The organism is Collinsella sp. TF10-11AT (assembly GCF_003437565.1).
GTDB lineage: Bacteria > Actinomycetota > Coriobacteriia > Coriobacteriales > Coriobacteriaceae > Collinsella.
Map to the genome: position 1 here is coordinate 1 of NZ_QSQW01000008.1, position 57,369 is coordinate 57,369.

Consider the following 57,369-nt stretch of genomic DNA (forward strand, 5'->3'; position numbering starts at 1 on the left):
GTGCCCTCGGATTGGGTCATAGTGTCTGTCGTTGCCAAGACATCGGCACTCCCGTTGCTGGCAAGGGGCGGCACTTGGGGACGTTCCTTTTCTGCCGGCACCTGGGGACACTCCTGATGTAGTCGTTGGGGACGTTCTTGATGTAGTCGTTGGGGACGTTCTTAAATGACTACTCAGGATGAGCGTCCAAAAATCCGCGCTCGTTCGATTGGCGCATGTCTACGCAGCGTAGGTTGTCGAGCCTGGCCTTCAAATGGATACTGGCTGTCGAACCGGTTCACTCCATTTCTTCAATTTGATTGGACAGCCCATGAACCAGACACGGCAAACCAATGCCTCCCATACTTTTTTGGCAGCGCATGCCATCAAGCAGCTGCGCGAAGAGCGCGGCCTCACCCAGCGCGCCCTGGCGGAAAGCCTTGGCGTGACCGATAAAGCCGTCAGCAAGTGGGAATCCGGCCGCGGCCTTCCCGACATTTCCCTCGTTGAGCCTTTGGCCCAGAGACTCGGCATAAGCGTGGCTGAGCTTTTGGCTGGTGACATTCGGGCCAACGCCAACCGTGCAGGCAATATGCTCAAAGGCGTCTTTTACGTTTGCCCTATCTGCGGAAACGTTGTGCACGCGCTCGGAGAAGGCAGCTTTAGCTGCTGTGGCTCCACGATGTTTCCCCAGGAGGCCGAAGAGCCGGACGCGGACCACGCCTTTTCCATCGAGCGCATCGAGGACGATTGGTACGTCACGCTCGATCATCCCATGACCAAGGATCACTACATTAGCTTTGTGGCATATGCGACTATGGACGGCATCTGCTTTAAGAAGCTCTATCCAGAGCAATCGGTGCAGCCGCGCTTCCATATTACCGGGCGCGGCAGGATATATCTTTACTGCAACCAACACGGACTCTTTACGTCGCTGACGCCTCGCAAATAACGGCTGTCTTCCGCCCTCCTCATGCGTTCCCAGGGGACCCAAAATGAGCGTGGATAATCTCCCGGGTTTGGCCTGTGTGCGGGCTCAAAGTGGGAGATTATCCACGCTCGTTATCTGAGTGTCCAAAAATCCACACTCGTCGCTACTTGAGTCCGGGCAGGCGGGTGTAGGGGAACGAGCGCTCTAGGAACTCGGAGCAGCGGGCGTAATCTTTGGCAAAGTAGCTGCTATAGAGCGAATCGAGTACGTATTGCACGGCGATATGGCTGGCGAACTGCGTGATGCGGTGCGTCATGCTCTCGTGGTCGCTTACCGTGAGATAGGCGGCAAAGCCGGGGTGAATGCGGGCACAGTACGGCGTGCCGATGACGATGACCGGGACATGTCGACTGCTAAGGATCGGCAAGATCTCCTTGAGGTTGGGGGCAAGGCCGCTGTAGGAGATGACGATTGCCACATGGTCGGGACCCGAGGCGAGCGCCGTGCGCACCTGCGCCTCGACGCTGTCGTGGCACGTCGCGCTTTTGCCGGCGGAAAGCAGGCGATCGCGGAACATTCCCGCTGGATACAGGTTATGCGAGCCCGTGTAGATGTCCACGGTGTCGGCGCGCATGATGAGCTTGGCGGCGTGGTCGAGCTGTGCAGGGTCGAGCAGCTCCTGCGTTTCGGCCAAGGTGGTCTGGTAGAGCCCCTCCATGCGCTCCATCACCTGCGCAGGGGCGGAGGTGGCATCGAAGGGAAAGTTGATGTCCACGTCGCGCCGGTTGCCCGCCTCAGTTGTCAAGCGAATAAGCTCGACCTTGAGATCCTTGAAGCCCTCGAGGCCGAGCTTTTTGCAAAAACGGTGCACGCTCGCAACGGAAACGTTGGTGCGCGCGGCAAATTCCTTAATAGAAAGCCCGCGGATGTCCTCGCCGATGGCAAGGGCCGCAATGCCGGGTTGTTGCTCGGTGGGGGTGAGGCCCTGCGCCTCGGTAATCTTGCGTTTGATATCCATGCGAACTCCCACACTTGCCAAACCTGGCAAAAAGGAACGGGTTTATTTTGGCACGTTTCGGTCGGTATCAGGAAGTGTCAGGGACGGGGCGGCGGCGGTCCGTGGGCGCGAAAAGAAGTGTCGGGTTTGGCGCGCCCGCTTCTGCCCGTTCCGTGCGCAGACGATACTCGGCTTATCGAGGGTTAATCGACAATATGAGAACCACTGGGGAAAAGGTTTTGGGAAGGGCTTGAAAGGGCTTGCGATTCGAGCCCTCGCCTTAGTATTTTGGCCATTTGGCACTATAATCACCATAGGCATGCGCATAACGTTGCGCTGAATCAAGAGGAGAAAACGTATGGGTCTGTTTGACATGTTCAAGAAGAAGGCTGAGCCCGCGGCTGCCGCTGCTCCGGCCTCCATCTCTGCTTCTGCCGGCGCCGACGTGCTGTGCTCGCCCGTCAAGGGCAAGGTCATCAAGATGGCCGACGTGCCCGATCCCGTCTTTGGTGGCGAGGTTCTGGGCAAGGGCTGCGCCGTGTGGCCCGAGGACGATCTGGTCTACGCTCCCTGCGACGGCAAGGTGACCGTCACCATGGGTCACGCCGTGGGCCTGCAGTCCGATAGCGGCATCGAGGTTCTGGTGCACGTTGGCGTCGATACCGTCAACATGAACGGCGACGGCTTCGAGGGCTTCGTCAAGGCCGACGATGTCGTTAAGGCTGGCCAGCCCATGCTCAAGATCGACCGCGCCAAGATCGCCGCTGCCGGCTACAAGGACTGCGTCGTCGTGGCTGTGTCCAACACCGCCGAGTTCGCCGACGTCGAGCTCGCCGTCGAGGCTGACTCCGCTGTCTCCGCTGGCGATGCCATCGTCAAGGTCGTCCGCAAGTAGTCTGCGGCAACATAAGGGTGTTTTGGGGTGGTCGGGTTATCCGGCCGCCCTTTTTTATTGCAATGCGGCGGAACGTTTTATTGCGCGTTGGGCGGACCGGTAAACCGTTCGGACGTTAAATCGAGCCGACTGCGCCTTTGCTTTGCCGGGGGTGTTCGTTATCGGCTAGTATGGCCTTATTGTTACGACGCGCACCGCGTCGGGAAGCGCGGTGCCGCTTGTTGGGAGGAATGTCATGAAGAAGAAGCTGCTGCTTGCGCCCCTGATGGCTGTTCTGGTCGCGTGCGTGGTTGTGCTTTCCGGCTGCGGAGGTCCTTCGGTTGAGGAGCTCATCACCGAGGATCTTACGACGCAGTTTGACGAGGTCAAGAACGGCGGCGACGACTTCCTCGCCGGCCTGGAAGAGGCCTCGGGCGACGAGTTCGAGCAGCTGGGCATCGATCCCAAGGAGTACGCCAAGAGCTATCTCGAGGGTTTTGACTACAAGATCGGCGATGTGACGGTCGACGAGGACAAGGGCACCGCGACTGCCGATGTCACCATTACCTGCAAGTCCATGAACAAGATCGTTGAAGATTTCGCCACCCAGTATCAGGAGAAGATCGCGGCGCTCGATACGATGCCTTCCGAGGACGACCTGTACAAGATGGCCGGCCAGGTCATGGTCGACGTGACCAAGGCCGCTAAGACCAAGGACACCAAGGTTACCTTCAAGTACACCGCCAATGACGATGGCGAGTGGTATGCTGACGATTCCGCAACCACCGAGATGATGAATGCAATGATGAACTAGGGGAGTTACGCGGTAGTTCGTTGCGGCGTTTTACCAAACGCCGCAACTGCTCGACGCTGCAAACGCCCCTAAGCGGCAATCTGACGTTCAATTTCAAGGGCGCGACCAGAAGGTCAGCGCCCTTTCATTTCACGTCACCTTGCTCGCTTAGGGGCGTTTTCGCTGTCCGTCCTCTACCTGCGACGTTGCCATTGTTTGACCAGTCGTTTAAGAACGTCCCCAACGACTACTTTCCGCGCAACGGCATTGCGGCGGCTGGGTTGGGCAGCGCTGGCGTTACTCGCCCAGGATCAGCGCCGCGAGCTCTTCCTGCGTGTCAACCACGTAGTCGGCACCGGCTGCTTCGAGCTCTGCGCGGCCTCGGAAGCCCCAGCTGACGCCCGCACTCTTAAGGCCGGCGTTGTGGCCGGTCAGGATATCGACATTGGAATCGCCCACATAGAGCGTGGTTGCCGGATCGGCACCCAGCTCTTCCATCACATGCAGCGTGACGGGTGCTTCGGGCTTGGGCGGAAACGCATCGACACGGCCCTGCACCAGCGCAAAGCGCTCGGAACCAAAGTATTTCTCGATAAGCGAAGCCGCCGAGACGTGGTCCTTGTTAGTGAGTACGGCAAGCTGCACACCCGCGGCGCGCAAGCGGTCGAGCATCTCGATCGTGCCGGCATAGGGGGCGGTGTGGTCCTCCTTGTGCTCGCCGTAGTAAGCCCTAAACTCGGCAAGCGTCTGCTCAAACATACGGCCGTCGCCCGCATACTCGGCGGGCATAAAGCGCTCAACCAGCTTGAGCATGCCGTTTCCCACCTTGTAGCGGTACTCGTCGACGGCAAACGTAGGCCAGCCGTGCTTCTCGCAGGTATGGTTGCCGGCGGCCGCCAGGTCCTCGAGCGTGTTGAGGATGGTGCCGTCTAAATCAAAAATCACATGGGAAAAAGCTGCTGCCATGAAAGCTCCCGTCATTGGGTTTAAAACGCACCTCATAATACTGGGCTTACGTGTCTGGCGTGGCTGGAATCTGAACATCTCCAGGGATATCAAGCCGCATCGCGCCGACCGTGCGGTTCCGCCCTAGCAAATTCTCGGAAGCTGTTCTCCTACGAGCATGTCGAGGATGCGGGTCGATCCCCAGCCGGTGCGTACGCGCACGGCGGGACGGGTGTCCTCGGCAAGCGGCAGCACGCGACCGATAATCGCGGCGTTTTCGCCGTAGCGCGCGGCGCGCATGGCTGCCAGCGCGGCATCGGCCTGCTCGGCCGGCACCACGGCAACCATCTTGCCCTCGTTTGCCACCTGCAGCACATCGTAGCCGAGCATCTCGCAGGCGGCCTGCACGTCGGGGCGCACGGGCACAGCATCCTCGTCGATCTCCATGGCAACGCCGCTGGCCTGGGCAAACTCGTTGAGCGTGGATGCCAGGCCGCCGCGCGTGGGGTCGCGGAAGCAGCGGGTGTCGGGGGCGGCGGCGAGCACGTCGGCAACCAGATGATTGAGCGGTGCGGCGTCGCTTTCGATGTTGCTCGAAAACGCCAAGCCCTCGCGCTGGCTCATGATGGCGATGCCGTGGTCGCCTAGCGTACCCGACACCAGGATGACATCGCCGGGCCGACAGTTTGCACCGCTGAGCGCTACGCCCGCGGGCACTTCGCCCACGCCGGCGGTATTGATGTAGACGCCGTCGGCACCTCCACGCTCGACCACCTTGGTGTCGCCGGTGATTATGGACACGCCCGCCTCGCGCGCTGTTTCGGCCATGGTTTGCACAATCTGGCGCAGCTTGTCCATGGGATAGCCCTCTTCGAGGATAAAGCCGCATGAGAGGTAGCGCACGTTGGCGCCCGAGGTCGCGACGTCGTTGACGGTTCCACATACGGCGAGGCGGCCGATATTGCCGCCGGGGAAGAACTGCGGCGTTACCACAAAGCTGTCGGTCGACATGGCGATTCGCCCGCTTGCGGGCAGCGCGGCGACGCCGGCATCGTTGCCCGCGAGCAGCTCGGGCGACCCAAAGGCATCCAGAAAGACCTCATCGATAATGCGCTTCATCATCTGGCCGCCGGAGCCGTGGCCCAGCAGGACAGTGCTATCGGTGGCATTACGGGACATATCGAAAACTCCAATCGTGGGTGGTGCCGGTACGCGGGAGCGTCCGGGCTAGTCGCGGTATCTAAAGTACGCCGCGCAGCTGCCTTCGGAGCTCACCATGCAGGGGCCGACGGGGTGTTCGGGCGTGCAAGCGCGGCCAAACAGAGGACAGTCGCTCGGCGTGATGGCTCCGCGCAGCACGTCGCCGCAGCGGCAGCCGCGTGGCTCGACCGTCGGTTCAATGGGTACGTCAAAGCGGGCGCCGGCATCAAAGCGCACGAATTCGGGTCGGATGGAAAGACCCGAAGCCGCAATCGGTCCCAGTCCGCGCCACGTGGTGTCGCACGGCTCAAACACCTGCTCGACCAGCTGGCGCGCTACGGGATTGCCGTCTGCATTGACGCCACGGCGGTAGGCGTTGTCGATTGCGGGCCTGTGCTCGACAACCATCTGGACCAGCATGCAGATGCCCTGCAAGATATCGACCGGCTCAAACCCGGTGACTACACCGGGGGTCTCGAACTCATCGACCAAAAACCTAAAGGGTGCCAGGCCCGTGATGGTAGCGACGTGACCAGGCAGGATAAAGCCGTCGATGGTCGTTTCGGGGTCGTTGGAGATCGCACGCAGAGCCGGCGGCGTGGTCTTGTGAGCACAGTAGACCGAGAAGTTCTGGAGCTCGCGCGCGTCGGCCTCTAGGATGGCGGCGGCAATGGTGGGCGTTGTGGTCTCAAAGCCGACGCCCATAAAGATAACCGGGCGTTCGGGATTTTGCTCAGCAATGTCGAGTGCGTCGAGCGGAGAGTAGACGATGCGGATGTCGCGTCCCGCCGCCTTTTGCGCGGCAAGCGAGGTGGACGATCCTGGCACGCGCATCATGTCGCCAAAGGTGGTGATGATGGCGCCGTCCATCTTGGCGAGCGCGATTGCATGGTCGATATCGCGGTTGGCGGTAACGCAGACGGGGCAACCCGGACCGCTCAGCAGTTTGAGCCCGGCAGGCATAATGGAGCGAAAGCCATAGCGCCCGATGTTCACGGTATGCGTGCCGCAGACTTCCATAAGGTTGATGCTGCGGCTGCCGACAAGCGCATGAATACGATCGATGAGCTCGCGAGCCAGCCTGGGGTCGCGAAATGCCGAAAAGTCGATACCGGAACGCGCCGGCTGTCCGGCCGCCACTAGTATGCCTCGGCCGGATTGCTGGCCAGTTGGTCTTCTTCGGCCAGTTCGGTCATGGCGTTAACGAGCTCGAGCGTTTCTTGCGCTTCCTGCTCGTCGACGATCTGGATGCCAAAGCCGGCGTGTACGAGAATATAGTCGCCAACCTGCGCCGTCGGTACGAGACGCAGCGAAATGGGGCGCTCGATGCCCATCATGTCGACGGTCGCCTTAAGGTCGTCGTCGCGTTTGACCACTTTACCGGGAACGGCAAGGCACATAATGTTCCCCTTTTATACGTTTTGCGCTGGATAGGCGCCTAATTACCCATCAGTTGATGGTAGCGCTCGCGGAAGTCACGAGCAAACGCGTTACACCTGTGAGACGGCGGCGCGCAGGCTGGCAAAACAGCCTATCGCAACGCCGTCTGCGCGAGGCGAGCGCGAGCGATGGCGGCCTGACCGTAGGCGATGCAGCCGTCGTTGGCGGGTACAGCGTGGGGGACCAAGACGGCAAGACCGGCGTCTTTGAGTTCGTGGGTAAGGAGCTGAAGCAAAAGCCGGTTCATGAACACACCGCCCGAGAGCGCGACGGTGTCGAGGTCTTCACGGACGCAGATCTCGCTTGCGATGCGGGCCGACGCGCGTGCGATGGTGACATGGAAGTCGAGCGCGAGCTTGCCGGCGGGCACGCCGGTCCTGATTCCCTCCAAAAGCGCCTCAAAAAGCGGTCTGGAGTTCAGAACATGGAAGTCGTCCGGACGGGATGATTCGGTTACGGAAAAGCTGGCCATATTGCCGGTGGGGCAGGCACTTTCACTGCTGAACGCGCGCCAGGCGGCGGCTTCGAGTTCTATGGCAGGCTCGCCCTCGTAGGTTGCCTTGTCGCAGATGCCCAGAATTGCTGCCGCGGCATCAAAGAGACGCCCCATGCTGCTGGTGCGCGGGCTGTTGATGCCGTGCTCGATCATGGTGGCTGTCACGCTGCGCGTTTGCTCGTCGAGGCTGCCCAAAAGCCGAGCGGCGCCTGGGTGCTCGAGCAGACCGAGCTCACTGAGCAGGGCAAAGGCGTTGCGGCGGGCGTCGCGCACGGAGGCCGCCCCGCCGGGGAGCGCCCAGGTGAGTAAATGCGCGGCGCGCTCAAAGCCGCCAAGGCCGGCAACAAGAAACTCGCCGCCCCAAATGGTCCCATCGGTGCCGGCGCCGGTGCCGTCAAAGGCGATGCCAAGGACACGCGCGTCGGTTGTAAGCTGGCCCGCGGCGATGGCCTCGGCCATTACGCTCGCGATATGCGCATGATGGTGCTGCACCTCGACGAGCGGCAGATTGTGCTCCCGTGCCTGCTCGCGCGCCCACTGGCTCGATAGATAGCTGGGGTGCAAATCGCAGGCCAAGGCGGCGGGCGCCAAGTCAAAGAGATCTTCCAAGCGCGTGCGCGCGGCGTTCCAGGCATCGAAGGTCTCGCCGTTTTCAACATCGCCGATATGCTGCGACACAAAACAGGTTGCCTCGCCGTTCGTCCCTTCACGCGTGAGCGCAATCGTGGCCTTTTGTTGTGGCCCGCAGGCGAGCACGCAGGACGGAGCGCCGTCGAGCGCCGGCAACGGCAACGGCTGGGGTGCATATCCGCGAGCGCGGCGCACGGGCATAACGGCGCCGTCGACCACGCGCACTACAGAGTCGTCGTAGCGCGAGAGGATCGCGCGGTCGTTGCCGAGCAACGCATCGGCGATGCCGGCGGCAACGAGGTGTTCCCAGGCAAGATCGTCGTCGGTTTCTATGGGTTCTTCGCTCAGGTTTCCGCTGGTCATGACGAGCGCGTGCATACCGCAGGCTTCTGCCGCGGCAAGCAACAGATGTTGAAGCGGCGTATAGGGGAGCATGATGCCGAGCTCTGGAAGGTCGTGCGCGACGGACGGCGCGAGCGCGAGGGCGTCGGGGGAGCCGCCGCTCTCGCAAGCAGCACGTCGGCGCAGCAGCACAATGGGGCGAATGCTGCCGGCCAGCAAGCCGCGCTCAACGTCGCTGACATGGCATAGGCGTTCAACGTCGGCAAGGTCGCGCATCATGACGGCAAGTGGTTTGTTGCTGCGGCGTTTGCGACGGCGCAGCTCGGCCACCGCCTGCTCGCTGGCGGCGTCACAGGCTAGATGAAATCCGCCCAGGCCCTTGATGGCGACGATGCCACCGCTGGCCAGCAGCTCAACGCAGCGCTCGATAATGGCGTCGCTGGCCTCGCGTGTGGTGCCGACTGCCGGTGTCGCGGACGAATTCCCGCACGCATCGCCGTTCACAGCCTCGCGCCACGTAATATGCGGCCCGCAATCAAAGCAGGCATCGGGTTGCGCGTGAAAACGCCGGTCGAGTGGGTCGGCATACTCCGCGGCACACTTGGGACACATGGGAAAACAATCCATCGACGTGGCCGCTCGGTCATAAGGCAACGATCGGATGATGGTAAAGCGTTGGCCGCAGTTAGTGCAGTTGATAAAGGGGTAGTGATAGCGTCGGTCGGCGGGATCGAACAACTCGCGCAGACAATCGTCACAGGTAGCGATATCGGGCGAGACGAGCGTCGTGTGCGCGGTCTGGTCCTGCGATGCCACAATGCGAAAGCCCTGCTCATCGGCAGCACTCCAACCGCCAGGCCCCAAGTCCACAACCTCGACATGCTCTACGCGAGCCGCCGCGGGCGCATGCTCAGAAAGCGCGGCAACAAAAGCATCGAGCGCATCGGCCGGAGCGTGCGCCTCGATATGTACGCCGTCGCCCGCATTGAGCACCCATCCGCAAATGCCATGCGCCATGGCCTCGCGATACACAAATGGTCGCATGCCAACGCCCTGCACAATGCCCGTCACATGAATATGCACATGCCGCATGCGACACTCCTCATCAAAACCGACCAAAAAGGGACAAGTTTATTTTGGTAGGTAAAACGCTAAACCTGCCAAAACAAACCTGTCCCTTTTTGGTAGGTGCGCTACAGCCCCAGGCTCTGCTTGGTGGCGGCGCACGTGAGCTCGCCGTGCTTAACGCCGCGCAGGCCCAGCAGGCGATCGGCTAGTTCGTAGACGCGCTCGCCGCGACCCTTGAGTGCCAGGATCTCCAGACAGTTGTGGTGATCCAGATGCACGTGCATGGTCGATACGATCTCGCCGGTGTAGTCGTGCTGCACTTCGTCCAGACGGCGCGTCAGGTCGCCGGTATGGTGGTCGTAGATCATGGTGAGCGACCCGATAACATGCTCGTCGGGCGTGCGCATCTGCTCCTTGGCGATCGAGGCGCGAATCAGGTCGCGCACGGCCTCGGAGCGGTTGGCCACGTCGCCGCGGCGCGCGATCTGTTCGTCAAAACGGCGCAGCAGGTCATCCGGTGCGGTAACCGAAAAACGGACCAGCTCGGAGCCGGAGCCACTACAGTGGCAGCCCGCGTCACCGTCCGCCCCGTGCGGATGCTCGTGCTCGTACCCGCAGCCGTGCTCGTGTTCGGCCACCTTACACCAGCTTCACGGAGCCGACGGAGTTGTGGTCGGCCTCGATGGCTTCCTCGTAGCCCTCGAGCGCGTCATGCGCCTCGTGCAACGCGGCCATGGCGGCCTCGAGCTTGGCGCCGATGCGCTCCATGTCAAAATTCTCGGTCGCATGCAGCAACTGATGGCTCCATTCGTGAGCGAGCTCGATGGTGTCGTCGACCTGTTTGACGCTCATGGCAAGCTGGCTCATGTTCATTCCAACATCATGCATGGGAAATCTCCTTTTGTATGGGGCAGTTCAGTGGTTCAGATTTTACTACGCCCGCTTTGCGCGCAGCTGCATAAGAAAACGGGTGCGAGCCTGTGCGACCCGCACCCGTTCACTGGGGGCTGTTTGTAACTACCATACTATCCGTGGTCGCATGCCTTGCGTTTGGCACTCCGGTGAGCGGTGCGAAACCGCTCATGGACGGCAGACAAGTAACAAGCGTATTACAGATGTTTCTCCAGCAGTGCCTGAAGTCTTGCCTTGGGTAAGGCGCCAACCGAGCGGTCGACCTCCTCGCCGTTCTTAAAGACGATCAGCGTGGGGATGCTCATGACGCCAAACTTCATGGCCAGGTCCTGGTTGTCGTCGACGTTGCACTTGGCCACAGCCAACTTGCCGGCCAGCTCGTCGGCAACCTCGTCTACGATGGGCGAGAGCGAGCGGCAGGGGCCGCACCACGGGGCCCAAAAATCAACCAGTACGGGCAGGCTATCGTTGACGACAGCGCCGAAGTTCTCGGGGGTAATCTGCTTAATGTCAGCCATGGTGACCTCCATAATACGACGCGGCTCGGCCGCGTAAAACTCAGTACGACCGTGCTTATACCCAGCGGCCCGCAAAGCAACCACTCGCGGGCGGCTCTTTTATATAATGGTGGGCACGCAAACGATTGGAGAGCGCATGCCCACGTCACAAAGCCAGAAAAAAGAAGCCATCGCTCAGGCGACCGAGCAGGAGCTCGCGTCGCTTGCAGATCGCGGTGTGCGTATCGCGGGCAACGCGTGCTCGCCGATTGTGCTGGTCAAAGGCGATTTGGATGAAGCCGAGTGCTCGGGCGGCGAGCTGGCCGCCGGCGCGGATGGCGCCGCGTTGCGCAAGGCGCTCGGTGCCATCGGATATGCCCCCGAGGATTTTTGTGTGCTGGCAAGCGTCGCCGGCGCGGGCGACGGAGCGGTCGCGGCGGGCGAGGCCCTGACGTGCGACCTGTTCCGCGAGGCGCTGGAGACCTTGGACCCCGAGGCGGTGCTGCTGCTGGACAACAGTGCGGCCGATGTCATGCGCGAGACCTATGCCGATATGCTTGTGGCAATTGATGACTTTGACACCGCCATGCTCAAGCCCGGCCTGGTCGCCCATGTGCAGGGGCGCCGCGTGCTGGCGCTCGACGGTTTTGAGGCGGCGCTCACCGACAAGGCCGCCAAGCAGCGCATGTGGGCCTACATTAAGCAGCTGACCCCGGCGGCTGCACCGCTGTAGCGAGGTTGGCGGCAGCCCCTACATCACGGCGCGCAGCTCAAACCGGTCGCCGTTAATGCGGAACTGGCAGTTGCCGTTCATGCGCTCGACGGCAAGCATAATGCTCTTGGTGCCAAAGCCGTGCCCAGTGTGCTGAGTCACGGGCATGCCGTCGACCATGTGCGGCGCACGGCCAAACGTGTTGGAAACCAGCAATAGAAGCTGACCGTCTTCGTAGCGAAGGTCCAGGTCGACAAACCGCTTGCCTTCGGGGGCGGCGCTCGCCGCGGCGATGGCATTGTCCAGGGCGTTCGATACCACACTGAATAGATCGACATCGCCCACGTGGACGGTTTCGGGCACGGCGGCGTGCAGGTCGGCGGTGATGCCGTGCGCGTTGATGTCCGCGGAAAGCGACGAGAGCGCAATGTTGACCGTTTCGTTGGCGCAGTAGCGGCGCACGGCGGTGCGGTCGTTGGTCTCGCAGAGCGCGTCGATGCGCTCGAGTGCCTCATCGGTGTGACCCTCTTCGATCAGGGCCGCTAGACCGCGCAGGTAGTGGCGCATGTCGTGACGGAGAACCGAGAGCTCGCGTCCGGACTGGCGCCAGGCTTCGAGCTCTTTGATGGCCGCGCTGTCGCGGGTCGCGAGCATCCAGCGCTCGCGCTCGGCGATTTCCTTTGCCTCGTATTCGCGAAGGTAGACGGCAAGAAACATAAGGTAGAACGCGCAGAGGGCGAACGCCAAAAACTCAACGGTTACTACCGAGCCCGAGTGGAAGAGCGTGGTATAGACGTTGGTGGCGTAGTCGAAGATGTAGTAGACGAGCGGCAGGATGAGCAGAATCTCCAACTCGGTGGGGCTTTTGGCCGCCAGGCGCGGACCGATGTCTCTGGCCCAATGCAGCAAGATCGCAAAGACGCCGAGCGTCGTGATGATGCGCGCCGCGTAATATGCGATTTGCGAATCGGTGGCAGCGAATGCGGCGATGCCCATCCAGTTGCTAAACTGGCAGCTCAGGTAGGCACTGGTAACGCCCAGGATGGCGAGCAGCGGACTCAGGCGATAGCGTACGCACAGGTAGACGACAAGCGGCAGATGCACGACGAGTGGATAGGCCTGTCGGGCGAAAAGCTCGCCGCCGACGGCATTGGCGAGGCCGAATGCGCATCCGGTTACGGCGCCGACCCCCACCAGCTTCCACCGTATGCCGAAAACACCCGGACGATGCCGTGCAGATCGCTTCGCTCTGCTATAGTCTCCCAAATTCACGTTTTCTATTGGGATGGTGGTTAATATGGGCGACATACTCGAATCGTTCCTGCGCGTGGCGATGGTGGTGTTCATCGTCGGTCCGCTCACTGCATGGGTCGCCCGTCGCGGCGCGCGCGAGCGCAGTGAGGCGACGGACAGCCTCGATCGCTTCACGGTGCGCATGCCCGCTGCCATTCGCACGATCATCGCCTGCTGCGCCGTCGCGTTCGAACTGCTCATGCTGGGTGTCTACGTCTGGCAGGGCGTCTCGTTGGGCGAGTGGGACCACGAACTTGTGTGGTTCGGTCACGCCATGGCGCTCGCGGGCATGGCCATCTGGGCCCTGCTGAGCATCCCGCGCATCGACGTGGACGGTGAGCGAATTCTCTCGCGTAACGCCTTCGGCATCCGCAAGGAGACGACGTTTGGCAACATCACCCGTGCAACGCTTCACACGCAGATGATGAGGATCGACCTGTTCGAGGGCGACCGGAAGTTCTGCTCGATAAGCCTCGAGGGGGTGTGCTCGCTCAACCTCCTCGCCCGTCTGGAGGAAGAGGGCATCGAGGTCTCGGACGCTGTTGACGGCCCGATGACCAAGGCGGGTCTGTGTTGGTCTGCCATCAAGCCGTTGACGATTGTTTTCAACGGTATGGCGCTCGTCTTCTCGCTCGTGATCGCCTTCATGGCTGTTTTCACCGACGCCGGTGCTCGTCTGCTCCTGCTCGTCCCATGCCTCTTCCTGTTCATAGGGGGACTCCTGCCTCTGCTCATGCTCAGCATGCCCGCCCGTGGTATCTACGAGATCGGCAGACAGGAGCGCGAACTCGGTTTCTCCTTCGCCGAGGAGATGGCGAGCCGAGGTGCCACGGGCACCTCGCTTGTCGACGACGATTGGTTCATCGAGATCAGCAACGCCCGCGTCGTGGCGTTCCGCCGCGATTATCTCAAGAAGGTCACGGCGCACGAGGATAGCGAGAGCGGCGACCGTTGCACGGTGACCACGAAAGGCGGTCGCAAAATCAAGGTGTACGCAGCGGGCAGCACGCTCGAGGACCTGCGCTCGTGGTTCAAACAGGGTGCCAAGGCCAGAAGCACGCTCGACCGTGCAGAGGACGTGCTCGAGACGACGTCTGATTGGGTTGTCTGACCTGTATCGTCTTTTCGGACACGCATGCTAGAGGCCCAATCCTTTAGAATGCATTCATCGACGACCGAGAGGACGGTATGCTATGTCCAACCCAGCCGCCAAGTACACCGACGAGTTCAGGCGCGAGACCGCCGACTACATCATCTCGACGGGCAGGCCGATAACGGAATGCTGCGCAGAACTGGGCCTGAATTCCAAGACCGTGAACAAGTGGGTGCAGAGCCGCCGGCGCGAGCTTGCCGGCGGGCCCGACCCCAAGGCCGAGGACCGCGAGCTTCGCGAGGCGAAAAGGCGCATACGCGAGCTCGAGATGGAGAACGCCTTCTTGAAAAAAGCCGCGGCCTTCTTCGCCAAAAGCCAGGCGTAGCCGCATGCTACCGGATGATGTTGGCGGAGAAGGCCGAATTCCCGGTGAAAATGATGGCCCGCGTGCTCGGCGTGAGCCGATCGGGCTTCTACTCGTGGCTCTCCAACGGCTGCCCGCGAGAAGACTGGTCGGCCGAGCGCGAGGCGGTCCGGCGCGTGTGGCTGGAGTCGGACCGCAGGTTCGGCTTCCGGTTCGTGAAATGCTTCCTGCCCGGCGAGTTCTCCGGATTGACCCTGTACAGGGTGCGCAAGCTGATGCGCGAGCTGGGAATACGCGGCTGCACGCCCAACGCCAGGAAGCGCACCACCATCCCCGACCCGAAGGCCAGGCCCCGGCCCGACCTGGTGCGCCGCGACTTCACCAGTCCCGTTCCAACCTGCAAGCTCGTGGGCGACATCACCTACCTGCGCACCGGCGAGGGATGGCTGTACCTGTCGACGGTCATCGACCTCAACACCCGCATGGTGGTGGGCTGGTCGCTCTCCGAGCGCATGACCGCCGACATCGTGGTTTCGGCGCTGGCGTCGGCCAAATCGCGCGGCTACGTGGCCGGCAACGCGATATTCCACGCCGACCGCGGCGCCCAGTACACCAGCAGGCTTCTGGCCGAATGGGCGCGCGACAACGACGTGCGGCTGTCCTGCAGCCGCGCCGGCAACTGCCACGACAACGCGGTGGCCGAGTCGTTCCTCGCCACGCTGAAGAACGAGATGTACTACAGGCGCAGCTTCCCGACCAGGGATTCCGCCAAGCACGCGGTGGTCGAGTTCATCGAGGCGTACTACAACCGCCGAAGGCCCCGCTCGACGATCGGCTACAAGGTGCCGGCCGAGGCCATGGCGGCCTTCTTCGAGAGAACCGAGCCCAAGCTCGAGGCCATGCCTATGGCCGCTTGATTTCTCGAGCATGCGTGTCCGAAATCTTGACACAGGTCAGAAGGCCTCGATGCCAGCGCTGCGCCGATATGGGGCAGCGGCCCCCCGTTGGCCGCCATGGCCCTGACTTCCGAGCGTATGCTGGCGCCGCTCGTCTTAAGACGTTGACCTCCATCCGGAGCCTGCGGTTCTCGCGCTCGGGCTCCAGGATCCGGTTCTACTCGGGCGTGCGGTTGTCGGCGGCGCGCGGCGAGCCGGTCTCGTTTATCGACTTGACCCGCCTCTCCACGGTGCTCTTGTCGAGGTCGCACTCGTCCATGGCCTCGCGCCTGGGCTTTCCGGCGTTGTGGAGATCGACTATCTTCCTCTTGAACTCGTCGGTGAAATGCCTCGGTCTGGGGCCGGTCGAGGCCGAGCCCCCGGTCCGGCTGGGGTAGCATGTCGCTGCGGACCATTGTCTTTCCTCTCGTTGAATATCTAGGCGCTGACGATTCTAGGCGATGGCCCTCTCTTGCTTCTTACACCTCGATTGTGCTCGCTACCCCCCAGCGGGCCCGGATCGAGCGATTCGGGCCCGCTTTTGGGGCCTGCCGGAAACCCGGTGGTCAAAAAGGGCCAAATATGAGTACTGTTACCAGTTTGGTGGCAGCCAAATGGCCTCAAAAATCGGTGCCAGAGGCCAAAAGTGCATCGATTTTCGTTCTTCAGAGTCGCGATCGGGCTCCAAACAAGGCGATTTTGCTGCTCTGGACCGGAAAATCGATGCTACTAATTTGGTGACAGTACTCATATTTGGCCCTTTTTGACCACTGCCCCTTGGTCCAGGACAAAACGGGCTGCCCGAATCATGGGGCGGGTCCATTTTCGGCTGTCCTCAGCTTGCCAGTTCGAAAATGGACCTGCCGCATGATTGAATCTTTATTTCAACTTTACACCTAGGTTTACAGCTGTCTTGTCAGCTGTAAACCTAGGTGTCATACTAAAGCCCCAAGATTCGCCAAAAGAGAGGGGCCTTGATGGCACAGAGCGCGAACATGGATGCGTCGGAGCTTGCACGCGATATCGCGGCCGGCCTAGCATCGGCAACGACGGCAACGGAGCGCGCGGCACTGGTGCCCGCAGAGCTCGTCGAGGCCATTCAGCAACTTAAAACCCAACGCGACGCGGTGATCCTGGCGCACTATTACGTGGCGCCCGAGGTTCAGGCTGTGGCCGATTACGTCGGCGACAGCTTCTACCTGGCAAAGCTTGCCAAGAGCCTGCCGCAGCAGACCATCGTGCTGTGCGGCGTGGAGTTTATGGGCGAGAGCGCCAAGCTGCTCAATCCCACCAAGACCGTGCTGCTGCCCGAGCCGGGCGCGGACTGTCCCATGGCGCACATGGTCAAGCGCGAGACGGTCGATGCGGCGCGCGCCGAGTACGGCGACGACCTGGCCGTGGTCTGCTACGTCAACTCCACGGTCGAGATCAAGAGCTGGAGTGACGTGTGCGTTACCAGCTCAAACGCCGTCAAGATCGTCTCCGAGCTGCCGCAGCAGCACATCTTGTTCATTCCCGACCAGAACCTGGGCCGCTTCGTAGCCGAGCAGGTGCCCCAAAAGCACGTCATCCTCAACAACGGCTACTGCCCGCGCCATCACATCATCACCGTCGAGCAGATCGTTGACGCGACGGAGGCCCACCCCGACGCGCTCGTGCTGGCGCATCCTGAGTGCAAGGCTGACGTCCTGGCTGAGGCCGACTACATCGGCTCCACCGCCGGCATCATCAAGTATGCCGAGGAGTCCGACGCGAGCGAGTTCATTATCGTGACGGTCCGCGGTGTGCTCTACGAGCTCGAGCGCCGCTGCCAGGGCACCGGTAAGAAGTTCTACTTCCCCGCGGTGCAGCCCACCTGCGTCAACATGGATCTCATCACGCTCGAAAAGCTCGTGCGCTGCCTGGAGACGGGTGAGGGCGAGGTGCAGATCGGCGTGTCGGACGAGGCTGCCGACCAGGCCAAACTTACGCTCGACCGCATGCTCGAGTACGCAGCACGCTAGAACAATGTGGCATGAGGGACGGTTTCTTATGTCACATTCAAGGGAGAGGATTCCTGTGGAAACCAAGCAATACCCCGATATGGAGTGCGACGTCGTCATTGCCGGCTGCGGCGTAGCGGGCCTGTACGCGGCGCTCAACCTGCCGACGAGCACGCGCGTGATCATGCTCTCCAAGGGCGCGGTCGACGAGTGCGATTCGATGCTCGCGCAGGGCGGCATCTGCGTGCTGCCCGAGGGCTCGGACTACGATGCCTTCTTTGAGGACACCATGCACGCCGGCCATTACGAGAACCGCCGCGAGAGCGTCGACATCATGATCCGCTCGAGCCGCTCGGTCATCAACGACCTGCTAGCGATGGGCGTGGATTTTGAGCGCAAGGCCGATGGCGGCCTCGACTTTACCCGCGAGGGCGCGCACAGCCGTCCGCGCATTGCCTTCCATGCCGACATTACGGGCAAGGAGATTACGACCAAGCTGCTTCAGGCCGTCCGCAAGCTGGATAACGTGCAGATTCTCGAACACGTTGCCATGACCGACATCCTGACGGCAGAGCGCGATGGGGCCACGGTGTGCACTGGTGTCGTCGCTGTTGCCGTGGACGAGGACGATTCAGCTCGCCCCGCCGACGAGCTGGCAAATGCCGCTGAGGGCGTGCATGTCGGTAAGCCGTTTAAGATCCATGCCCGCCATACGCTGTGGGCGACGGGCGGCATCGGTGGCGTATACGACCATTCGACCAACTACCCGCAGCTCACGGGCGACGCCTGCTACATCGCGCAGGAGCACGGCATTAAGATGGAGCACCTGGACTACGTGCAGATCCATCCCACGGGCCTGTTCTCGCCGCAGCCAGGCCGTACGTTCCTGATCAGCGAGAGCTGCCGCGGTGAGGGCGCGATTCTGCTCAATGCCGCCGGCGAGCGTTTTACCGACGAGTTGCAGCCGCGCGACGTTGTCGCTGCCGCCATCCGCGAGCAGATGAAGCAGGACGGCACCGAGCACGAGTGGCTGAGCTTTGCCCCCGTCGAGCGCGACGTGGTGACTGGGCACTTTGCCAACATTCGCGCGCGCTGCCTTGAGGACGGTCGCGACATCTTGGACGAGCCCATCCCCGTTACGCCCACGCAGCACTACTTTATGGGCGGCGTATGGGTCGATAAGGACGGCCGCACTTCGATGCCCGAGCTCTACGCTGCGGGCGAGACGGCTTGCAACGGCGTTCACGGCAAGAATCGCCTTGCATCAAATAGTCTGCTCGAGGCGCTGGTCTGGGGTCGTCGCGCCGCGTGGTACATGCGCACCGGCGAGTCGCTGGCCGTGGAGCAGGCGGGCGAGCCCGCGCTCGATGGACGCCATCGCGCCCTGAGTTCCGATACCCTTGCAATCGATGATTTGGCCCGTGCCGCCGGCACGCAGGCCGCAGAGGAGTAGACCATGAATCCCATTACCATGAAGCTCGTCGTCGATGATCTGATTTTACAGGCTCTGCGCGAGGACATTACGTTTGAGGACGTGAGCACGGCGAGCGTGTGCCCCACGGCGCGTCCCGCCACGGTGGAGCTTATCGCCAAGGCCGACGGCATCATCGCCGGCTTGGATGTGTTTGCCCGTACCTTTGAGCTGCTGGATTCGCAGAGCTCGGTGCTGCTCGACGTTGCCGATGGCGAGGAGGTGCACGCCGGCGACCATGTGGGTCAGGTGCGGGGCGATGCGCGCGTGCTGCTTTCGGGTGAGCGCGTGGCGCTCAACTACCTGCAGCGCATGAGCGGCATCGCTACCTACACGCACAGCATGGCCGCGGCGCTCGAGGGAACCAAGACCGTGCTCGTCGACACGCGCAAGACCACGCCGGGCATGCGCGTCTTCGAGAAGGCCGCGGTCGAGATCGGCGGCGGCAGCAACCACCGTTACAACCTGTCGACGGCCGTCATGCTCAAGGACAACCACATCGACGCCGCCGGCGGCGTGATGCGTGCGATCGAGATGGCGCGCGCCCATGCATCGTTTACCACGACGGTCGAGATCGAGTGCGAGAACCTGGACATGGTGCGCGAGGCCGTGGAAGCCGGCGCCGACATCATCATGTTCGACAACATGACCCACGACGACATGGCTGCCGCGATTGAGCTTATCGATGGCCGCGCCAAGACCGAGTGCTCGGGCAACGTGGACGCCAGCAACATTCGCGCCCTGGCCGATCTGGGTGTCGACTATATTAGCTCGGGCGCCCTGACGCACTCTGCGCCGATCCTCGACCTCTCGCTTAAGCACCTGCGTCTGCTGGACGGTAAATAATGAACGCCCGCGAGCGTCGCCGTGCCATCATGGGCGTGCTCGAAGGAGCCAAGGAGCCCGTTTCGGGCAGCGCACTTGCCCGCGAGGTTGGCGTGAGCCGTCAGGTCGTGGTTCAGGATATTGCCCTGTTGCGTGCCGATGGGCACGATATCGTGGCGACCAACCGCGGCTACGTGCTGCAGGAAGCCGCGAGTAGCCCCGCCGTGCCCACGCGTCTTGTTAAGGTGCGCCACGGCGTGGAGCAGGCGGGCGACGAGCTTACGAGTATCGTCGACGCGGGTGGCGCCGTGCTCAACGTGATCGTCAACCATCGTGTGTACGGCAAGATCACGGCCGACCTGGACATCCGCAATCGTCGCGATGTTGAGCGCTACCTGCACGATATCGAGAGCGGCAAGAGCTTTCCACTACTAACGGTGACGAGCGGCTACCACTTCCATCGCATCGCGGCGGAGGACGAGCAGACCCTCGACGAGATCGAGGCCATACTCAAGGAGAAGGGCTACCTTGCCGATTTAATGCCCTACGAGGATGATTTGTCCTAACCCGATACTGTCTATATAAGTTGCGGTGAAATAGTTCCTACAATCGGCACCTAAGCAATGAGCCAGGAACTATTCCACCGCAACTGCCAAGGTAGCCCCGTCCCCAATTAGCTGCCTGTACAAACAAAAGGAGGCCTCCGCGGCGATGCGGAAGCCTCCTTTTTTGTGCACGGTGTACTTTTGAGTGTGCAAGTGGGGGAGTTGTTACTCCTCGACGATCTCGGTGATCGCGCCAGCGGGGCAAGCGTCCTGGCAAGCGCCACAGGCGACGCAGGAGTCCTCGTCGGCGACGGTAGCGACGTCCTGGAGCTCCAGAACGCCAGCGGGGCAGGAGTCGACGCAAACGCCACAAGCGATGCACTCGTCGGCATCAATTACGGGATGAGCCATGGTAGTTTCCTCTCTGTTGACCGACGCTACAGGCGATGCGCGCCGGTTTGATTCGGGCAAAAACATACCACGGGAGCGACCGTTTGCAATACCCTCTGGCCGGCATCTTCATACCGTTCGCCGAGTATGCCAAGGTTTACTAAAAAACGCGCAGGTGGGGCCGTTGAGCTGCGCAAATGTTAGCTATAGGTGACTTGTAATATTGACCTATTGAGCGCGCCTGCGGAAAGGGCATCCCGTTATTTGGCCGAAAACCGGGTCGCAGTTTCCGGTTGGGCCCGCTAGCGGAAACTGCGACCCGGTATCAGCTCTCAAAACGGGATACGGTTTCCGGTTGAGCCTTCAGACGGAAACTGCGACCCGGAATCTACGCTCAAACCGGGATGCGCTTGCCGCAAGACGGCCCCCAGGCACCCCCGGACGCAAACCTCAGCCATCTCTACATAGATCTCAATAGATTTGCCGAGAACTCATTCAGCGCATCTACCTGCGCATTTAAGAACCTAAACTCTCAACAATAAGAAATCTTATATGAATTGACTTAGATTTTGTATATTCCGGCCCATAAGGGGATACACTACATCCTGAAAGACAAGCCGAAGCGCCGCGCGACAGATCGTCGAGGCGGCGCGAACGCAAAAGAGAGAGGGAATTTCTAATGAGTAAGATTCTTGGTATCGACCTTGGTACTACTAACTCCGCAATGGCCGTCCTCGAGGGCGGTTCTCCGACCATTATCGTGAACGCCGAGGGCGACCGCACCACCCCGTCTGTCGTGGGCTTCCGTGCTGACGGCGACCGCGTCGTGGGTAAGGCCGCTAAGAACCAGGCGGTCACCAACCCCAAGAACACCGTGTTCTCCATCAAGCGCTTCATGGGCCGCAAGTACTCCGAGTGCACCTCCGAGATCAAGACCGTGCCGTATGAGGTCAAGGAGGGCCAGGGTGGCCGTGCCGTCGTCGATATCGAGGGCAAGGATTATACCGCCGAGCAGGTGAGCGCCATGACGCTCGCAAAGATGAAGGCCGACGCCGAGAAGTATCTGGGCGAGACCGTCACCGACGCCGTCATCACCGTCCCGGCCTACTTCAACGACGCCCAGCGTCAGGCCACCAAGGACGCCGGCAAGATCGCCGGCCTCAACGTCAAGCGTATCGTCAACGAGCCGACCGCTGCTGCTCTGGCCTATGGCCTGGACAAGCAGGGCACCGACCAGCGCATTCTGGTCTTCGACCTGGGCGGCGGCACCTTCGACGTCTCCATCCTCGACCTCGCTGACGGCGTGTTTGAGGTTCTGTCCACCTCGGGCGACAACCACCTGGGCGGCGACGACTGGGATCAGCGCGTCATCGACTGGATGGCCGATAAGTTCCAGCAGGAGAACGGTGTCGACCTGCGTCAGGACCCCATGGCCCTGCAGCGTCTGAAGGAGGCCGCCGAGAACGCCAAGAAGGAGCTCTCCGCAGCCCAGCAGTCCACCATCAACCTGCCGTTCATCACCATGAACCAGTCTGGCCCGCTGCACCTCAACTACACGCTGACCCGCGCCGAGTTCGAGAAGATCACCCGCGACCTGCTCGAGCGCTGCAAGCAGCCTGTCACCAACGCCCTGCGCGACGCCAAGCTTAAGCTCTCCGATCTGACCGAGGTCATCCTCGTCGGCGGCTCCACCCGTATGCCCGCCGTCCAGGATCTGGTCAAGACCATGACCGGCAAGCAGCCCAACATGTCCGTGAACCCCGACGAGGTCGTTGCCGACGGCGCTGCCGTCCAGGGCGGCGTGCTCACCGGCGACGTCGAGGGCATCCTGCTGCTCGACGTTACCCCGCTGTCGCTGGGCGTCGAGACCATGGGCGGCATCATGACCAAGATGATCGACCGCAACACCACGATCCCGACCTCCAAGACCGAGGTCTACTCCACCGCTGCCGACAACCAGACCAGCGTCGAGATCAACGTGCTCCAGGGCGAGCGCGAGCTTGCCCGCGATAACAAGTCGCTCGGTAAGTTCCAGCTGACCGGTATCCCGGCTGCCCGCCGCGGTGTGCCGCAGATCGAGGTCACCTTCGACATCGACGCCAACGGCATCGTCAAGGTCTCTGCTAAGGACAAGGGCACCGGCAAGGAGCAGCAGATCACCATTTCCGGCTCCACCGCGCTTTCCGACGACGAAGTCGATCGCATGGTCAAGGACGCCGAGGCTCATGCCGAGGAGGACAAGAAGCAGAAGGAAGAGGTCGAGGTCCGCAACCAGACCGACAGCCTGTGCTACTCCACCGAGCAGACCCTCAACGAGCTGGGCGACAAGGTTTCCGCCGATGTGAAGTCCAAGGCCGAGGCCGCTATCGCCGACGCCAAGAAGGCGCTCGAGGGCTCTGACGTCGAGGCCATCAAGGCCGCTGGCGAATCCCTGCAGTCCGTAGCCTACGAGCTGGCTCAGGTTGTCTACGCCGACGCTCAGCAGCAGACCGACGGCGCCGCCGGTGCCCAGCCTGCCGACGATGACGTTGTCGACGCCGACTACGAGGTTGTGGACGACGAGGACAAGTAATCATGTCCGCCCGTAAAGCTCGCACGGAGGCGGCCGCCGCTGGCGCCGCCCCCGTTGACTCTGAGGAGAAGGACGTGAAGATTCCCGTAGAGGCCGTCGACGATACCGAGGCCAACGAGGCCGAGGCCGCCGAGGCTGCCGAGAACCAGGTAGAGGATTCCAACAAGGAGGCGACGATGACCGAGGACGAGATGGTGGAAGCCGCTATCCGCGCCGGTGAGGAAGCCGCCGACAACGACTTTAAGCTCAAGTTCGAGCAGGCCCAAAAGGAGCTTGCCGACGTACGCAGCGAGCTCGATGCTGCGGCAGAGGCTCAGAAGGCCGCCGAGGACAAGGCAAAGGACGCCACCGAGCGTACCGCCCGTCTGCAGGCCGACTGGGAGAACTTCCGTCGCCGCACCGCCAGCGAGCGTATCGCAGAGCGCGAGCGCGCGACCGAGAAGCTTGTCACCGCGCTGTTGCCGGTGGTTGACGATATCGAGCGTGCAATCGACCATGCCCGTAGCCAGGAGCTTTCCGACGACTTTAAGCAGTTCGTCGATGGCGTTGATGCGGTGCATGCCAAGCTGCTCGATGTGTTTGCGCACGAGGGCGTTGAGCCCATCGACCCCAAGGGCGAGGCGTTCGATCCGCTCGAGCACCAGGCCGTGGGGCGTGTCGAGGACGCATCGCAGTACGACGAGACCGTCAACGACGTGTACCAGAAGGGCTACCGCATGGCGGACCGCATCCTGCGCTCCGCGATGGTGACGGTGACCTACGGTGGCGAGAAGCGCCCCGCACCGGAGCCCGAAGCGGCGCCCGAGGATGCTGCGGCCGATACGGCTGAGAGCACCGAGGAGTAATTGAGAAGGGCCCCGGGGCAACACCCGGGGCCCTTTCTGGCCTAGTGCCATATGACAGTATGAGCCGCCGCCCGTTGAGCGGTGGATGAAACAGGAGAGGAGCTACGATGGCTGCAGGCAAAACCTTCTATGACATCCTGGGCGTATCCAAGAGCGCCTCCGACAAAGAGATCAAGAGCGCGTTTCGCAAGCTCGCGCAAAAATACCACCCCGATGCCGGCGGCGACGAGGCCAAGTTCAAGGAGATTAGCGAGGCTTACGAGACGCTTTCGGACGAGAAGAAGCGCAAAGAGTACGACCAGATGCTCATGTTCGGCGGCATGCCGGGCGCGGGCGGCGCGTATGGCGGCGGCTACGGTGCCGGCGCGGGCGCCAGCGGCTGGGGCGATATCTTCGACAGCATCTTTAGCGGCAACGGCGCTTGGGGCAGCGATTGGGGCTCGGGCTTTGCCGGGGCTGCGGGTAATGCCGGTGCCGGTGCGGGTCGCAGCCGTGCTCGCAAGGGCGGCGACCTGTCGCTGACTGTCGACGTGACGGCCGAGGACGCGTTTCGCGGCGTGACGCACAAGGTCACCTATCGCATTCCCTCGACGGGCGAGCAGCAAACCATTACGGTCTCGGTTCCCGCAGGTGCGGTCGACGGCGGCAAACTACGCTACAAGCGTCGCGGCGAGTATGGCGTTGCGGGTGGCGAGCGCGGCGACCTGGTCGTGACCACGCATGTGGAGGAGCACCCGCTGTTTAAGCGCAAGGGTGCCGATGTGACCATGGAGGTACCGATCTCGGTTTACGAGGCGGCGCTCGGCTGCACGGTGGATGTGCCCACACCCGGCGGCGCGACGGTTCGTCTGAAGGTGCCGGCGGGCACCCAGACGGGCAAGAAGTTCCGCTTTAAGGAGATGGGCGCGCCCGATGTTAAGCACCGTGGCCGCACGGGCGCGCTGCTCGTCGAGATCAAGGTGCAGGTTCCCACGAACCTGTCCGACGATGAACGCGATGCCATGACCAAGCTGCGCGAGGCCGACACGCGCGACTATCGCGAGAAGGTCAATCGTTACAAGGCGACGTACTAGGGCGGTCGCGGCGCACGCCCACGCCCGCGGGCTTATGATGGACGATAACGAGACGGAAAGGGGTCAGGTAGCATGGCCGAGGACAATAGGAACAAACCGCTGTACATGATCAGCGTGGCGGCCGAGCTGACCGGCATGCACCCGCAGACTCTGCGCGTCTACGAGTCCAAGGGCTTGGTGAACCCCCAGCGCTCGGGCGGCAACACGCGTCTGTATTCGCGTGCCGATATCGAGCGCCTGGAGCTCATCAACCAGCTGACTGACGAGGGCATCAACCTTGCCGGCGTGGTGCGCATCCTCGATATGAAGGAGCGTGCCGAGGAGCGCGAGCGCGAGAACGAAAAGCTCCGCGCCCGCGTGCGCCAGCTCGAGGACGAGCTGCACGAGTATAAGATGCAGAAGAAGATCACCGCCCTGGCCCCGCGCGACGGCTCGGTCAACCCCGAGCAAGTCATGCGCAAACTGCTGGGCACGGGCGGCGACCTGTAGGCACTCATTGGGGACAGACTTAAATGAGTACCTGCAGAATGAGAGTGGATAATCTCCCGTTTTTTGCCTGTTTGCAGGCTCAAAGTGGGAGATTATCCACTCTCGTCATTTGAGCGTCTAAGTCTGCCTCCCCAGGACCTAACTCGTCCTCTGCTTTACTGAGATAAAGTGAACGCAGAGATTCGTAACCCACTCGCAACCGTTCTATGGCACGATATTGAACGAATGTATGCTATGCGCCCAAATCTTTTGGGCAGAGTGGGAGACAGTATGGTCAAGCTGTACGAGGACGGCATCTACCTGCGCGGCGGCAGCGAGGTTGTGCCTGCGGCCGAGGCTGCCGAGCGCGGTATTACGCAGACACCCGAGGATGCCAAGCGCGGCACCATCGCGTATTCGATCCTCCAGGCACACAATACGTCGGGCGACCCCGAGGCACTCAAGATTCGCTTCGATGCCATGGCGAGCCACGACATCACCTTTGTCGGCATCATCCAGACGGCGCGCGCTTCGGGCATGGAGCAGTTCCCGCTGCCTTACGTGCTCACCAACTGCCATAACTCGCTGTGCGCCGTGGGCGGCACCATCAATGAGGACGACCACGTCTTTGGCCTTTCCGCAGCCAAGAAGTACGGCGGCATCTTCGTTCCGCCGCACATCGCCGTCATCCACTCCTTTATGCGCGAGAACTTCGCCGGTTGCGGCAAGATGATCCTGGGTTCCGACTCGCACACCCGCTATGGTGCCCTGGGTACCATAGCCGTGGGCGAGGGCGGCGGCGAGTTGGCAAAGCAGCTGCTGCGCGACACCTACGATGTCGCCTATCCCGGCGTCGTGGCCATCTACCTCACGGGCGCCCCGCGCCCCGGCGTCGGCCCGCACGACGTGGCGCTCGCCATCATTCGCGCCGTCTTTGCCAAGGGCTACGTCAAGAACAATGTCATGGAGTTTGTGGGCCCGGGCATCGCGAGCATGACGACCGACTACCGCAACGGCGTTGACGTCATGACCACCGAGACCACCTGCCTGTCGAGCATCTGGGCCACCGACGAGGACACGCACGCGTTTTTGACCATGCACGGCCGCGGCGACGACTATCGCGAGCTCAAGCCCGCCGATGTCGCCTACTACGACGGTTGCGTCGAGGTCGACCTGTCGAGCATCAAGCCCATGATCGCACTGCCGTTCCATCCTTCCAACGGCTTTGAGATCGACGAGCTCAACGAGAACCTCGAGGACATCCTGCACGAGGTGGAGCTCGAGGCCGCCAAGATCGGCGAGGGCAAGACGCACTTTAGCCTGCTCGACAAGATCGTCGACGGCAAGCTGCACGTGCAGCAGGGCGTTATCGCCGGCTGCTCGGGCGGCAACTATGACTCCGTGGTCCAGGCTGCCCGCGTGCTCAAGGGCGCCAATACCGGCTGCGGCGAGTTCTCGCTGTCGGTCTATCCCACGAGCCAGCCCGTGGCGCTCGAACTTACACGCCGCGGCTACATCTACGACCTCATGGAGGCCGGCGCAATCGTGCGCACGGCATTCTGCGGCCCGTGCTTCGGCGCCGGCGACACGCCCGCCAACAACGGCCTTTCGATCCGTCACACCACGCGCAACTTCCCCAACCGCGAGGGTTCCAAGCCGGGTAATGGCCAGCTGAGCGCCGTGGCCCTGATGGACGCCCGCTCCATTGCGGCAACGGCTGCCAACGGCGGCGTCCTGACGCCGGCGACCGACCTGCCCGAGGACACCTGGGACGAGGCCTGCGAGTACACCTTTGACGACGCGCCGTACAAGAAGCGCGTGTACTGGGGCTTTGGCAAGGCGGAGCCTGCCGACGAGCTGGTCGAAGGCCCCAACATCAAGCCGTGGCCCGCGATGGAGCCGCTCGGCGACGACATCCTGCTCAAGGTTTGCTCCAAGATCATGGACCCGGTCACCACGACCGACGAGCTCATTCCCTCGGGCGAGACGAGCTCCTTCCGCTCCAACCCGCTGGGCCTGGCTGAGTTTACGCTGAGCCGCCGCGACCCGGCCTACGTGGGTCGCTCCAAGGAGGTCGACGCTGTGGAGAAGCGTCGCGTTGCCGGCGAGTCCGCGGGCGACCTGGCGGCGTTCGATGCCGAGCTTGCCGGTGTGTTTGAGGCGCTGGCCGGCGCGGGTGTCGCGGCCGATGCCAAGGCGACCGAGTTCGGTTCCATGATTTACGCCAAGAAGCCTGGCGACGGCAGCGCCCGCGAGCAGGCCGCGAGCTGCCAGCGCGTAATTGGCGGCCTGGCCAACATCGTCCACGAGTACGCCACCAAGCGCTATCGCTCCAACGTGATGAACTGGGGCATGGTGCCCTTCCAGATGGAGGCCGAGCCCAACTTTGAGGTGGGCGATTACGTCTTTGTGCCGGGTATCCGTGCCGCGCTCGATGGCGACCTGAAGGACATCGCCGCCTACGTGGTGCGCGCCGATGGTGCGGTCGATCAGATTGAGCTCTACATTGCCGATATGACGGCAGAGGAGCGTGCCATCGTCAAGGCCGGCTGCCTGATCAACTACAACAAGTTCAAGGCCGCTGCCGAGTAGCGCACTTAATTGTCCGCCCGGGGCTTACCCTTTCCCGCCCGCTCACGCGCTTCGCGAGGGCCGCGTTCGGGAAAGGGTAAGCCCCGGGCTACATTTCTGCGTTCTCGTTGGGTCTTGAGGGACGCTAATAAATAGACTTGCTTGATGCCGCCTCTGTTATCGGGGCGGCTTCTTTTTGTTGAAAACCACCACAAAGGGGGCAGGCACCTTTGTGGTGGTGGGGACGAGCTCGATGCTGTTGTGATCGTTGAGCGGCATGTTAATGGGCGGCTCTACAGAATTTCATCTGGGCTGGCGGGTTTGGTTGTTTTGGGGATGCCGAGTTTGGATGACGCGAAATCGTCAACATTGTCCTTAATTCCGTCTTTGGTGTAGACAGTGACCATATAGGTGCTGTGTCCGAATTCGCCCTTGTCGCGTGTTGCCCAGGCATCCCAGTAGGCGGCCCCGTTTCGCCCTTTGATTTTTCCGACACGGCGGAGTTCTGTTCGCTTTAATTTCTGGTTGCTATAGATGGTTCGACCGGCCTCCTCGGTGAGCCCGCACTGTCCAAGCATCTTGTCGAGGACTTGGTTCATGTGGCGCTCATCGGTGTTTGGTGCGTAGTCGTAGGCGAGGGTGATGAAGTCGAGTGGCTGGTCGTCGATTAGATAGTTTAGCGTCTGAGGTCCAAGGCAGAAATAGGGGGAGCATCCGTCGATCTGACCGAGCAGTGGCAACTTTGACTGCCAACTTCCGGTGGGAATTCCATCTTCGTAAAACACGCCGCGACAGATAAAGGAGAGCGAGGTGGCACGCGAGCCGGCGTCGACCATTCCGCATAAATCGAAGGGCGAGGTGATACCAAGGGAAAAGGGCGTGATGACGATAAGGAAGAGCATCACGATGGGTATGGCGAGAATGGCGATGACGTTGCGACCGGTGGAATGAGGCGGCTTCATATGCGCTCCTCGAGACAAAGATCTGTTGAGGATAGGCAGAAATGGATATGTTCAGAGAGCAATTCAAGTTTAATCTCATTGCGCGAGATGGTCGACCGTTAGCGTCGAAAACCACCACAAAGGTGCCTGTCCCCTTTGTGGTGGTGAGGAGCGCGCGGCTTCTTTTGGTAATAGTGTTAGCTGGCGGTATCATTAGTGCAGGTGGCGAAGGTTTGCATTGTGGGGTGTTTTGCCGTGAGCCGTTCTGCCCGTATTGGATTGATTGTCTTGGCGCTTGCGATCGCTGTGGTTGGCGCGGGCGCTGTCGGTATGGCATTTCTACCTGCTGCGGTGACGGAGCCGGTGGTCAAGCCTGTGACTCAATCTGTCGAACTTCTGACCGGCGACGACAAGCCCGAGACCATTACCGTTGATTTTGATGAGCAGCCGGCTGTGCTGGGTATTAGCAATTATCCGCGTATTCAGCTTGGGGCCATGCGCTATACCACGGATACAAGCCTGATCGATAGGGCGTCCGAGCTACTCAAGGGCAAAACATTTAAGCGTTGGTACGGATATGCGTCCTATCGGGCAAAAGCGAACGACATGGTTGGCGGATGCCACTCGTCCATCGAGCTGGACACTGCAAACGGCGCAAAGTTATGTGATGTCTCGTACGATCCGGGCTACGAGGGCAATGAGGGTCCGGGCATCTACATCATGGACGGCGATGTCGCCTATGTCATGGAGGGCGACCAGACCGAGCTCAACGATTTTATGGGTCAGTGTATCCAAGATGCCTATAAACAGACCTGCTTGCCTGACCCGCAGACTGCACGCGATAGTGGGTCTGCCCGTACATGGCTGTTCGAGGATGAGATGCCCTGGACCGTCGAATCGGGAAGTACGGGTTCGGCGAAGGAGTAGAGACCGCGACCACCACAAAGGTGCCTGTCCTCTTTGTGGTGGTTTTCGGTCTGTCTCGATCTGTAACATCTAGGATCAAAAATGGCTGCTAGATGTTACAGATCGAGACGGTAGCGCGCCTGGGCAGCGGCGGGCTGACATCTCAGTACCCTATCCGTAATTCACTCAGAAAATCTTATATATAGAGACTTAGATTTGTGTATAAGATCGCGTAAAGCTGGCAACAATACTTCTCGAACAACGTGAAGCCGCCCCGTAGGGCGGCCGCCCCAAGAGAGGTGATTCCATGAGAATCGATAAGCTAGCAATGACGTCGCGCGAGGCGCTGCAGACCGCCATGAGCACGGCTGCCGATGCACAGGCCGGCGCGGTGGAGCCGATCCACCTGCTGTCTGCCCTGCTCGGTGCCGGCGAGCGCAATATCTCCGTGATCATCGAGCGCATCGGTGCCGACCCGGCTCAGCTCGCACGCTCCACACAAGATGCCATCGACCATGCGCCCAAGGTGTCGGGCGAGGGTCAGCAGATGGGCCTGTCCAACGAGCTCGTTCGCGTGATCGAGAAGGCCGAGAAAAAGGCCACCAAGATGGGCGACAGCTTTGTGGTGACCGAGCATCTGCTGATGGCACTTGCCGAGGACAAGGGTGAGGCGGGTCGCGTGCTGCGTGGCGCCGGCGTGACCAAGGAGCGCATCGAGCAAGTCTACGAGGAACTGCGCGGCGATGACCGCGTGACGTCTGCCGAGGACAAGACGCAGTTTGAGGCGTTGGAGCAGTACGGTCGCAACATCTGCGATCTGGCTCGCGCCGGCAAGCTCGACCCGGTCATCGGCCGTACCGACGAGATCCGTCGTACTATTCAGGTTCTGTCCCGCCGCACCAAGAACAACCCCGTGCTTATCGGCGAGCCGGGCGTCGGCAAGACGGCCATCGTCGAGGGCATTGCTCAGCGAATCGTGGCCGGCGACGTACCGAGCACCCTGCGCGACCGCGACCTCATCGAGCTCGACATGAGCGCGCTGGTCGCCGGCGCCAAGTACCGCGGCGAGTTCGAGGACCGCTTGAAGGCCGTGCTCAAGGAAGTCCAAAAGTCCGAAGGCAAGGTCATCCTGTTCATCGATGAGCTCCACACCATCGTGGGCGCGGGTGCCACCGAGGGCTCCATGGACGCCGGCAACATCCTGAAGCCGGCGCTTGCCCGTGGCGACTTGCACGCAATCGGCGCGACTACGCTCGACGAGTATCGCAAGTACATCGAGAAGGACGCGGCACTCGCCCGTCGTTTCCAGACCGTGATGGTCTCCGAGCCCACCGTCGAGGACACCATCTCGATCCTGCGTGGCCTCAAGGAGAAGTACGAGATCTTCCACGGCGTGCATATCACCGATAGCGCGCTCGTGGCGGCCGCCGACCTCTCCGATCGCTACATCGCCGACCGCTTCCTGCCCGATAAGGCCATCGACCTGGTTGATGAGGCGGCAAGCCGCCTGCGCATGGAGCTCGACAGCATGCCGGTCGAGATCGATGCCACCACGCGTCAGCTCACCCAGCTGCAGATCGAAGAACAGGCGCTCATGAAGGAGACCGATGACGCCTCCAAGGAGCGTCTGGAAGCCCTGCGCCAGGAGATTGCCGAGGTCCAGGAAAAGCTCAACGTGCAAAAGGCCGGCTGGCTCAACCAAAAGAACGCCATCGACCACGTGCAGGAGCTTAAGGGCCAGCTTGACGAGGCCAAGAGCGAAGAGGAGCGCGCGACGCGCAATGGCGACCTGGGCCGTGCGTCCGAGCTGCGCTACTCCGTGATTCCGGGCCTGCAGCAGCAGATTCAGGATTCCGAGGCTGCGCTCGAGGCGCAAAAGCAGCAGGACGGCGAGGGCCTCAACGAACAGGTGACCTCCGATGAGATCGCTGAGGTCGTGAGCGCTTGGACCGGCGTGCCCGTCTCCAAGATGATGCAGGGCGAGCTCGACAAGCTGAAGGGCTTGGAGGGCGAGCTGCATAAGCGCGTCATCGGCCAGGACGAGGCGGTCTCCGCTGTCGCCGCGGCCGTGCGTCGCAGCCGTGCGGGCCTCTCCGATCCGGACAAGCCCATCGGCAGCTTCTTCTTCCTGGGCCCCACCGGCGTGGGCAAGACCGAGCTCGCCAAGGCGCTTGCCGAGTGCCTGTTCGATGACGAGCGTGCGCTCGTGCGTATCGACATGTCCGAGTACATGGAGAAGTTCAGCGTCCAACGTCTGATCGGTGCGCCTCCGGGATACGTTGGCTACGACGAGGGCGGCCAGCTCACCGAGGCCGTGCGCCGTCGTCCGTACTCCGTGATTTTGCTCGACGAGATGGAGAAGGCTCATCCGGATGTCTTTAACGTGCTGCTGCAGGTGCTTGATGACGGCCGTCTGACCGATGGCCAGGGTCGCCAGGTGTCCTTCAAGAACACGATCATCATCATGACGTCTAACGTGGGCTCCAAGGCCATCGCCGATCTGTCCGGTAAGGACGAGGAGGAGATGCGCCATCAGGTCGACGCGGCCATGGCTCAAACCTTCCGCCCCGAGTTCCTCAACCGTATCGACGATATCGTGGTGTTCCATCCGCTCGGCATGGCGCAAATCGAGAAGATCGTCGACATCCAGCTTGCCGATGTCCGCGCACGCCTGGCCAACGAGCGCATGACGCTTGCCATCACCCCGGCGGCCAAGCAGATGCTCGCCGTGGGTGGCTTGGACCCCGTGTTCGGTGCCCGTCCGCTCAAGCGCCTGGTCCAGCGCGAGGTCGTGGACGCCATCGCCGCCGCCATCATCGACGGCACGGTGCGCGAGGGAGATCAGGTGACGGTCGATGTCGACAAGGACGGTGCTTTTACCGTCGTGTGCGACAACACGCCGGCGGCCACTTACGAGGTCCCCGACGCCGAGTAGGCTTTTGGGCATGCCTTAAAATCTACCAGCCGTCTCTAAACGCCAAGGGCGGCGGATCCAATGGGGTCCGCCGCCCTTTTTCGTGCGACAATCGATGATGCTGAACGGATGCGATGCAAGGAGCTATGCAGATGAAAGACGAGATCAAGACAAGCGCGCCGGCGACCGATGCCGCACCCAAGCCTGCGCCTAAGCCGGCACCCAAGCCGCGCGATCCCTACATCCGCGCCGAGAACGAGGACGACGACGGCTACGATCCCTACAGCGATCGCCGCCCCGAGCGCGAGCCAATGTTCGAAGCTGACCCCTGGCGTTAAGTAGCTAATTTGGGTGTCGCGGGCTGCTAGTCTTGGACCTTGATGCTCGGTAACAGCAAAACTTGATTTTCTATTAATCAAGTTGCACGTAATCTTGCTCTCTAGCTAATCAAGAATCGGTATAATTTTGATTAGCTAGAGAGCAAGATTGGAGAATCATGGCATTCAACGACTTGATCGCCCAGAAAATAAAGGACTTTGAACAGCAGGGGGTTCCGCAGGTCTTTGAGCGCGACCTTGATCTGGGCAACCCGCAGGAGCCAAAGCGCGACAACATCGTATATGTGATTGTGGGCGCCCGTCGTTGTGGAAAGACGTATCGCCTGTATCAGGAGATGCGGCGGCTTCAGGGCCAAGGCGTCGAGCTTGACCGGATGCTATATTTCAATTTTGAGGATGAGCGCTTGCGTCCGTATGAGCCATCGCTACTAGCGGACGTGCTCGATACATTCTATGCACTATATCCTGCTGCTCGAGGCGAGGGCGCCTACCTTTTCTTTGACGAGATCCAGGAAATACCCGAATGGGGTGCGTTTCTGCGACGCGTGGTCGATACGGAGAAGGCGACCGTTTACGTGACGGGATCTTCTTCTAAGATGCTGTCCTCAGAACTTAAGAGCGAGTTCAGGGGCCGTTCTCTTGTGCGAGAGCTTTTTCCGTTGAGTTTTTCGGAATACGTCCGATATAAGACGGGGAGCGTTCCTGAGTCGAACGCGCCCTTCTCCTCGAGCGATGCAGCGTTGCTCCGACACCATCTGGTCGGATATCTCGAGCGAGGGGGATTCATCGCGACACTTGAGCAGACGCCCGCAGACGCGATTCAGCTGCTACAGGAATATGCGTCGCGAACGGTCGCCATGGACGTCGTTGAACGTTACGACGTCAAGAACCCCCGTTTGGCCTCGCTGTTTCTGGCGCGGTGCATGGCATCTTCGGGACGAGAGCTGTCAGTGAACAAAGTGTACAACGAGTTCAAGAGCAGACAGATATCCGTCAGTCGAAATACGCTCAGCGACTTACTTGAGTATTACGAGGACGCCTACCTGCTGTTTTCGGTGCCGGAATTCACGCGTTCGCTTGCAAATAATACGCGGTCTGCGTCTAAGGTCTACGCCGTCGATCCTGCGATGTTCGGAGCGTTCTCCCCCGCATCGGCACTGGATCAGGGTCAGAGGCTCGAGACCGCGGTGTTCAATGCGCTCAGAAGAAGGACCCCCGTCGTGCGGCCCGGTTCGGTTTGCCGCCTGCTGATTAAAGATAAGAATAAAAGCCATGAGGTGGACTTTGTGGCTGGGGATGCACTGCTCATGCAGGCTTACGGCCTGATTCAGGTAAGTGTGGATATGACAAGCGAGAAAACGCGCGAGCGCGAAATTGCCGCGCTCGATGCCGCGATGGTCCAGTTTGATCTTGGCGAGTCGGCAATCGTTACCATGGATGAGCAGGCCGATATTCCATGCAAACACGGCGTGGTACATGCTGTGCCCGCATGGAAGTGGCTCCTTTCCTAATCGTCTATGGATTTGCGAGGCCAGGACTCAGGTGTCATGGTCCGCTAGTCCTGGGCCTTGATGCTCGGCAGGAGAATCTGGGCGAGGTAGTCGGTCTCGAGTTTGGTCGCGGCGTCGGCCTTGCCGTCTTTGCCGACCAGTACGTTCTTGATCTGGCTATAGGTGTAGCGGTTGCCGGTCGTGAGCTCGACAAGCTCAATGGCCGAGTCCATGGGGTAGGTCGACACGGGATTCTGCGTCCGTCCGTTGATGGTCTGGGGCACCACGTACGGATAGACGGGGCCGCTGGCGTAGACGGTATAACCGTTGCCTAGATTGGCCGCACCCAAAACCGTATCGCCCTCATCGGGCGTAAAGCTCTCGCCCTCGCGCACCGCGACGAGCGTCACAATCGGCGTATCGCTGTCGCCGGCAAGATAGATGCATAGCGTGCTGCCATTTTGCCAAGTCTCGACCTTGCCGTACCATTCGACGGGGATATCGAGCTGGTAGAGGTCGGTTGCCTTGTGACGGGCGTCGGCATCACGGGCCGCCTGTGCCTTTTGCGCGCTCACGGCATTGACGGCGGCGTCGCGCCGCGCGGTTGCCGCCTGCTGGAGCACCTTGGCGGTGGCGGCGGAGCTCGCGCCTCCCTCCTCGGCATATTTGGCGGCGGCATCGATCTGGTCGTCGGTTACCGTGTCGGCCGAAGGCACCTTGAGCTTAAAGGCGGCTTGGCTGCTTAGGTCTTGTCCGTCGCTCTTGATCGTGACCTGCGCCTTGGTGGTCGGCACGGTATAGACGGTGCCGTCGGACGCGATGGGGGAGGCGGCAATGGAGAGCGTGTAGTCACCGGGTAGCAGTTTGATGCCACGGCCGTGCTCGTCAACATAGAGTGTTTCGCTCACAGAGGAGCCGTCAGAATCCTGGCCGCTCACCTGTACGGGAATCTTGGAGCCGGTGGAACAGTCGAGCCCCGCGGCATGTACACCAATCTGCACCGACATCATCGTGTGGGCATTGGCGGCGGCGATGGCAGCCTGCTCTTGCCGGTATCCGTTCCAGGCTGCGTAGCCTGCGCCGCCGGCGACGAGCGCAACGACCACAGCGCCGGCGACCATCAGATTGCGGCGCTTGGGGGACATCTTGCGGTGACGGGCCTCGGCCTCATGTGCCGAGGGAACGGACGGCAGGGGAATATCGCCCATGGCGATGGTCTCGTCCACGGCAGGCGCGGAGCCTAAGCCAGGGAGCTCGCGGGTGAGCGAGTCGTCGGCAGGCAAGCTGTCGAGCAAGATGGTTTCCTCGCTCGTGTCGGATTCGGGCTGGTCGTCGGCCTCGCATTCGGATTCCTCGTGCCCAGCCTCATCTTCGGTGGGCGCGGCGCCATCGTCTTTTGCATCCTGATCATCGGGCTGCGCCTCGATTTCCGGCTCATCCTGCACATCAACGCTCGAATCGTCAAACGCAATCTCGGCCAGCGCGATCTGGTCTAGGCTCTCCAGGGCCTCGGCACACGCTTCTGCATCTTGGGCCGCATCCTCTTGGCCCGTCGTCTCATCTTTCATATATCCCCCAAGCTCGATATCGGGACAACACTGTACCCAAAAACGGGGCTCCATAGAGCCGCCGCATGATTTGAAATCCGATTTTATATATGCGCGTGTTTTTGAATAGATGAATAGAGGCGCAACGACAAAAAGCCCCCGGAAAGCGAGCGAAACGCTTTTCGGGGGCTCTGCGAGACATTGGATTGAAAGGCCTGGTGAGCGGGCCTATGCCCAAGTGCCAACAGCGGCCAACATGTTACTCGGCGTGCGCGTAGTCAACCTTGGCGCGGCGAGCGGTGGCCTTCTCCCAATCGCTGGTGCCCTCAAAGACATCCTGCTTGTAGGGATTGCGGCCGAGCTTCTTGGCGCGGTAGGCGATGTAGATGATCGCGGCGACGTTGGCGACCAGTGCGGCGATCGAGACCGCGGTAGCGGCGCCGGGGTCGAGCGTGGAGTGGGTCACAAAGATGGACTCCTCCTGGAAGTAGGGGAACACCTGGGCAAACATGCACCAAATAGCCAGCGTAAAGGCGCGGTTCTGGATCCAGCCGCCCTTGTTCCAGATAAAGGCGGCGACGGTGGGCGCCAGCAGCAGCGCAAAGCCGCAGAACCAGGAGTGGGTGGGCAGGCAGTTGTAGGTGTAGCAGAAGTTCCAGATGTCGTAGGCGATGATGTAGACCCAGGTCATGTCGGGCCACAGCATGTCGGTCTGATCCTCGGAGGCGTAGACGCTCCACCAACCGGTCATGCAGAAGATGTTGATGATACCGGCGATGCCGTTGAACACGTTGTTCCAGCCGGCAAGCTGCGTGGCGCCCTCGGAGGTGACCCAGGTGGACTCGCCCAGGACAAAGAAGTGATAGGCGCTCTCGAAGTCGGATATGACGGCGATCATGATGTTGATGGCAACGATCACAAACGGCCACGCGCGGAACCAATGCGCCTTGCCGATCTTGCCCCACTGATACTTAATGGCAATGAAGCCCCAGCAACCGGCCAGCGCCGCGTATACCTTGGCGTAGTGGAACCAGCTGTTCTGGTACACATGGGTGGGGTTGGTGAGCGCCCACTCGGCGCCCTGTGAGACGCCGATGGCGATGGCAACGCAGTAGATGGTCATGGCAAGCGGAGCTACGCCAAAGATGATTGCCGCGCCCAGCTTGGTGCGGCGGCCGACCTCGTTGAGCACGATCAGGCCGATAAAGACCATCGCCCAGCCGACCCAGTGGATAAGGGTATCGCTACCCCAAACATCGAACAGCATGCTGCTCTCCTTTCATGCGCCCGCGTCCCCTCTTCCGTCGCGGGCAGTTTGGCAAAATGTCGTCAGTTCCTGGGCTTGCGCTCGGGATACTTGGCGGTGTAGCCCTCGATGTGGAGCGTCGAGGCGATAATCTCCTTGACCGTCTCGTCGGGCACATCGGGGTGCGTGCGGATATACATCAACAGTCCCATGATGAGGGTGTAGAACGTCTCGTAAACATGGTCGATGCGCAGGTCGTGATGGGCGACAAAGTCCACCACGGTGGTGTCGCAAATGTATTGCGCCACGCGCTGGACCACGTTGTGCAGAAAGCCGCCGTAGAGCGCGCCGCTGCTCGAGGTGAGCGTGCTCGGTAGCTCGTGGCCGCTCACGACCAGACGCTTAAAGAGCGGAGCGACGGTGTCGAGCGCGCCTTCGATGTCGCCAACCGTGCGGCTGGCGTTCCACTGCTCGAGCTCGGAGATAAAGCCGTCGATCGCCTCGTCCATAACAGCGGTGACGGCGGCGTCCATATCGGCAAAGTAGTGGTAGAACAGTGAGCGCGTGCAGCCGGCCCGTTTGGTCACGGCCGATACCGAAAGATGGGATACGCCCAGCTCGGAGCTCACGTCGCGCACGGCGGCGAGAATCTCGCGACGGCGCTCGTCGCCTGTCAGGCGCTTTGCCGCGCTGTCGGGTGCGGGGACGGTGTCGGCAACAGAGATATTCGCCGTGTTATCGCCCATGCGTTTGCCGCCTTTCATCCTCTTTTGCCTGACCGTTCGCCTAACAGTCTTGAATATTGTTGACGGTTCGTCAATACTATTTTTGACACAATGTCAACAATGGCGGGTGAACGGCATGGGGGCATGCCCGGCCTGCAAAAAAAGAGGGGTGTCGCGGCCTCGCCGGGCTGTGGCAAGAGAAGGGACAACCATGATTCTCAACGGACCGGGAATTAGCTACACCGAGCCCGATATCGGTTCGGAGTTCGTGCCGCCGCTGCCGGAGCATCCGCGCGAGGCCATCGTCAAACTGTGCGAGCACTGCACCAACCGCCTGCTGCATCGCGATGAGCTGCTGGGCTACGAGTACTGGTCGTTTGCCGAGGCCGCAACCGACGAGCAGGCCGAAGTGCTCTGCAAGATGAAGATGCGCCGTCCCTATACGCTGCCCGAGATGGTCAAGCTCACCGGCATGCCCGAAGCCGATATCGAGAAGATGCTCGACGACATGAGCTACACGGGTCTGCTCGAGTACAACTGGGAAAACCCCGAGCGCGCCAAGCAGTGGGTGCTGCCCATGCTGGTGCCGGGTTCTGCCGAGTTCCTCAACATGCGCGTGAGCCAGCTCGAGGAGCACCCGGTCTACGCCAAGTTTTTTGAGCAGGCATCCAAGGGCCCGCTGTCCCGCGCCACGCCGATGGTGCCGCCCGGAGGCGCCGGTATCGGCATGCACGTCATTCCGGTCGAGAAGGCCATCGACGCCGCGAGCACCTCGGTGCCTATTGAGCATATCGAGCACTGGCTCGACAAATACGAGGGTAAGTATGCCGCTAGCACCTGCAGCTGCCGCGCGAGCCGTCGCGTGATGGGTGAGGGCTGCGCCGACGACCCGGCCGATTGGTGCATCGCCGTGGGCGATATGGCCGACTACGTGGTCGAGACCGATCGTGGCCATTACGTGACCCGCGACGAGGTTTACGACATCCTGCACCAGGCCGAGGACAACGGCTTTGTGCACCAGATCACCAACATCGACGGCGAGAACAAGGTCTTCGCCATCTGCAACTGCAACGTCAACGTGTGCTACGCCCTGCGCACCTCGCAGCTGTTCAACACGCCCAACCTGTCGCGCTCGGCCTATGTCGCCAAGGTCGAGAAGGACAAGTGCGTGGCCTGCGGTCGCTGCGTTGAGGTGTGTCCGGCCGGCGCCGCCAAGCTGGGCCAGAAGCTCTGCAGCAAAAAGGCGGGTGGACAGGTGCCCGAGTATCCGCGCCAGGAGCTGCCCGACGCCACCAAGTGGGACCAAACCAAGTGGTCGCCCAACTACCGCAACGACAACCGCATTGAGACGCATGAGTCCGGCACCGCTCCCTGCAAGACGGCCTGCCCCGCGCACGTTGCCGTTCAGGGCTATTTGAAGCTCGCGGCGCAGGGCCGCTATGACGAGGCGCTGGCGCTCATCAAGCGCGAGAACCCGCTGCCCGCTATCTGCGGCCGTGTGTGCAACCGCCGCTGTGAGGATGCCTGCACCCGCGGTCGTGTGGACGCCGCCGTGGCTATCGACGAGGTCAAGAAGTTCATCGCCCAGCGCGATCTGGACGCAGCGACCCGCTATGTCCCGCCCGTGGTGACACCGACGCGTGCCGGCGGCTTCGACCAGATGATCGCCATCATCGGTGCCGGTCCGGCCGGCCTGTCCTGCGCTTTCTACCTGGCCGAGAAGGGCTACAAGCCCGTCGTGTTCGAGAAGAACGAGCGCCCGGGCGGTATGCTCACTTACGGTATTCCCAGCTTTAAGCTGCAGAAGGACGTTATCGAGGCCGAGGTCGAGGTTATTCGCCTGATGGGTGCCGAGTTCCGCTATGGCGTGGAGGTCGGTCGCGACGTGACGCTCGACGAGCTGCGCGCGCAGGGCTTTAAGGCCTTTTACGTTGCCATTGGCTGCCAGGGCGGCCGCCTTGCCGGCATTCCGGGCGAGGACGCCGAGGACGTGACCGTGGCCGTCGACTTTTTGCGCGAGGTCAGCAGTGGCAAAATCGATGCGCTGCCCGGCCGCACCATCGTGGTGGGCGGCGGTAACGTGGCTATCGATGTCGCACGCAACGCCTGCCGTCTGGGCTCCGAGCACGTTGAGATGTTCTGCCTGGAGAGCGAGGCCCAGATGCCCGCCAGCGAGGAAGAGCGTCGCGAGGCCATCGAGGACGGCGCGCATATCAGCTGCGGTTGGGGCCCCAAGGAGGTCCACCTGGACGTGGCCGGTCGCGTATGTGGCATCACCTTTAAGCGTTGCACGCGCGTCTTTGACGACGAGGGCCGTTTTGCGCCCGAGTACGACGAGAACGACCTACGTCGTGTCGATGCCGACCGCGTGGTTATGTCCATCGGCCAGTCCATTGTGTGGGGCGACCTGCTGGCTGGCTCCAAGGTGGAGCTTGGCCGCGGTCAGGGTGCCCTTGCCGATCCCCAGACCTACCAGACCGCCGAGCCCGACATCTTTGTGGGCGGCGACGTCTACACCGGTCCGAGCTTTGCCATCGATGCCATCGCCGCCGGCCACGAGGCCGCCGTGTCCATCCATCGCTTTGTGCAGCCGGGATCCACGCTCACCATCGGCCGCAACCAGCGCCGCTACACCGCGCTCGACCGCGACGATGTCGTGATCGAGAGCTACGACAACGCGAGCCGCGAGGTTGCCCATGTGGACCGCGAGCGCGAGAAGGCCGCGCCGTTTAGCGAGTACGTCGAGACCTTTACCGAGGAGCAGGTGCGCGCCGAGACCGCCCGTTGCCTGGGCTGCGGTGCCTCGATCGTCGACCCCAACAAGTGCATCGGCTGCGGCCTGTGCACCACCAAGTGCGCGTTCGACGCCATCCATCTGGATCGCGACCGCCCCGAGTGCTCCACGATGGTTAAATACGAGCAAAAGCTTCCGAGCTTGGGTAAGTACGCACTCAAGCGCGCCATCAAGATTAAATTTGGTAGGCAGTAAGAAACGCAACAAGTAGGAGAACGGCGCAGAGAGCGGTTGGACAGCGAGCGAGTCCCAGGCGTGGCGAGGTGCCTTGAAAGAGGAGGGCATAGGGCTTTTGCCCATGCCCGACGATTGAAAGGCGGATCGTCCGTCTGGGGCTCGCGCAGCGTCAAGCCGACCGCCGTTCGTTAGAACGGCGGAAGGAATCAAAAGTGCACGAGCTCGGGATTGTTTATCACATCATTCGCGATGTTGAGAATGTGGCGCGCGCCAATGGTGTGCGTCGCGTTTCGAGCGTCACGCTGCTGCTGGGCGAGGTCTCGGGCGTCGTTCCCGACTTGCTGCTCGACGCTTGGCGCTGGGCGGCGGATAAAAAGCCTATCACGCAGGGCGCGGAGCTTATCGTGGAGCCCGTCGAGGCCGTGACGCATTGCGAGGCGTGCGGCTGCGACTACGCGACGGTCGAGCACGGCAAGACCTGCCCCCATTGCGGCAGCGGCGAGACATACCTGTTGCAGGGCCAGGAGGTCATGATCAAGCAGATCGAGACCCCCGACGAGGACCCGGCAGACGCTGCTCCTGGCGATCTCTCCGACGCCAACGATGCCGTCGACGCCGCCAACCCCCTCCACATCGCCTAACTTAGACATTGGGGACGTTCTTAAACGACCAGTCGAAAAAGAACGTCCTCAATGACTAGTCATTTAGGAACGTCCCCAACGACTACTTTGCTAGAGCATATTTCTTACCATTAGTCAAGCACCATCTGTTTAAACGAAATAGCCTCAACCCGAGCACATTTGTGTCTGTTTAAAACCGGCAATAATGAACAGCGTGCTCAATTCGGTCATGTACATAGATCAGTTATCAATCCTCAGCAGTAAATCAGCCAAAATGCTGGAATGTAATCAGGTTGTAATAAATCAAGACGTTTAAACAAATAATGCTACCTTTTGCAGTTTTTCATATAATTCTGCTGTGTTTGCAGCTATACTCTTTTTTGTCGTGTAGGAATTACGTAGACAAAAAGGAGGTTATGTGATGGTAAGTATTGTTCTTGCTAGCCATGGTGACTTGGCGGCTGGAATCAAGCAGACGGGCTCGATGGTCTTTGGCGATCAGCCGTCTGTAGCCGTGGTCTCGCTCGAGCCGAGCATGGGCCCCGACGACTTCCGCGCCAAGGTCGAGGAGGCAATCGCTTCCTTCGAGGACCAGGAGCAGGTGCTCTTCCTCGTTGATCTGTGGGGCGGCACGCCCTTCAACCAGATCAGCGGTCTCATCGAGGGCCATGATTCCTGGGCTATCGTCACCGGTGTCAACCTGCCTATGCTCATCGAGGCATATTCGCAGCGCTTTGACGCAAAGAACACTGCACATGCGATCGCAAAACATCTCGTGACTGAGGCTAAGGCCGGCGTGCGCGTCAAGCCCGAGTCTCTGGAGCCCGAGGAGAAGAAGCCGGCTGCGGCCGCCGCTGCTCCTGCAGGCGCCATCCCTCCGGGAACGGTCATCGGCGACGGGCACATCAAGATCGCCCACGTCCGTATCGACACCCGTCTGCTTCATGGTCAGGTGGCCACCACGTGGACCAAGCAGATCAACCCCAACCGCATCATCGTGGTTTCCGACGGCGTTGCTCACGACGAGCTCCGCAAGACCATGATCGAGCAGGCTGCCCCTCCGGGAGTCCATGCCAACGTCGTGCCTATCAAGAAGATGGCCGAGGTCGTCAAGGACACCCGCTTTGGTGACACCAAGGCGATGCTGCTGTTCGAGAACCCGCAGGATCTGCTCAAGGCCATCGAGGCCGGCGTCGACATCAAGGAAGTCAACATCGGTTCTATGGCCCACTCCAAGGGCAAGGTCGTCGTTACCAACGCCGTCGCTATGGGCGATGACGACGTCAAGACCCTCGAGGCCCTCAAGGCCAAGGGCGTCAAGTTCGAGGTCCGCAAGGTTCCTTCGGATTCCTCCGAGGATCTCGACGCCATGTTGAAGAAAGCTAAGGCCGAACTGGCCGCTCAAGCATAGTAAAGGAGGGTCCGATACATGTCCGCGCTTACTATTCTTCTAATCGCGATTATCGCGCTGCTTGCCGGTATGGAAGGCATTCTGGATCAGTTCCAGTTCCATCAGCCGCTCGTTGCGTGCACGCTTATCGGTCTCGTAACCGGTCACCTTCAGGAGGGCATCCTCCTGGGCGGCTCGCTTCAGATGATGGCTCTTGGTTGGGCTAACGTCGGCGCCGCTGTTGCGCCTGACGCCGCTCTGGCCTCGGTCGCTTCTTCGATCATCATGGTGCTCGCCCTCAACGGTGGCGCCACCGATTCGGCTAAGGCAGTTACCGCCGCCATCGCCGTCGCCGTGCCTCTGTCCGTCGCCGGCCTGTTCCTGACCATGATCTGCCGTACCCTGGCCACCGCTATGGTCCACGGCATGGACGCCTGCGCCGAGAAGGGCGACTTCGCCGGCATCGAGCGCTGGCAGTACGCCGGCATCCTCATGCAGGGTGTTCGTATCGCCATCCCGGCAGTGCTGCTGTGCATCATCCCGGCCGAGGCCGTTACCAACGCGCTTAACGCTATGCCCGACTGGCTGTCCGGCGGCATGGCTGTCGGCGGCGGCATGGTCGCTTCCGTCGGTTACGCCATGGTCATCAACATGATGGCCACCAAGGAGACCTGGCCGTTCTTTATCCTCGGCTTTGTCCTGGCTGCCATCCCTCAGCTCACGCTGATTGCCCTGGGCCTCATCGGCATCTCCCTTGCCCTCATCTACCTTGGCCTTAAGGACCTGGCCAAGCAGGGTGGCGGCATGGGCGGTGGTTCCGGCGACCCGCTCGGCGACATTCTGAACGATTACGAGTAGGAAGGGAGTGATACATATGGCAGAGAACAAGATTCAGCTTTCTAAGTCCGATCGTCAGAAGGTTTGCTTCCGTCATCAGTTCCTTCAGGGCTCGTGGAACTACGAGCGCATGCAGAACGGTGGCTGGTGCTACGCAATGATCCCTGCGATCAAGAAGCTCTACACCAGCAAGGACGACCAGATTGCCGCGCTTAAGCGCCACCTGGAGTTCTATAACACGCACCCCTATGTTTCCTCCCCCGTCATGGGCGTTACCCTCGCCCTCGAGGAGGAGCGCGCCAACGGTGCCCCGATCGACGACGTCGCCATCCAGGGCGTCAAGGTCGGTATGATGGGCCCGCTCGCCGGCGTCGGCGACCCCGCCTTCTGGTTCACCCTTCGCCCGATCTTGGGTGCTCTGGGTGCTTCCCTGGCTCTGTCTGGCAGCATTGCCGGTCCGCTGCTGTTCTTCTTCGCGTGGAACATTATTCGTTACGCCTTCGAGTGGTACACGCAGGAGTTTGGCTATAAGGTCGGCTCCTCCATCGCCAAGGACCTCTCCGGCGGTCTGATGGGCAAGGTCACCGAGGGTGCCTCCATCCTTGGTATGTTCATCATCGGCGCCCTTGTCGAGCGTTGGGTTTCCATCTCCTTTACCCCGATCGTCTCCAAGGTCACGCAGTCCGCTGGCGCCTATATCGACTGGGCTAATCTGCCCGCCGGCGCCGAGGGCGTCAAGCAGGCATTGACGATGTACAGCTCTGTCGGTGCCACCGCACTCGACCCGGTGAAGGTCACCACGCTTCAGGCCAACCTCGATCAGCTCATCCCCGGTCTTGCCGCCGTGTGCCTGACTCTCTTGGTCTGCAAGCTCCTCAAGAAGAAGGTCAGCCCGATCGTCATCATCCTGGCTCTCTTCGCCGTCGGCATCATCGGTCGCGTCTGCGGCTTCATGTAAGCACGCTTCGGCTTAAGACCGAGAGTTGCTAGGCAAGGGCTTTTGAGCCATTGAAACGGACCGCACCCGGTGGGTACACTGGATGCGGTCCGATTGTTTTTATTGGAGGGCGAGGCGCGTATGGCGCAATCTCAGAACAGCACGGTCGATCTGGCAACGCCGGCAACCTGCCTGATGGGGCTTACCAGTCACGGTAACGTGATGGTGGGCAATAAGGCGTTTGAGTACTATAACGAGCGCAATCCCGAGGATTATATTCAAATCCCGTGGGACGAGGTCGACTATATTGCCGCCGAGGTTTTGCGCGGCACCAAGAAGATCACGCGTTTTGCCATCTTTACCAAGGATAACGGCCACTTTACGTTTTCGACGCGCGATGACAAGGAAACGCTTCGCGCGGTGCGTAAGTACATTGACGAGGACAAGCTCGTTCGTTCGCCCGACTTTATCGATGTGACGGCCAAGGGCGCCAAGAGCATTCCCTCCGTCATCAAGAACCTTTTCCACAAAGGCAACTAGCCATTGGTAGCGGCGTAAATCTGTTACACTAGTACAGCATGCCTCCGTAGCTCAGGGGATAGAGCACCGCTCTCCTAAAGCGGGTGTCGACGGTTCGAATCCGCCCGGGGGCACCAGAAAAATCGCAGGTCAGGAGTTAATTTTGCTTCTGACCTGTTCTGGTTTTAGGGTTAAGAACTGCTTTTGTTTGTAAATCTGGTAAGTAAATAATTTAACTTACCGAGTTTTCCACTGAAAACAGGAAATCACCATTTTGGGGATAAAAAGTTTTCAACAGCCGTTAGTCGGTTCCATTTTGGTGAAGCGCTTCCTCAATTTGGGTAAAAAATTTCACCATTTTGATGATTCGGCTGCTTTGAGTTTTTGATAAAAACGCCTGTTCAGAAGCTTGCGCAATACCCATTTTGGTGAAACCAATTAATAGAGAAATATACTATAAAGATATAGGGACGGCGATGCCGTCCTCTTCGCTCGCGAAGCTCGCTGCGCGGCCACGTACCGTGTCCTTGCCGCCGACTAAGCCGTCGATAAAGATAGGGACAGCGATGCTGTCCCCCTTCGCTCGCGAAGCTCGCTGCGCGGCCACGTACCGTGTCCTTGCCGCCGACTAAGCCGTCGATAAAGATAGGGACAGCGATGCTGTCCCCCTTCGCTCGCGAAGCTCGCTGCGCGGCCACGTACCGTGTCCTTGCCGCCGGCTACGCCGCCGATTTATTCGCTCACTTCGTTCGCTGATTGATGGACTAATCCGATTTATCGCTGACACCAGTCATAAGTGCAGCAATTGATATGTTGAATCCATTGGCAATTTTAGAGAGGTTAGAAAGACTGACATTTCTTCGTCCGACTTCAATGCTCGCGTAGTAGGAACGATCCATCTCAATCAAATTGGCGAACTGCTCCTGGCTGTACCCGAGTCCAGCGCGGAGCTCTTTGCATCTCATGCCGAATGATTTCTGAAGCGTCTTCGTATCCATGACAAAAAGAGTCATGGATTGTTGTATTTATGCCAACGGACTATATACAACAATCCCTGTTAAGGCGCATAATTACCTTTATTGGAAAGAGTTCTGATGCCCAGTCGGATAGGGCACGGAAAAGGAATGGAACAGCACAATGACTCAGGGAAAGCATTTCGCTGCCGGTGGCGATCACTTCGCCGCACTGCCAAGCAAAAAGATTCACACTCCGAAGGGGATCGCGCGTCTGACCGTCACCGCGGCGACCATGGCCGCCATGACCGGATCGAGCCTCATCTCACCGTTCACGGCATTCGCCCAGACCGGTGACGGGGGCACGCAGCACCCCGCCGTGATGTCGCCGATCGCCGCCCACGCCGGCGCGGCATCCGGTGCCGGCGCGAAATCCGCCGCACAGACCATCGCGGACCTGCAGAAGGCAGTCGACGAGGCGAAGGCGAAGGAGGACGCCGCCAAGGCATCCTACGATGAGGTCGCCGGCCCCTACAACGAGGCGGCTTCCGCCCGCGACCAGGCCAAGGCATCCTACGATTCTGCAGTCAACGCCGGTACGGCAGCCGACCGTGCGGCAATGGACGAGTACGCCCGTCAGGTCGCGGAGGGCAAGGACGCCGCCGATGCCGCCGGCAAGCACCTCGAGCAGGCGAAGGCGGGTCTCGCAGACGCCAAGGCAGATGCATCCGAGAAGGACGAAGCGTACCAGTCCGCCATCAAGGCGGCCCAGAATGCCAAGGATGCCCTCGATAAAGCCAAGGCAGATGCCGTAAGCGCCACCCCGGAGGCAATCAGTGCCGCCGAGCAGGCCGTGCGTGACGCCCAGGCTGCCGTGGACAGGGCACAGGCCGAACTTAACAACGCCAACACGACGCTTGCCGATGCTCAGTCCAAGCTGGTTGCGGCCCAGTCTGCAAAGGATGCCGCCGATTCTGTCCTCGCTGCAGCCAAGCAGAACAAGGACGCGGCGGATGCGAAGGCCGCAGCCGCCAGCGCCGCCTACGAGAAGGCGAAAGCCGACCTCGCTGCAGCGGAGGCAGGTGCCAGCGGTCCGGAGTACGATGCGGCAAAACAGAAGGTCGCGGACGCAGAGGCAGCCCTCGCCGCCGCACGAGCGGCACAGTCCCAGTGCGAGTCCGAGCTCGAGCAGGCACAGTCCGCTGCGGCAACGGCACAGGCCGATCTGAATGATGCCCAGGCGTCCCTCTCCGTAAAGCAGCAGGCCGCGGCCGATGCCGAATCCGGTGTGAACGCCGCCCAGTCCGCACTCGATGCCGCGAACGCCGACCTCGATGCCGCCAAGCAGGCGAACGTCGACGCCATCTCCAAGCTGGATGCCGCGAAGCAGGCTGTCAAGGACGCTGAGTCCGCCAAGGCGGCCGCCGACGTAGAGCTCGCGAACGCCAAGGCGGCGAAGGATACCGCAGACGCTGCCGTGACCGCCGCCCAGCAGAAGGTCGACGAGGCACGGGCGAAACTCGATTCCGCCGACGCGCAGCTCAAGCAGGGAGCCATCGGCTTCTTCCGTGCCATGGGTGCCGATGACGCAGTCAACATCATCCTGAACGCCAAATATGCCGGAAAGACCGAAGTCGGCAACTCCAAGGACGCCACGTCCCTTGATAACATGCTCAATGCGATCAGGTGGATGAAGTCCGTCAACGACTACCGCAAGTCGGTCGGCCTGTCCGAGCTCCATGTCACCTACAAGCTCATCGCCGGTGCCATTGCGGATGCCAACTACAGCGACACCGTGCTCGATCATGCCCGTCAATATGATTTTGCCGAAAATCTGGCATGGAATTACGGAATCGATCCGAGTGGGCAGTGGATCGAGCAGGAGAAGGGCTTTTTCGACAAGGCAACGGAGGCCCTTTATGGAGTCACCGGTCTTGTCGGCAAGGATGCCTATGATTTCTATGCAAAGAACGGCGTCGCAATCAACCATTGGATTGCAGACAACTGCCGCTGGGAGAACGGCAGCAGCGGCACCGTCGGCCATTACATGAACATCATCAATCCCGAACTCGCCGTTATGGGAATGGCAACCTGCACCAAGGGCACCATGTCCGGGCTTCAGACGCAGTGCTACACCGCAGAGATCTCCGGCTGGTCCGGCTCCGGTTGGAACATGAACCCCATCTCCGTCGACGAGTACGAGCAGAAGCTGATCTCCTATATCAACGGTCTCAAGAACGCCAAGAGCGCACTCGACGCAGCCAAGGCCGATCTCGCATCCAAGCAGCAGGCAGCCGCCGGCGCCGCCACAACCGTCCAGCAGAAGCAGGTCGCAGCGGATTCCGCACAGGCAGACGTCGATGCCGCGAAGCAGGACGTCACCGATGCCCAGCGTGCCGTCGATGCCGCAAAGGCCGATCTCGCCGCCAAGCAGCAGGGCGTCACGGATGCCCGAGCTGGGTTGGATGCGGCGAAATCGAGCCTCGATGCCGCCAACGCGGCAGTCGTTACGGCAAAGTCGACCGTCCAGCAGAAGCAGGTCGCCTTTGATGCCGCCAACGCAGCCGTAACGACCGCACAGTCTAAGTTGGATTCCGCCAAGGCGGACACCGCTGCTAAGCAGCAGGGCGTGGACGATGCGAACGCCGACCTCGCGAAGTTCTTCCAGGACGTCGCCGACGCCAAGAAGGCGGTCGATACCGCAAAGAGCGTCCATGACGCGGCGGCAGCCGATCAGGTCGAGAAAGCGACCGTCCTCGCCGCCGCCGAGCAAAAGGCGGACGCCACCGCACGCGCCCTCGCGGATGCCCAGCGTGCCGTCGATGCCGCAAAGACCGACACCGGCGTTGCCGCCGACAGGCTTACCGGCTCCCAGACCGATCTCGAGGACGCACAGTCGAACCTCGACATCCTCACCGGTCTTGCCGCGAAGCTCGCAGAGGCACAGCAGCGCGAGCAGGATGCAGTAAGGGCCGTCAATGACACCAAGGTCGAACTCGATGCCGCGAAGGCAGCCGCCGGCGCCGCCGAGTCCCTGGTCTCCGCCGCCGAACAGGCGAAGGCGCAGGCAGACGCCAAGCTGTCGAAGCTGAACTCCATCGATGCCGGCGCGGCGATCGCTTCCGGCCGTGACGCGAACGCGGATGACGCCCTCAACGCGCTTTTCGCCGCAGCAGTCGAGGCACGTGCCAAGGTCGCGCCCGCCAAGGCCATCCTGGACGAGAAGCAGACCGCGGTGGACGAGCTCCAGCCCGGCTATGATGCGGCACTCGCCGCCTACGAGTTGGCGAAGTCCGACCGCATCGCAGCGGAGCAGAAGCTTTCCGATGAGATCGCACGACAGGAGGCAGAGGAGGTCGCAAAGCAGCAGGCGGCATACAGCCCGAAGCACCTCGCCGGCACGGATACCGCCCAGACCGGCAGCCTCGCCCAGACCGGTGACCGCGCGGGACTCATCGGCGAGACGTTCGTCATCGGCGGTACCGTCCTCGTGGCGACCGGCGTCTTCCTCGACCGGAAGAAGCGCCGCGAGCAGATGTAAAAGCGAGTCGGGCGTTGGATATCGGCTAGTGTCCAACGCCTGGTTTCATGGACAGGGAGATCGGTGTGAGAACAAAGGCTATTATCGTTGCGCTTCTGGTGTGCCTTTCGGCACCTCAACTTGGATGTGCCAGCGTTGCAAAGCAAGGAAGCGGCTCTACGGAAAGGGCCGCCACAGCGGTAAAGAATAAAGACAAAAAGAAGCCAAGCGAAGAAAAGGCGGCGCAAACCTCTGGAACCAAGAACGAGGAGAAGAAAGAATCCGACGACAAGGACCAGAAGTCCGATGACTCCAAGAAGGAGGATAACAAGTCTTCCGATTCCTCGAAGTCGGACAACAAGGGCGATTCCTCCCAGTCCAAGCAGAATTCCGGCAATTCGCAGAGTTCCGGCAGCAACAATTCCTCTTCCAACGGCGGCAGCCAGAAGAAGTGGGTTGCCGAGCAGGGCCACTGGGAGACAGATTACAGCCAGGTCTGGGTACCGAATGTAGTGTATACGCGCCATGAACGTTGGATGTGCTCTGTATGCCATGCGACGTTTAACTCAGCAGCCGAAATGGACAATCATGTTATCTCTACCTACGGTGATGCACAACACCCTAATGGAGCTTCTGCAATCAATGATTCGTATACCACCTCTGAAGATCAGGGGCATTATGAACAGCAGGCTACGGGACAACACTGGGTTGTCGACGTCGCCGGCCACTGGGAGTAATGTACATCGTTCCTCTCCTCTTACATTTGGTAAATGTTAATTTGCGGGCGGCCGGTTCGGCCGCCTTTTTTAGACGCCCAGTCTGGGAGCAAACGATAGGAAAGCAATCAAACGAGAGGCCGTTCCAAAAGAATTCGGCGGTGCCGGATGCTTCGGGCAAAACCTTCCGCAAATCGGTAAGGTCTTCCATCAACTTGCTCCAGCCCTCGCCCGGAGTCCGCTACAGCGAATTTCTAACACTCAGCATCCTTCGCGTTAAAAATTCGCTTCCGCTCACGGTCTCCGCTGACACTACGACACCGCGAAGCCTTTCGCTCGAAACGAGGCCTCTCATTTCGTGTCTACGCTACGCTTCGCCCAATCGCCGTCCCGGTGATTGCAAGATTGGTGTTGGGCTAGATAAATGGGGCCATACTCGCCCCCTTTATCTGCCAACACATCTTGTTTAACACCTCACACGGCGATAAAGTTAGAAATGAAGTTCGCCTTCATTTCTCTAAGGGAAGCGACGGCGTCACTTCAAAAATCGGCGCGACGTCAGTCGCTCCTAAAAAGGAAAGCAATCTCATATCGGTTTTGAATCGGTGGCCTCACCGATTCGCTCTGCTTTCCTGGGGGCATGAATGATGAGTTGCAAACGTCCGTACACCGTTAAGGCGACACTCACTTCTGAAGAATACGAAACGCTTTCCGCTTTGGCAGAAAAGGCGGGCATGACGAAAGCCGAATTCATTCGCTATGCACTGATTCATTGGAATGAATCGTTCGATGATCTAGCCATTTCCAAAAATAAGAACGGTGGCCGTAGCAAAAAGCTGCAAACCGTTTCAGAGGATTCGAACGAAAAGCGCTCGGCGGTTATTTACGTCAAAGTCACCGATGGCGAGCACGAGGCGATTCGCAAGCAGGCGGATGCGCTCGGCACGACCGTCAGTGCGTATGCCCGCCGCGTGATGCTGGCCGGGAAAATCGAGATGATCGATTTCGATATGAGCCAGGTCGCAAAAATCTATCACGAGCTGTATCGCGAGGGGACGAACCTCAACCAGCTGATGTACTTCGTGCACGCGCAAGGTCTTCCGGCCTACAACGAGAAGGCAGTTTTCCGAACGCTTGAAAAGGTTTACCAGAACGCCCGCAAAGTCACTCTCTTTATCGAAGAACTCGAACAGCGCTATTTCGTCGGCGGTGATCAAAATGACCGTCGTTAAGCAGAAAGGTGTTTCGTCCGAGCGCTATGCGAAGAACGTGCGCAAGTACATTAACGGAAAGTACGCTTTGGCCCGCGGCGGCTGGAACCTCGCGAACCGAAAGTACTGGTTTTCCGAGATGGCTATGACGCGGAAGATGTTTCATCACGACAGGCCTGCGCGTGCCGGCGCGAAGAACATAACGATGCTTCATCAGGTTCTTGCGTTTCTTTCCGAGGAGTGCAGCTGCAACGGAGGCAAGATGACCCCCGATGCATGTATGGCCTACGCGGAGCAATGGCTTGCGAAACACTACCCGCATCAACAAGTGATTGTCGCCTTGCATGAGGAAAGCGATAAGGCGGGAAAACGTTACGCGGTCCATATGGCGATTAACCGCACGGATCTTTTGACGGGTAAGCGTTGCGAGACGGGTGGGCGTCGCGGAAAGTACGAACGCGCTGCGTGGGTTCGTGAAATGGACAAGGCCTGGAATCTCGCTCAGCTCGAAAAGGGAAAGAAGAACTCGAAGATTCGAGACCGACAGCCGCGCGACACTGAAAAGAAAATTGTCGATCGGGGAGAGTACAGCTATAAAAACAATTTGCGCGAGTTGATCCATATTGCAATCAACGACTATCACCCGAAGACTATGGAGCAGTTCAAAAAGTTACTTGCCTCATGGGGCGTAGAGATTTTCATTAAGAACAACCGAGTCTATGCGACGGATCTCGATATCAAGGAGGCCGGCAATCCGAAATGCACTTTCAACCTGACCCGTCTTGACGGGCGGTTTGCGATCAAGCAGCTTGAGGCGGCCTTTAAAAATAACGTGCTGGAAGCCGAGCGAGCCCTTCCTTATGAGAGGCGTTGCGAGATTTACATTCAACGGCTTAAGAAAGCGTATTCGGCGTGGGTCGAGCAGGCAGAGGCGAGCAAGGGCGTCGCCTACAATCTCTTCCCTAAGTTCATCGCACCGAAGTGCGATGAAGATCTGCTCGAGGATCCGGCGGTTCGTGATGAGCTTCTTGCCCGGCGCGGTTACGCAAGGGAGATTCGAAACCGTTACGCCGGCGCCGTTCCCGATGCTGGCGATGACCGCGTTCGCGCCGCAGGCCGAGCCCATGGTGGCAACATCGACATCTCGCCGCAGGTCGATCGTGCGGTCGACCGAGGCGATTACGCTCGCGGAGACACGCCTCGCTAGTTTTGGAGAGCCTATCGTCGGTGCCCTAGCGTGCTGCCATCCAGTGCCGATTCTTTCATGCTCGCAATTCGGCGAGGGTGAGGAGTATGAATTGATCGGCGGGAGTCAGCCGCTCTGATAGAATCGTCCTTGCTGTCGGCAGTCCTCGTGCCGGGCAGAGCCCTCCATTCGATGGGAGGTGATGCCCATGACCGATTTCACCGAGCTCGTGAAGCTCCTGACCGCTACGGTCTCGCTCCTCACGGCCCTTGTCGGCCTTTCCAAGGCACTCAAGCAGGGCTCGAAGCCCAAAAAGAAAGGCCACCGTCGCTAAGACGATGACCTAACTCTATTAAGCAACGGCTCTGCCCAGCTCACTACAACTTGGGCTGCCGTCGGCACCATTCTACCCTTCTGACGAGGAATTCGTCCATATTTCAAAAATCGAATCCTGTTCGCGCGTGGGCGCGTGGGCGTAAACTTTTAGTTGGGCAAACCCGACAGATTGGAGCTTGAAACATGAGGGATATGCACCTCATGTCGCTCATAAAACGTCTCCTGACCTCGAAGGAGAACGTTTTTTAGCGACAGAAGGAGACATAAATATGATCTGGTTTACCAGCGACACCCACTTCGGGCATGAGAACGTGCTGAAGTTCACCGACCGCCCGTGGGAGACGATTTGGCAGATGAACGACGCCATCGTCGACAGCATCAACGGCAGGGTTGCCGTGGACGACGAGCTCTACATCCTGGGTGATTTCTCATTCAAGATGACCGCCCAGGACGCCTACGGGCTGCGCAAGCGGATCGCCTGCAGGCGCATCCACCTCGTCCCGGGAAACCACGACAAGGACTGGACCCAGCCGGCGGTCGCGGGCGCCTTCACCGTGGAGCCGCCGATCTGCGTGCTCAAGATCGACGGGCAGAAGATCGTCCTGAGCCATTACCCCATGGCCGACTGGCAGGGCATGAGCCATGGATCGTGGCACCTCCACGGGCACATCCACAGCAGCGGCGGCGCGTACAACGAGTTCAACCGCAAGCAGGGCCTTCTGCGCTACGACGTCGGTTGCGATGCCAACGGGCACTCCCCGGTGAGCCTCGACGAGCTGAGGGAGTGGTTCGCCGGAGTCGGCGAGCCGTGCGGCCGGGTGAAATGGCCCTGGTGGGTCAACGAGACCGGCGACAGGCAGGTCGAGCGCGAGCTGGCGGCGTACAAGAGGGAAGAGGTGATTCGATGACGGTCTATGTGACGGGCGACATCCACGGTGGGCTCGACATGCAAAAGCTCCGCGACTGGGAGCTTGGGGATAGCCTTACCGGCGATGACTACCTCATTGTCGCCGGCGACTTTGGCTTTCCGTGGGATTTCTCTGCCGAGGAATGCGCCGATATCGCCTGGCTGGAGTCGCGCCCCTACACGGTGCTGTTCGTCGACGGCAACCACGAGCGCTTCGATCACTGGGCGGAGCGACCCATGGAACTGTGGCACGGTGGGCTGACGCAACGCCTGTCGGATACTTCGTCTATCCGCCGCCTCATGCGCGGGGAGGTCTTCGAGCTCGACGGCTCGACGGTCTTCACCATGGGCGGTGCCACGAGCGTGGACAGGGAATACCGCGTGCCGTATTCCAGCTGGTGGCCTCAGGAGCTTCCGGACGAGCGCGAATTCGATGCCGCGCGGGCCAAGCTCGACGAGGTCGGCTGGAAGGTCGACTGCGTCATCACCCATACCTGCGCCACGCGCATGCTCTCGCCGACGCTCTACCCGGACCCGGGCTGGGAACGCCCTGATGTGGACCGGCTGACCGGATTCCTCGACGAGATCGAGGATCGCCTGGACTATAAGCACTGGTATTACGGTCATTTTCACCGAGACGGCAACCCGGACGAACGGCACACGGTGCTGTATGACCGGATCGTGAGGCTCGGGGACAAACTCCTGCCGTGGGGTGCGTACTGATGACGGTCTATGTGACAGGCGACGTGCACGGCAGGGCCGAGTACGGGTCCAGCCGGTTTGCATTCAAAAATTGGCCGCTGGGCCGGACCCTGACGCGCGATGACGCGGTGATCGTGGCCGGCGACTTCGGCTTTGTCTGGGATGGCTCGAATGCTGAGAGGTATTGGCTCGACTGGTTCGAGTCGAAGCCCTGGACCACGTGTTTCGTAGACGGCAACCATGAGAACCACCACGCCCTGGCCGGGCTGCCGGTGCGGGAGTGGAACGGCGGGCTCGTCCATGAGGCACGACCGCACGTGCTGCACCTGATGCGCGGAGAGGTGTTCGATATCGACGGGCTCACAGTCCTTGCCATGGGCGGCGCCGCGAGCAACGACAGGCAGTATCGCAAGGAGGGGAGGAGCTGGTGGCCCGAGGAGATGCCGAGCGAGAAAGAGACGGAACACTGCCGCTCCTCGCTCGACCGCGTGGGCTGGAAGGTCGACTACGTTGTGACTCACGAGGCTCCTGCTGCCCTGGCTAGAGAGCTGTGTCGCGAACGCGGACGTGAGTACCGCGGGGATCCGCTGCAAACCTTCCTGGGTGAGCTCGACGGACGGCTCGGCTACCGCGTCTGGTTCTTCGGTCACTACCATCGCGATAAATGGTGCGACACCAGGCATCGCCTTATCTATCGAGACATCGTGCCGATCGAAGATGCTGCGCCCGGTTCTAGAAACCTTCTAAAAGCGCTCTAGAAGGTTTCTAGAAATCAGTTACCTGACAGGAAGGGCGCGGGACTACTCGCCCCTCATCTTGGTCATGACCTCGACCTTGGCCTCGGCCACGGTCGCCCGCCGCTCGGAGGCGGCGAGGCGGTCCTTGAGGGCGGCGACTTCGGCCATCAGGTCGCGCTGGGCCAGGAGCGCATCGCTCAGCTCGGCTTGGGCTTTCAACGCGGCGTCACGCTCGACGCGCAGACGCTCGATCTCATCGGACATGGCCTCAGCCTCGGCGTGGAGCTGGACGACCTGCCTGCTGAGCTCCCTGGCATCGGCGAGGTATCTGACGCTCGCGGCATGGAGCTCATTGTTTTCGAGCTCGATGCTCGCGGTGTCGAGCTCGAACTTCTCCTCGATAAAGGCGACCCGCTCATTGCAGTCGGCCTCAAGTCTTTCGTTCCGGTCTCTCGCCTCGACGAGCTTGCGGTTGAATTCGTCGAGCTGGGCCCTGAGTAACGCGTTCTCGGTCTTGAGATCGGCGGTCTCGCGCAGCAGCTTCTCTCGCCAAGCCTTTTCAATCTGCTCGGCGGCCTCATCGAGGACGTCCTTCGCGCCGGGCGTCTCGCTGATTTTTCTGTCGTTCGGGTTGTCTGTCATCGTGCGGCACTCCAATCAACAATGGGCATGGCTCCGCCATGCCGTACGGCTGGGAACAAATACGCGGCCGCTGTTGAGTTGTGTTTGTCCTGCGCTTGGTGAGTTCTAAAAGCGTCTCAAGTCATACGTTCACGCAGGTTTTCGATTGGAGAAATACCGCACGTTTTCATGGTATCACGTGCCTTAAAGAACATGAATGGGCGGTCATATCGATTCGTTGAAAATAGCACCTACGACGTGCTGGTGGCGGGAGAGTGATGGCGTTAAAGATGTCGAGAATGATTATGGGAGTATTTTAGATGCAGGTATGAGAAAGGGTCGAATCGAAGTGTCTGGCCGGACGCCAATTGTCCGGGAACTGTTTCGGTTCGACCCTGCTTCATTTTACATCCGCGGCATGTTTTTGTAGACGCCTGGCGATTACCGACCTTCACGACCTCGATGACGGTTTCCCCGTCCTCGATTCTTGCCAGATTGCGGTAGACATGCTGCGTGAATGGTCGGATATCATTTGAGCCAGAATCATCTTCTATTGAAGCGGATTCTGGCTCAGTGGTTTTTAACTCGGTTGTTTGACAGAAGCCCACGTCGATAGTCGGGCTGTGGACTTAAGATTTCGGGGGCTCCCAAGCGTTTTCGATCGCGGCGCGGTAGATTGCAGCGTAATTAAGCATCCAGCTGCCATCACCAGTTTTTTGAATATACCCCTTATCCTTTAGAGAAGTATAGGCTCGGGATATCGTGTTCTTGCTCAAGTGGTAGTGATCCTCAATCCATTTGCTTCTAGCGCAAAAGCCCATGGGCCGTTTGTTTTTGGAAGGTTTTCCAAACTTCC

51 protein-coding genes, 1 tRNA gene and 1 pseudogene (1 of these 53 only partly in view) are annotated in these 57,369 nt (G+C 60.6%); 35 read left to right on the forward strand and 18 right to left on the reverse strand.

What is annotated here, in order from left to right:
• Positions 1-310: 310 nt before the first annotated feature.
• Entirely contained in the window at positions 311-931 is a 621-nt protein-coding gene (locus DXC99_RS06465) for a helix-turn-helix domain-containing protein (RefSeq protein ID WP_055250846.1), read from the forward strand.
• 142 nt (positions 932-1,073) lie between these two features.
• Here the strand turns inward: DXC99_RS06465 and DXC99_RS06470 are convergent, their stop codons facing one another.
• Positions 1,074-1,928, reverse strand: coding sequence for a MurR/RpiR family transcriptional regulator (locus DXC99_RS06470; protein ID WP_117629666.1), 855 nt, complete (start codon positions 1,926-1,928; stop codon positions 1,074-1,076).
• Positions 1,929-2,265: 337 nt separating this feature from the next.
• On the opposite strand from DXC99_RS06470, the gene DXC99_RS06475 reads away from it, so the two are divergent.
• Together DXC99_RS06475 and DXC99_RS06480 are read left to right on the forward strand one after the other, a co-directional pair.
• Positions 2,266-2,802, forward strand: coding sequence for a PTS glucose transporter subunit IIA (locus DXC99_RS06475; protein ID WP_117629667.1), 537 nt, complete (start codon positions 2,266-2,268; stop codon positions 2,800-2,802).
• A 235-nt stretch (positions 2,803-3,037) separates the two neighbouring features.
• Positions 3,038-3,595, forward strand: coding sequence for a hypothetical protein (locus tag DXC99_RS06480; protein ID WP_117629668.1), 558 nt, complete (start codon positions 3,038-3,040; stop codon positions 3,593-3,595).
• Between the two features lie 276 nt (positions 3,596-3,871).
• Here DXC99_RS06480 and DXC99_RS06485 read toward each other — a convergent pair whose 3' ends face one another.
• The 8 genes from DXC99_RS06485 to trxA all read right to left on the reverse strand — a co-directional run bounded on the left by DXC99_RS06485 (position 3,872) and on the right by trxA (position 11,125).
• Positions 3,872-4,540, reverse strand: a complete 669-nt coding sequence (locus DXC99_RS06485) for an HAD family hydrolase (protein ID WP_233505687.1) — start codon at positions 4,538-4,540, stop codon at positions 3,872-3,874.
• A gap of 123 nt (positions 4,541-4,663) precedes the next feature.
• Positions 4,664-5,698: a hydrogenase expression/formation protein HypE gene (gene hypE / locus DXC99_RS06490; protein ID WP_117629670.1), complete on the reverse strand. Its 1,035-nt coding sequence runs from the start codon at positions 5,696-5,698 to the stop codon at positions 4,664-4,666.
• A 48-nt stretch (positions 5,699-5,746) separates the two neighbouring features.
• The gene (gene hypD / locus DXC99_RS06495; RefSeq protein ID WP_233505688.1) at positions 5,747-6,859 is read right to left on the reverse strand and encodes a hydrogenase formation protein HypD; all 1,113 of its coding nucleotides are present in this window, start codon (positions 6,857-6,859) and stop codon (positions 5,747-5,749) included.
• Positions 6,859-7,119, reverse strand: coding sequence for a HypC/HybG/HupF family hydrogenase formation chaperone (locus DXC99_RS06500; RefSeq protein ID WP_117629671.1), 261 nt, complete (start codon positions 7,117-7,119; stop codon positions 6,859-6,861). The genes hypD and DXC99_RS06500 overlap by 1 nt, the downstream gene beginning before the upstream one ends.
• A 131-nt stretch (positions 7,120-7,250) precedes the next feature.
• Positions 7,251-9,719: a carbamoyltransferase HypF gene (gene hypF / locus DXC99_RS06505; protein ID WP_117629672.1), complete on the reverse strand. Its 2,469-nt coding sequence runs from the start codon at positions 9,717-9,719 to the stop codon at positions 7,251-7,253.
• A 101-nt stretch (positions 9,720-9,820) separates the two neighbouring features.
• Positions 9,821-10,333 carry a nickel-responsive transcriptional regulator NikR gene (gene nikR, locus DXC99_RS06510; protein WP_199408882.1) on the reverse strand — a complete coding sequence of 171 codons (513 nt, stop codon included), beginning with the start codon at positions 10,331-10,333 and terminating at the stop codon, positions 9,821-9,823.
• Between the two features lies 1 nt (position 10,334).
• Positions 10,335-10,583, reverse strand: a complete 249-nt coding sequence (locus DXC99_RS06515) for a hypothetical protein (RefSeq protein WP_006235225.1) — start codon at positions 10,581-10,583, stop codon at positions 10,335-10,337.
• Between the two features lie 221 nt (positions 10,584-10,804).
• Positions 10,805-11,125 (reverse strand): thioredoxin, encoded by a 321-nt coding sequence (gene trxA / locus DXC99_RS06520; RefSeq protein ID WP_117629728.1) that lies wholly within the window; start codon positions 11,123-11,125, stop codon positions 10,805-10,807.
• Positions 11,126-11,261: 136 nt separating this feature from the next.
• Here trxA and DXC99_RS06525 point away from each other — a divergent pair, with 136 nt between their 5' ends.
• On the forward strand, positions 11,262-11,837 hold the full coding sequence (locus tag DXC99_RS06525) for a hypothetical protein (protein WP_117564541.1): 576 nt from the start codon (positions 11,262-11,264) through the stop codon (positions 11,835-11,837).
• A gap of 18 nt (positions 11,838-11,855) precedes the next feature.
• Here DXC99_RS06525 and DXC99_RS06530 read toward each other — a convergent pair whose 3' ends face one another.
• Positions 11,856-13,010 (reverse strand): sensor histidine kinase, encoded by a 1,155-nt coding sequence (locus DXC99_RS06530; protein ID WP_158551669.1) that lies wholly within the window; start codon positions 13,008-13,010, stop codon positions 11,856-11,858.
• Positions 13,011-13,113: 103 nt separating this feature from the next.
• Between DXC99_RS06530 and DXC99_RS06535 the strand changes: the two genes are divergently transcribed.
• The 7 genes and pseudogenes from DXC99_RS06535 (at position 13,114) to DXC99_RS06565 (ending at position 20,345) form a co-directional block, all read left to right on the forward strand.
• Complete coding sequence (locus DXC99_RS06535) at positions 13,114-14,220, forward strand: hypothetical protein (protein ID WP_233503821.1); 1,107 nt, start codon at positions 13,114-13,116, stop codon at positions 14,218-14,220.
• Between the two features lie 82 nt (positions 14,221-14,302).
• Positions 14,303-14,530, forward strand: a pseudogene (locus DXC99_RS10505) (transposase); the annotation flags it as partial.
• Entirely contained in the window at positions 14,431-15,483 is a 1,053-nt protein-coding gene (locus tag DXC99_RS06540) for an IS3 family transposase (protein WP_158551670.1), read from the forward strand. The pseudogene DXC99_RS10505 and the gene DXC99_RS06540, both read left to right, overlap by 100 nt.
• Before the next feature lie 995 nt (positions 15,484-16,478).
• Positions 16,479-17,504 carry a quinolinate synthase NadA gene (gene nadA, locus DXC99_RS06550; RefSeq protein ID WP_117583639.1) on the forward strand — a complete coding sequence of 342 codons (1,026 nt, stop codon included), beginning with the start codon at positions 16,479-16,481 and terminating at the stop codon, positions 17,502-17,504.
• 28 nt (positions 17,505-17,532) lie between these two features.
• Entirely contained in the window at positions 17,533-18,936 is a 1,404-nt protein-coding gene (locus DXC99_RS06555) for an FAD-binding protein (RefSeq protein WP_199407991.1), read from the forward strand.
• A 3-nt stretch (positions 18,937-18,939) separates the two neighbouring features.
• Positions 18,940-19,800 (forward strand): carboxylating nicotinate-nucleotide diphosphorylase, encoded by an 861-nt coding sequence (gene nadC, locus DXC99_RS06560; protein WP_117629675.1) that lies wholly within the window; start codon positions 18,940-18,942, stop codon positions 19,798-19,800.
• Positions 19,800-20,345, forward strand: coding sequence for a transcription repressor NadR (locus DXC99_RS06565; RefSeq protein ID WP_089573639.1), 546 nt, complete (start codon positions 19,800-19,802; stop codon positions 20,343-20,345). Before nadC ends, DXC99_RS06565 begins: the two co-directional genes overlap by 1 nt.
• Positions 20,346-20,549: 204 nt before the next feature.
• Here the strand turns inward: DXC99_RS06565 and DXC99_RS06570 are convergent, their stop codons facing one another.
• Positions 20,550-20,735: a DUF362 domain-containing protein gene (locus DXC99_RS06570; RefSeq protein WP_006235216.1), complete on the reverse strand. Its 186-nt coding sequence runs from the start codon at positions 20,733-20,735 to the stop codon at positions 20,550-20,552.
• A gap of 658 nt (positions 20,736-21,393) precedes the next feature.
• Between DXC99_RS06570 and dnaK the strand changes: the two genes are divergently transcribed.
• From dnaK to DXC99_RS06595, 5 genes are all read left to right on the forward strand, one after another.
• Entirely contained in the window at positions 21,394-23,286 is a 1,893-nt protein-coding gene (gene dnaK / locus DXC99_RS06575) for a molecular chaperone DnaK (protein ID WP_117564548.1), read from the forward strand.
• Between the two features lie 2 nt (positions 23,287-23,288).
• The gene (locus DXC99_RS06580; protein WP_117583638.1) at positions 23,289-24,131 is read left to right on the forward strand and encodes a nucleotide exchange factor GrpE; all 843 of its coding nucleotides are present in this window, start codon (positions 23,289-23,291) and stop codon (positions 24,129-24,131) included.
• Positions 24,132-24,238: 107 nt separating this feature from the next.
• Positions 24,239-25,204, forward strand: a complete 966-nt coding sequence (locus tag DXC99_RS06585) for a DnaJ C-terminal domain-containing protein (protein WP_117583637.1) — start codon at positions 24,239-24,241, stop codon at positions 25,202-25,204.
• A 72-nt stretch (positions 25,205-25,276) separates the two neighbouring features.
• Positions 25,277-25,693, forward strand: coding sequence for a heat shock protein transcriptional repressor HspR (locus tag DXC99_RS06590; RefSeq protein WP_055250809.1), 417 nt, complete (start codon positions 25,277-25,279; stop codon positions 25,691-25,693).
• A 270-nt stretch (positions 25,694-25,963) separates the two neighbouring features.
• Complete coding sequence (locus tag DXC99_RS06595; RefSeq protein WP_117629676.1) at positions 25,964-28,264, forward strand: hydratase; 2,301 nt, start codon at positions 25,964-25,966, stop codon at positions 28,262-28,264.
• 272 nt (positions 28,265-28,536) lie between these two features.
• Here the strand turns inward: DXC99_RS06595 and DXC99_RS06600 are convergent, their stop codons facing one another.
• Entirely contained in the window at positions 28,537-29,205 is a 669-nt protein-coding gene (locus tag DXC99_RS06600; RefSeq protein WP_117583635.1) for a hypothetical protein, read from the reverse strand.
• A 234-nt stretch (positions 29,206-29,439) separates the two neighbouring features.
• Here DXC99_RS06600 and DXC99_RS06605 point away from each other — a divergent pair, with 234 nt between their 5' ends.
• The 4 genes from DXC99_RS06605 (at position 29,440) to DXC99_RS06620 (ending at position 34,853) form a co-directional block, all read left to right on the forward strand.
• Positions 29,440-30,111, forward strand: a complete 672-nt coding sequence (locus DXC99_RS06605) for a hypothetical protein (protein ID WP_147329350.1) — start codon at positions 29,440-29,442, stop codon at positions 30,109-30,111.
• A 286-nt stretch (positions 30,112-30,397) separates the two neighbouring features.
• Positions 30,398-33,025: an ATP-dependent chaperone ClpB gene (gene clpB, locus DXC99_RS06610; protein WP_117629677.1), complete on the forward strand. Its 2,628-nt coding sequence runs from the start codon at positions 30,398-30,400 to the stop codon at positions 33,023-33,025.
• A gap of 131 nt (positions 33,026-33,156) precedes the next feature.
• Positions 33,157-33,342 carry a hypothetical protein gene (locus DXC99_RS06615; protein WP_233502909.1) on the forward strand — a complete coding sequence of 62 codons (186 nt, stop codon included), beginning with the start codon at positions 33,157-33,159 and terminating at the stop codon, positions 33,340-33,342.
• A 158-nt stretch (positions 33,343-33,500) separates the two neighbouring features.
• Positions 33,501-34,853 carry an ATP-binding protein gene (locus DXC99_RS06620; protein ID WP_117629679.1) on the forward strand — a complete coding sequence of 451 codons (1,353 nt, stop codon included), beginning with the start codon at positions 33,501-33,503 and terminating at the stop codon, positions 34,851-34,853.
• A gap of 44 nt (positions 34,854-34,897) precedes the next feature.
• Here the strand turns inward: DXC99_RS06620 and DXC99_RS06625 are convergent, their stop codons facing one another.
• From DXC99_RS06625 to DXC99_RS06635, 3 genes are all read right to left on the reverse strand, one after another.
• On the reverse strand, positions 34,898-36,400 hold the full coding sequence (locus tag DXC99_RS06625) for a hypothetical protein (RefSeq protein WP_117629680.1): 1,503 nt from the start codon (positions 36,398-36,400) through the stop codon (positions 34,898-34,900).
• A 238-nt stretch (positions 36,401-36,638) separates the two neighbouring features.
• Positions 36,639-37,646, reverse strand: coding sequence for a DUF5692 family protein (locus DXC99_RS06630; RefSeq protein ID WP_117629681.1), 1,008 nt, complete (start codon positions 37,644-37,646; stop codon positions 36,639-36,641).
• 62 nt (positions 37,647-37,708) lie between these two features.
• Positions 37,709-38,371 carry a TetR/AcrR family transcriptional regulator gene (locus DXC99_RS06635; protein WP_117629730.1) on the reverse strand — a complete coding sequence of 221 codons (663 nt, stop codon included), beginning with the start codon at positions 38,369-38,371 and terminating at the stop codon, positions 37,709-37,711.
• Positions 38,372-38,561: 190 nt separating this feature from the next.
• Between DXC99_RS06635 and DXC99_RS06640 the strand changes: the two genes are divergently transcribed.
• From DXC99_RS06640 to DXC99_RS06670, 7 genes are all read left to right on the forward strand, one after another.
• Positions 38,562-41,339 carry an FAD-dependent oxidoreductase gene (locus tag DXC99_RS06640; protein ID WP_199408883.1) on the forward strand — a complete coding sequence of 926 codons (2,778 nt, stop codon included), beginning with the start codon at positions 38,562-38,564 and terminating at the stop codon, positions 41,337-41,339.
• Positions 41,340-41,533: 194 nt separating this feature from the next.
• Positions 41,534-41,962, forward strand: a complete 429-nt coding sequence (locus DXC99_RS06645; RefSeq protein WP_117629682.1) for a hydrogenase maturation nickel metallochaperone HypA — start codon at positions 41,534-41,536, stop codon at positions 41,960-41,962.
• A gap of 400 nt (positions 41,963-42,362) precedes the next feature.
• Positions 42,363-43,352, forward strand: coding sequence for a PTS sugar transporter subunit IIB (locus tag DXC99_RS06650; protein ID WP_006235196.1), 990 nt, complete (start codon positions 42,363-42,365; stop codon positions 43,350-43,352).
• Between the two features lie 18 nt (positions 43,353-43,370).
• Entirely contained in the window at positions 43,371-44,189 is an 819-nt protein-coding gene (locus DXC99_RS06655; RefSeq protein ID WP_117629683.1) for a mannose/fructose/sorbose family PTS transporter subunit IIC, read from the forward strand.
• Between the two features lie 16 nt (positions 44,190-44,205).
• A complete protein-coding gene (locus DXC99_RS06660) occupies positions 44,206-45,126 on the forward strand; it encodes a PTS system mannose/fructose/sorbose family transporter subunit IID (protein ID WP_117629684.1) in 921 nt (306 codons plus the stop codon).
• A 120-nt stretch (positions 45,127-45,246) separates the two neighbouring features.
• Positions 45,247-45,645 carry a DUF956 family protein gene (locus DXC99_RS06665; protein WP_117629685.1) on the forward strand — a complete coding sequence of 133 codons (399 nt, stop codon included), beginning with the start codon at positions 45,247-45,249 and terminating at the stop codon, positions 45,643-45,645.
• Positions 45,646-45,685: 40 nt separating this feature from the next.
• Positions 45,686-45,761, forward strand: a tRNA-Arg gene (locus DXC99_RS06670).
• 627 nt (positions 45,762-46,388) lie between these two features.
• Here the strand turns inward: DXC99_RS06670 and DXC99_RS06675 are convergent.
• Positions 46,389-46,637 carry a helix-turn-helix domain-containing protein gene (locus tag DXC99_RS06675; protein ID WP_117629686.1) on the reverse strand — a complete coding sequence of 83 codons (249 nt, stop codon included), beginning with the start codon at positions 46,635-46,637 and terminating at the stop codon, positions 46,389-46,391.
• Between the two features lie 124 nt (positions 46,638-46,761).
• Between DXC99_RS06675 and DXC99_RS06680 the strand changes: the two genes are divergently transcribed.
• The 8 genes from DXC99_RS06680 to DXC99_RS06710 all read left to right on the forward strand — a co-directional run bounded on the left by DXC99_RS06680 (position 46,762) and on the right by DXC99_RS06710 (position 55,913).
• On the forward strand, positions 46,762-50,118 hold the full coding sequence (locus tag DXC99_RS06680) for a hypothetical protein (RefSeq protein ID WP_117629687.1): 3,357 nt from the start codon (positions 46,762-46,764) through the stop codon (positions 50,116-50,118).
• 65 nt (positions 50,119-50,183) lie between these two features.
• Complete coding sequence (locus tag DXC99_RS06685) at positions 50,184-50,834, forward strand: hypothetical protein (RefSeq protein WP_233505689.1); 651 nt, start codon at positions 50,184-50,186, stop codon at positions 50,832-50,834.
• 623 nt (positions 50,835-51,457) lie between these two features.
• Positions 51,458-52,045, forward strand: coding sequence for a ribbon-helix-helix protein, CopG family (locus DXC99_RS06690; RefSeq protein ID WP_117629688.1), 588 nt, complete (start codon positions 51,458-51,460; stop codon positions 52,043-52,045).
• A complete protein-coding gene (locus DXC99_RS06695) occupies positions 52,032-53,231 on the forward strand; it encodes a relaxase/mobilization nuclease domain-containing protein (RefSeq protein ID WP_117629689.1) in 1,200 nt (399 codons plus the stop codon). Before DXC99_RS06690 ends, DXC99_RS06695 begins: the two co-directional genes overlap by 14 nt.
• Positions 53,232-53,418: 187 nt before the next feature.
• Positions 53,419-53,544, forward strand: coding sequence for a hypothetical protein (locus DXC99_RS10580; RefSeq protein WP_255413310.1), 126 nt, complete (start codon positions 53,419-53,421; stop codon positions 53,542-53,544).
• Positions 53,545-53,815: 271 nt separating this feature from the next.
• Entirely contained in the window at positions 53,816-54,454 is a 639-nt protein-coding gene (locus DXC99_RS06700; RefSeq protein WP_117629690.1) for a hypothetical protein, read from the forward strand.
• Entirely contained in the window at positions 54,451-55,176 is a 726-nt protein-coding gene (locus DXC99_RS06705; RefSeq protein ID WP_117629691.1) for a metallophosphoesterase family protein, read from the forward strand. Before DXC99_RS06700 ends, DXC99_RS06705 begins: the two co-directional genes overlap by 4 nt.
• Positions 55,176-55,913 (forward strand): metallophosphoesterase, encoded by a 738-nt coding sequence (locus DXC99_RS06710; protein ID WP_117629692.1) that lies wholly within the window; start codon positions 55,176-55,178, stop codon positions 55,911-55,913. The genes DXC99_RS06705 and DXC99_RS06710 overlap by 1 nt, the downstream gene beginning before the upstream one ends.
• Before the next feature lie 42 nt (positions 55,914-55,955).
• On the opposite strand, the gene DXC99_RS06715 is transcribed toward DXC99_RS06710, so the two are convergent.
• Positions 55,956-56,534 carry a hypothetical protein gene (locus tag DXC99_RS06715; protein ID WP_117629693.1) on the reverse strand — a complete coding sequence of 193 codons (579 nt, stop codon included), beginning with the start codon at positions 56,532-56,534 and terminating at the stop codon, positions 55,956-55,958.
• Between the two features lie 608 nt (positions 56,535-57,142).
• On the reverse strand, positions 57,143-57,369 hold the 3' portion of the coding sequence (locus DXC99_RS06725; RefSeq protein WP_117629695.1) for a hypothetical protein. 160 nt of this gene lie beyond the right edge of the window; the window shows 227 of its 387 coding nt (coding positions 161-387); the start codon falls outside the window, past its right edge — the gene reads right to left on this strand; its stop codon occupies positions 57,143-57,145.

Bases quoted from the DNA above. Each gene is read 5' to 3' on its own strand.
- DXC99_RS06580 (WP_117583638.1), top strand. From the start codon at position 23,289: ATGTCCGCCCGTAAAGCTCGCACGGAGGCGGCCGCCGCTGGCGCCGCC.
- DXC99_RS06625 (WP_117629680.1), bottom strand. From the start codon at position 36,400: ATGAAAGATGAGACGACGGGCCAAGAGGATGCGGCCCAAGATGCAGAA.
- DXC99_RS06655 (WP_117629683.1), top strand. From the start codon at position 43,371: ATGTCCGCGCTTACTATTCTTCTAATCGCGATTATCGCGCTGCTTGCC.
- nadA (WP_117583639.1), top strand. From the start codon at position 16,479: ATGGCACAGAGCGCGAACATGGATGCGTCGGAGCTTGCACGCGATATC.
- DXC99_RS06475 (WP_117629667.1), top strand. From the start codon at position 2,266: ATGGGTCTGTTTGACATGTTCAAGAAGAAGGCTGAGCCCGCGGCTGCC.
- DXC99_RS06480 (WP_117629668.1), top strand. From the start codon at position 3,038: ATGAAGAAGAAGCTGCTGCTTGCGCCCCTGATGGCTGTTCTGGTCGCG.
- DXC99_RS06600 (WP_117583635.1), bottom strand. From the start codon at position 29,205: ATGAAGCCGCCTCATTCCACCGGTCGCAACGTCATCGCCATTCTCGCC.
- DXC99_RS06690 (WP_117629688.1), top strand. From the start codon at position 51,458: ATGATGAGTTGCAAACGTCCGTACACCGTTAAGGCGACACTCACTTCT.
- DXC99_RS06500 (WP_117629671.1), bottom strand. From the start codon at position 7,119: ATGTGCCTTGCCGTTCCCGGTAAAGTGGTCAAACGCGACGACGACCTT.
- DXC99_RS06630 (WP_117629681.1), bottom strand. From the start codon at position 37,646: ATGCTGTTCGATGTTTGGGGTAGCGATACCCTTATCCACTGGGTCGGC.
- DXC99_RS06640 (WP_199408883.1), top strand. From the start codon at position 38,562: ATGATTCTCAACGGACCGGGAATTAGCTACACCGAGCCCGATATCGGT.
- trxA (WP_117629728.1), bottom strand. From the start codon at position 11,125: ATGGCTGACATTAAGCAGATTACCCCCGAGAACTTCGGCGCTGTCGTC.
- DXC99_RS06535 (WP_233503821.1), top strand. From the start codon at position 13,114: ATGGGCGACATACTCGAATCGTTCCTGCGCGTGGCGATGGTGGTGTTC.
- nadC (WP_117629675.1), top strand. From the start codon at position 18,940: ATGAATCCCATTACCATGAAGCTCGTCGTCGATGATCTGATTTTACAG.
- hypE (WP_117629670.1), bottom strand. From the start codon at position 5,698: ATGTCCCGTAATGCCACCGATAGCACTGTCCTGCTGGGCCACGGCTCC.
- DXC99_RS06675 (WP_117629686.1), bottom strand. From the start codon at position 46,637: ATGACTCTTTTTGTCATGGATACGAAGACGCTTCAGAAATCATTCGGC.
- DXC99_RS06665 (WP_117629685.1), top strand. From the start codon at position 45,247: ATGGCGCAATCTCAGAACAGCACGGTCGATCTGGCAACGCCGGCAACC.
- DXC99_RS06650 (WP_006235196.1), top strand. From the start codon at position 42,363: ATGGTAAGTATTGTTCTTGCTAGCCATGGTGACTTGGCGGCTGGAATC.
- DXC99_RS06660 (WP_117629684.1), top strand. From the start codon at position 44,206: ATGGCAGAGAACAAGATTCAGCTTTCTAAGTCCGATCGTCAGAAGGTT.
- DXC99_RS06590 (WP_055250809.1), top strand. From the start codon at position 25,277: ATGGCCGAGGACAATAGGAACAAACCGCTGTACATGATCAGCGTGGCG.
- DXC99_RS06565 (WP_089573639.1), top strand. From the start codon at position 19,800: ATGAACGCCCGCGAGCGTCGCCGTGCCATCATGGGCGTGCTCGAAGGA.
- DXC99_RS06470 (WP_117629666.1), bottom strand. From the start codon at position 1,928: ATGGATATCAAACGCAAGATTACCGAGGCGCAGGGCCTCACCCCCACC.
- DXC99_RS06695 (WP_117629689.1), top strand. From the start codon at position 52,032: ATGACCGTCGTTAAGCAGAAAGGTGTTTCGTCCGAGCGCTATGCGAAG.
- DXC99_RS06635 (WP_117629730.1), bottom strand. From the start codon at position 38,371: ATGGGCGATAACACGGCGAATATCTCTGTTGCCGACACCGTCCCCGCA.
- dnaK (WP_117564548.1), top strand. From the start codon at position 21,394: ATGAGTAAGATTCTTGGTATCGACCTTGGTACTACTAACTCCGCAATG.
- DXC99_RS06515 (WP_006235225.1), bottom strand. From the start codon at position 10,583: ATGCATGATGTTGGAATGAACATGAGCCAGCTTGCCATGAGCGTCAAA.
- DXC99_RS06705 (WP_117629691.1), top strand. From the start codon at position 54,451: ATGACGGTCTATGTGACGGGCGACATCCACGGTGGGCTCGACATGCAA.
- DXC99_RS06710 (WP_117629692.1), top strand. From the start codon at position 55,176: ATGACGGTCTATGTGACAGGCGACGTGCACGGCAGGGCCGAGTACGGG.
- DXC99_RS06680 (WP_117629687.1), top strand. From the start codon at position 46,762: ATGACTCAGGGAAAGCATTTCGCTGCCGGTGGCGATCACTTCGCCGCA.
- DXC99_RS06585 (WP_117583637.1), top strand. From the start codon at position 24,239: ATGGCTGCAGGCAAAACCTTCTATGACATCCTGGGCGTATCCAAGAGC.
- hypF (WP_117629672.1), bottom strand. From the start codon at position 9,719: ATGCGGCATGTGCATATTCATGTGACGGGCATTGTGCAGGGCGTTGGC.
- DXC99_RS06615 (WP_233502909.1), top strand. From the start codon at position 33,157: ATGAAAGACGAGATCAAGACAAGCGCGCCGGCGACCGATGCCGCACCC.
- DXC99_RS10580 (WP_255413310.1), top strand. From the start codon at position 53,419: ATGACCGATTTCACCGAGCTCGTGAAGCTCCTGACCGCTACGGTCTCG.
- DXC99_RS06485 (WP_233505687.1), bottom strand. From the start codon at position 4,540: ATGGCAGCAGCTTTTTCCCATGTGATTTTTGATTTAGACGGCACCATC.
- DXC99_RS06570 (WP_006235216.1), bottom strand. From the start codon at position 20,735: ATGGCTCATCCCGTAATTGATGCCGACGAGTGCATCGCTTGTGGCGTT.
- DXC99_RS06525 (WP_117564541.1), top strand. From the start codon at position 11,262: ATGCCCACGTCACAAAGCCAGAAAAAAGAAGCCATCGCTCAGGCGACC.
- DXC99_RS06465 (WP_055250846.1), top strand. From the start codon at position 311: ATGAACCAGACACGGCAAACCAATGCCTCCCATACTTTTTTGGCAGCG.
- DXC99_RS06555 (WP_199407991.1), top strand. From the start codon at position 17,533: ATGTCACATTCAAGGGAGAGGATTCCTGTGGAAACCAAGCAATACCCC.
- DXC99_RS06620 (WP_117629679.1), top strand. From the start codon at position 33,501: ATGGCATTCAACGACTTGATCGCCCAGAAAATAAAGGACTTTGAACAG.
- clpB (WP_117629677.1), top strand. From the start codon at position 30,398: ATGAGAATCGATAAGCTAGCAATGACGTCGCGCGAGGCGCTGCAGACC.
- DXC99_RS06700 (WP_117629690.1), top strand. From the start codon at position 53,816: ATGATCTGGTTTACCAGCGACACCCACTTCGGGCATGAGAACGTGCTG.
- DXC99_RS06595 (WP_117629676.1), top strand. From the start codon at position 25,964: ATGGTCAAGCTGTACGAGGACGGCATCTACCTGCGCGGCGGCAGCGAG.
- DXC99_RS06715 (WP_117629693.1), bottom strand. From the start codon at position 56,534: ATGACAGACAACCCGAACGACAGAAAAATCAGCGAGACGCCCGGCGCG.